At 38.9% G+C, this 52,469-nt stretch carries 47 protein-coding genes (1 of these 47 only partly in view); 8 read left to right on the forward strand and 39 right to left on the reverse strand.

What is annotated here, in order from left to right; all coding sequences use genetic code 11:
* On the reverse strand, nt 1–60 hold the 5' portion of the coding sequence (locus L1267_RS09620) for a flavodoxin family protein (protein ID WP_135926865.1). 405 nt of this gene lie to the left of the window's left edge; 60 of the gene's 465 nt are visible here — the first part of the coding sequence; its start codon is at nt 58–60; its stop codon lies beyond the left edge, outside the window.
* A gap of 77 nt (nt 61–137) precedes the next feature.
* Here L1267_RS09620 and soxR point away from each other — a divergent pair, with 77 nt between their 5' ends.
* Entirely contained in the window at nt 138–593 is a 456-nt protein-coding gene (gene soxR, locus L1267_RS09625; RefSeq protein WP_171040398.1) for a redox-sensitive transcriptional activator SoxR, read from the forward strand.
* 58 nt (nt 594–651) lie between these two features.
* Complete coding sequence (locus tag L1267_RS09630) at nt 652–1,251, forward strand: hypothetical protein (RefSeq protein ID WP_235382694.1); 600 nt, start codon at nt 652–654, stop codon at nt 1,249–1,251.
* A gap of 45 nt (nt 1,252–1,296) precedes the next feature.
* Here the strand turns inward: L1267_RS09630 and L1267_RS09635 are convergent, their stop codons facing one another.
* From L1267_RS09635 to tagH, 34 genes are all read right to left on the reverse strand, one after another.
* Nucleotides 1,297–2,463, reverse strand: a complete 1,167-nt coding sequence (locus L1267_RS09635; RefSeq protein ID WP_105181749.1) for a lipase family protein — start codon at nt 2,461–2,463, stop codon at nt 1,297–1,299.
* A gap of 30 nt (nt 2,464–2,493) precedes the next feature.
* Nucleotides 2,494–3,009: a DUF6795 domain-containing protein gene (locus tag L1267_RS09640; protein ID WP_171040397.1), complete on the reverse strand. Its 516-nt coding sequence runs from the start codon at nt 3,007–3,009 to the stop codon at nt 2,494–2,496.
* Nucleotides 3,010–3,150: 141 nt separating this feature from the next.
* The gene (locus L1267_RS09645) at nt 3,151–3,909 is read right to left on the reverse strand and encodes a hypothetical protein (protein ID WP_235382695.1); all 759 of its coding nucleotides are present in this window, start codon (nt 3,907–3,909) and stop codon (nt 3,151–3,153) included.
* Nucleotides 3,910–3,954: 45 nt separating this feature from the next.
* Nucleotides 3,955–4,221 carry a hypothetical protein gene (locus L1267_RS09650; protein ID WP_135926863.1) on the reverse strand — a complete coding sequence of 89 codons (267 nt, stop codon included), beginning with the start codon at nt 4,219–4,221 and terminating at the stop codon, nt 3,955–3,957.
* 132 nt (nt 4,222–4,353) lie between these two features.
* On the reverse strand, nt 4,354–5,520 hold the full coding sequence (locus tag L1267_RS09655) for a lipase family protein (protein WP_235382696.1): 1,167 nt from the start codon (nt 5,518–5,520) through the stop codon (nt 4,354–4,356).
* Between the two features lie 14 nt (nt 5,521–5,534).
* Entirely contained in the window at nt 5,535–6,029 is a 495-nt protein-coding gene (locus L1267_RS09660) for a DUF6795 domain-containing protein (protein WP_235382697.1), read from the reverse strand.
* Nucleotides 6,030–6,130: 101 nt separating this feature from the next.
* Complete coding sequence (locus L1267_RS09665; protein WP_235382698.1) at nt 6,131–6,607, reverse strand: hypothetical protein; 477 nt, start codon at nt 6,605–6,607, stop codon at nt 6,131–6,133.
* Nucleotides 6,607–7,518 (reverse strand): hypothetical protein, encoded by a 912-nt coding sequence (locus L1267_RS09670; protein ID WP_235382699.1) that lies wholly within the window; start codon nt 7,516–7,518, stop codon nt 6,607–6,609. Before L1267_RS09670 ends, L1267_RS09665 begins: the two co-directional genes overlap by 1 nt.
* Nucleotides 7,519–7,652: 134 nt before the next feature.
* Nucleotides 7,653–8,132 carry a hypothetical protein gene (locus tag L1267_RS09675; protein WP_235382700.1) on the reverse strand — a complete coding sequence of 160 codons (480 nt, stop codon included), beginning with the start codon at nt 8,130–8,132 and terminating at the stop codon, nt 7,653–7,655.
* 81 nt (nt 8,133–8,213) lie between these two features.
* The gene (locus L1267_RS09680; protein WP_138557111.1) at nt 8,214–8,540 is read right to left on the reverse strand and encodes a hypothetical protein; all 327 of its coding nucleotides are present in this window, start codon (nt 8,538–8,540) and stop codon (nt 8,214–8,216) included.
* A gap of 287 nt (nt 8,541–8,827) precedes the next feature.
* Nucleotides 8,828–9,328, reverse strand: coding sequence for a hypothetical protein (locus tag L1267_RS09685; RefSeq protein WP_138557110.1), 501 nt, complete (start codon nt 9,326–9,328; stop codon nt 8,828–8,830).
* Nucleotides 9,329–9,333: 5 nt separating this feature from the next.
* Entirely contained in the window at nt 9,334–13,956 is a 4,623-nt protein-coding gene (locus L1267_RS09690) for an RHS repeat-associated core domain-containing protein (RefSeq protein ID WP_235382701.1), read from the reverse strand.
* Nucleotides 13,956–14,798 carry a hypothetical protein gene (locus L1267_RS09695; RefSeq protein WP_138557108.1) on the reverse strand — a complete coding sequence of 281 codons (843 nt, stop codon included), beginning with the start codon at nt 14,796–14,798 and terminating at the stop codon, nt 13,956–13,958. The genes L1267_RS09690 and L1267_RS09695 overlap by 1 nt, the downstream gene beginning before the upstream one ends.
* A 2-nt stretch (nt 14,799–14,800) precedes the next feature.
* Nucleotides 14,801–15,790 carry a hypothetical protein gene (locus L1267_RS09700; RefSeq protein WP_138557107.1) on the reverse strand — a complete coding sequence of 330 codons (990 nt, stop codon included), beginning with the start codon at nt 15,788–15,790 and terminating at the stop codon, nt 14,801–14,803.
* 1 nt (nt 15,791) lies between these two features.
* Nucleotides 15,792–16,082, reverse strand: coding sequence for a PAAR domain-containing protein (locus L1267_RS09705; protein ID WP_138557106.1), 291 nt, complete (start codon nt 16,080–16,082; stop codon nt 15,792–15,794).
* A 20-nt stretch (nt 16,083–16,102) separates the two neighbouring features.
* Nucleotides 16,103–16,459, reverse strand: coding sequence for a hypothetical protein (locus tag L1267_RS09710; protein WP_235382702.1), 357 nt, complete (start codon nt 16,457–16,459; stop codon nt 16,103–16,105).
* A gap of 1 nt (nt 16,460) precedes the next feature.
* The gene (locus L1267_RS09715; RefSeq protein ID WP_235382703.1) at nt 16,461–18,314 is read right to left on the reverse strand and encodes a type VI secretion system Vgr family protein; all 1,854 of its coding nucleotides are present in this window, start codon (nt 18,312–18,314) and stop codon (nt 16,461–16,463) included.
* 71 nt (nt 18,315–18,385) lie between these two features.
* Entirely contained in the window at nt 18,386–18,865 is a 480-nt protein-coding gene (locus tag L1267_RS09720) for an Hcp family type VI secretion system effector (protein ID WP_105181734.1), read from the reverse strand.
* 224 nt (nt 18,866–19,089) lie between these two features.
* Nucleotides 19,090–21,693: a type VI secretion system ATPase TssH gene (gene tssH, locus L1267_RS09725; protein ID WP_235382704.1), complete on the reverse strand. Its 2,604-nt coding sequence runs from the start codon at nt 21,691–21,693 to the stop codon at nt 19,090–19,092.
* Between the two features lie 19 nt (nt 21,694–21,712).
* Nucleotides 21,713–22,693 carry a type VI secretion system baseplate subunit TssG gene (gene tssG, locus L1267_RS09730; RefSeq protein WP_235382705.1) on the reverse strand — a complete coding sequence of 327 codons (981 nt, stop codon included), beginning with the start codon at nt 22,691–22,693 and terminating at the stop codon, nt 21,713–21,715.
* A complete protein-coding gene (gene tssF, locus L1267_RS09735) occupies nt 22,690–24,516 on the reverse strand; it encodes a type VI secretion system baseplate subunit TssF (protein ID WP_235382706.1) in 1,827 nt (608 codons plus the stop codon). Before tssF ends, tssG begins: the two co-directional genes overlap by 4 nt.
* Nucleotides 24,513–24,998: a type VI secretion system baseplate subunit TssE gene (tssE, locus tag L1267_RS09740; protein ID WP_135926851.1), complete on the reverse strand. Its 486-nt coding sequence runs from the start codon at nt 24,996–24,998 to the stop codon at nt 24,513–24,515. The genes tssF and tssE overlap by 4 nt, the downstream gene beginning before the upstream one ends.
* A 13-nt stretch (nt 24,999–25,011) precedes the next feature.
* The gene (locus L1267_RS09745) at nt 25,012–25,779 is read right to left on the reverse strand and encodes a type VI secretion system accessory protein TagJ (protein ID WP_138557100.1); all 768 of its coding nucleotides are present in this window, start codon (nt 25,777–25,779) and stop codon (nt 25,012–25,014) included.
* Nucleotides 25,780–25,781: 2 nt separating this feature from the next.
* A complete protein-coding gene (gene tssC / locus L1267_RS09750; RefSeq protein ID WP_235382707.1) occupies nt 25,782–27,308 on the reverse strand; it encodes a type VI secretion system contractile sheath large subunit in 1,527 nt (508 codons plus the stop codon).
* A 27-nt stretch (nt 27,309–27,335) separates the two neighbouring features.
* On the reverse strand, nt 27,336–28,829 hold the full coding sequence (gene tssC / locus L1267_RS09755; RefSeq protein WP_235382708.1) for a type VI secretion system contractile sheath large subunit: 1,494 nt from the start codon (nt 28,827–28,829) through the stop codon (nt 27,336–27,338).
* Nucleotides 28,826–29,329: a type VI secretion system contractile sheath small subunit gene (gene tssB, locus L1267_RS09760; RefSeq protein WP_235382709.1), complete on the reverse strand. Its 504-nt coding sequence runs from the start codon at nt 29,327–29,329 to the stop codon at nt 28,826–28,828. The genes tssC (L1267_RS09755) and tssB overlap by 4 nt, the downstream gene beginning before the upstream one ends.
* 12 nt (nt 29,330–29,341) lie before the next feature.
* The gene (gene tssA / locus L1267_RS09765) at nt 29,342–30,448 is read right to left on the reverse strand and encodes a type VI secretion system protein TssA (protein WP_235382710.1); all 1,107 of its coding nucleotides are present in this window, start codon (nt 30,446–30,448) and stop codon (nt 29,342–29,344) included.
* Between the two features lie 159 nt (nt 30,449–30,607).
* Complete coding sequence (locus L1267_RS09770) at nt 30,608–31,399, reverse strand: PP2C family protein-serine/threonine phosphatase (protein ID WP_235382711.1); 792 nt, start codon at nt 31,397–31,399, stop codon at nt 30,608–30,610.
* On the reverse strand, nt 31,392–32,120 hold the full coding sequence (tagF, locus tag L1267_RS09775; protein ID WP_235382712.1) for a type VI secretion system-associated protein TagF: 729 nt from the start codon (nt 32,118–32,120) through the stop codon (nt 31,392–31,394). The genes L1267_RS09770 and tagF overlap by 8 nt, the downstream gene beginning before the upstream one ends.
* Nucleotides 32,102–35,602 carry a type VI secretion system membrane subunit TssM gene (gene tssM, locus L1267_RS09780; RefSeq protein WP_235382713.1) on the reverse strand — a complete coding sequence of 1,167 codons (3,501 nt, stop codon included), beginning with the start codon at nt 35,600–35,602 and terminating at the stop codon, nt 32,102–32,104. The genes tagF and tssM overlap by 19 nt, the downstream gene beginning before the upstream one ends.
* A gap of 10 nt (nt 35,603–35,612) precedes the next feature.
* Nucleotides 35,613–36,890, reverse strand: coding sequence for a type VI secretion system protein TssL, long form (tssL, locus tag L1267_RS09785; protein ID WP_235382714.1), 1,278 nt, complete (start codon nt 36,888–36,890; stop codon nt 35,613–35,615).
* Between the two features lie 16 nt (nt 36,891–36,906).
* Nucleotides 36,907–38,235: a type VI secretion system baseplate subunit TssK gene (tssK, locus tag L1267_RS09790; protein WP_105181721.1), complete on the reverse strand. Its 1,329-nt coding sequence runs from the start codon at nt 38,233–38,235 to the stop codon at nt 36,907–36,909.
* Between the two features lie 10 nt (nt 38,236–38,245).
* A complete protein-coding gene (gene tssJ / locus L1267_RS09795; RefSeq protein ID WP_138557092.1) occupies nt 38,246–38,704 on the reverse strand; it encodes a type VI secretion system lipoprotein TssJ in 459 nt (152 codons plus the stop codon).
* A gap of 26 nt (nt 38,705–38,730) precedes the next feature.
* Nucleotides 38,731–40,041 (reverse strand): type VI secretion system-associated FHA domain protein TagH, encoded by a 1,311-nt coding sequence (tagH, locus tag L1267_RS09800; protein WP_235382715.1) that lies wholly within the window; start codon nt 40,039–40,041, stop codon nt 38,731–38,733.
* Nucleotides 40,042–40,276: 235 nt separating this feature from the next.
* Between tagH and L1267_RS09805 the strand changes: the two genes are divergently transcribed.
* Complete coding sequence (locus L1267_RS09805) at nt 40,277–42,259, forward strand: serine/threonine-protein kinase (protein ID WP_235382716.1); 1,983 nt, start codon at nt 40,277–40,279, stop codon at nt 42,257–42,259.
* A 114-nt stretch (nt 42,260–42,373) separates the two neighbouring features.
* On the forward strand, nt 42,374–42,718 hold the full coding sequence (locus L1267_RS09810) for a PEGA domain-containing protein (RefSeq protein WP_135926838.1): 345 nt from the start codon (nt 42,374–42,376) through the stop codon (nt 42,716–42,718).
* Between the two features lie 55 nt (nt 42,719–42,773).
* On the opposite strand, the gene L1267_RS09815 is transcribed toward L1267_RS09810, so the two are convergent.
* A complete protein-coding gene (locus L1267_RS09815; protein WP_235382717.1) occupies nt 42,774–43,133 on the reverse strand; it encodes a DUF1294 domain-containing protein in 360 nt (119 codons plus the stop codon).
* A 52-nt stretch (nt 43,134–43,185) separates the two neighbouring features.
* Here L1267_RS09815 and L1267_RS09820 point away from each other — a divergent pair, with 52 nt between their 5' ends.
* On the forward strand, nt 43,186–43,710 hold the full coding sequence (locus L1267_RS09820) for a hypothetical protein (protein WP_235382718.1): 525 nt from the start codon (nt 43,186–43,188) through the stop codon (nt 43,708–43,710).
* A 45-nt stretch (nt 43,711–43,755) separates the two neighbouring features.
* Here the strand turns inward: L1267_RS09820 and L1267_RS09825 are convergent, their stop codons facing one another.
* Both L1267_RS09825 and L1267_RS09830 read right to left on the reverse strand, forming a co-directional pair.
* The gene (locus L1267_RS09825; protein ID WP_235382719.1) at nt 43,756–45,273 is read right to left on the reverse strand and encodes a DUF3360 family protein; all 1,518 of its coding nucleotides are present in this window, start codon (nt 45,271–45,273) and stop codon (nt 43,756–43,758) included.
* Nucleotides 45,274–45,717: 444 nt separating this feature from the next.
* A complete protein-coding gene (locus L1267_RS09830; RefSeq protein WP_135926834.1) occupies nt 45,718–47,841 on the reverse strand; it encodes a methyl-accepting chemotaxis protein in 2,124 nt (707 codons plus the stop codon).
* 423 nt (nt 47,842–48,264) lie between these two features.
* Here L1267_RS09830 and L1267_RS09835 point away from each other — a divergent pair, with 423 nt between their 5' ends.
* Nucleotides 48,265–49,998, forward strand: coding sequence for a GMC family oxidoreductase (locus tag L1267_RS09835; protein ID WP_235382720.1), 1,734 nt, complete (start codon nt 48,265–48,267; stop codon nt 49,996–49,998).
* A 27-nt stretch (nt 49,999–50,025) separates the two neighbouring features.
* Here L1267_RS09835 and L1267_RS09840 read toward each other — a convergent pair whose 3' ends face one another.
* Entirely contained in the window at nt 50,026–50,454 is a 429-nt protein-coding gene (locus tag L1267_RS09840) for an organic hydroperoxide resistance protein (protein ID WP_054553604.1), read from the reverse strand.
* Between the two features lie 123 nt (nt 50,455–50,577).
* Between L1267_RS09840 and L1267_RS09845 the strand changes: the two genes are divergently transcribed.
* Entirely contained in the window at nt 50,578–51,009 is a 432-nt protein-coding gene (locus L1267_RS09845; RefSeq protein WP_130151823.1) for a MarR family winged helix-turn-helix transcriptional regulator, read from the forward strand.
* Between the two features lie 255 nt (nt 51,010–51,264).
* Complete coding sequence (locus tag L1267_RS09850; RefSeq protein ID WP_235382721.1) at nt 51,265–52,278, forward strand: zinc-binding alcohol dehydrogenase family protein; 1,014 nt, start codon at nt 51,265–51,267, stop codon at nt 52,276–52,278.
* Nucleotides 52,279–52,469: the final 191 nt, after the last annotated feature.

Genomic DNA, 52,469 nt, shown 5'->3' on the forward strand with positions numbered 1-52,469 from the left:
ACCCTGTTTTCGCGCACTTGAATAAATAATTACCGTATTTGTTGTTGGTTTTTGTTGCATTACTATCACTCCTTTTTTTATGATGTGCGCAGCGTAAAACCTCAAGCTAACTTTAGGTCAATACCTTGGAGCAAATTATGGCAGATAAAAAACTTATTGATGCAAACCTATCTGTTGGCTTTGTCGCAAAACGCAGTGGCGTAAAAGTTTCAACCTTGCATTTTTATGAGTCGAAGGGGCTTATTCGCAGCTGGCGAAATAATGGTAATCAGCGCCGCTATAAACCCGATGTATTGCGCCGAATTGCTGTAATTAAAGCTGCACAAACTATGGGCATAACCCTTGAAAACATTAAACAAACGTTAAGCACCCTACCTGATCAGCGTACACCCACTAAACAAGATTGGGCAGCTCTTTCAAAGGTATGGCAAACTCAACTAGATGAACGAATTCAATACATGCAGCGTTTACGCGAGCGCGTTAACGGTTGTATTGGCTGCGGCTGTTTATCAATGGCAAAATGCCCTATCTACAACAAAGACGACTATTTAGGTGAGGAACATAGCGGCGCTGTGCTTTTAGAAAGAGATTAAAGTTTATAAATTAAACAGCTGTGAAATACTAAGTAAAAATAATAAAAGGAATTTAATAATGGATATAGGAAATAAAAATACCCCAAAGATAACCACCGCATTTAAAACCGTTGATAATAAAGAGCTAAAAAGTACTGGCTTTTGGCTAAACCAATTATTCCTCGTTTTTTCAACTATTTTTGGGGTTTATCTTGCAGCCCAAAGTGGTTTAGAGCAAGCTTTAAAATTCGACTCATTCAGTAAAATGGAAGATAATTATTATCTTAGAACCTCTCTATATGATGAAGTTAAAGATAATGCTGAACATCTCAAAAAATTTGCTAACTTACTAGCAAAAAGCCCGCCTAAATCTGAACTTGAATATAACAAGCCAACAATCGAAAAGTATATTTGGCAAACCATGCAATATTCCCCCACGACTTTAGAAACGCCCAGTGAGTTCTTAACTGAAATTCGTCGTTTTTACAGCAAAAGTCAATTTATAATTGATGCAGCAATCAGTAGAAAAATGTCGGCTAAACATGCTTCAGAGCTGTTAAATGAAGAGGTCGATATCATAAATAACAAGACGCTACCAAACTTAAAAAGCAGTGCATTAAAGCTACAAAATGAGCTGAATAAGAATGGAATACAAATAAGCTCATTAAAAGAAAACTAAAAATGATAAGAAGTGGGCATGCTATTCAGCATGCCCACTTTGTTATTAATCTAAGCCATTTAAGCCGTCTTTTGCGGCGCGATAAAGAGCACCAAGAGTCGAGTCAAAAGCCCACTTAATAACACTGTATGTTAGTTCTACGGCTTTGCTAACAACTTTGCCAGCAAAGACCAACATATGACCAATGAGGCCTAGTGTTTGTGCAGCAAATGATGCTGATGCTTTCGCAATTTTATCTAAAGTTCGAGCAAGCATGTCGTAAAATGTCAGGCCTGTTCCAATCGCTGCTTGTGCTGCAACAGCACTGTAATAACCAGCGTCTTTTAATAAGGTAACAAGCGCCGCACCTAATTTATCTGCCCAATGTGAATTGAATGATGCTTGATTACGATCTTCAAAATTTAAACGCACAGGTGTATTTAGATAATGATTCGCACGAATTGTCAGGTTGCCCCAATCATTACTATTTGCGGTATTGATGTAGCCAGGTGTACCACTGAGTTTGTGGGCAGCACCTTTTAAACCTTGCCCGCTGTCTAAACGAATTTCTTGGCCCTGATAAGGAGCATGAGAAAATGGCCATAACGGCACTTTAGTGACTGGATCGGCACCATGAGTACAACGATAAATCTTATCGATTCTGCCTGTTGCGGCTCTTGAGAAGTTATCTAGACCAACACGAGGAGAGCCAAATGTATACAGCTTTACAGGTAACGAATATTCAGCTTTGATCCAATCTGCCGCTAACGTTGCAAGTGCACCACCTAAGCTATGGCCAACTAAATGTACGCATCCTGTTACTTTGTCTCGTATATTTGCTGTTACAAACTCTTGCAAGCCCGGCTTCATTGTGTAAAACGTTTTATTAAAACCCGCATGGACCATACTACCGTTTGAACCACCACTTAAACCGAAGTTTGCATCTGTTAAACCATCTCTTAAAGAGGCTGTGCCGCGAATGGTGATAACAGAATCACCTTGAAACTCATTTTTTCCGTGTGCAACTAAACCAAAGCCTGTGCTTAAACCAAATAAATGAGAGAAAAACCCACCCGACACACCTTGTACAGCACTTGGGTTAATTGAAAAATTAAAATTATTTCGCAAAGATGCATGCAATGAGTGATTAAGTAAATTTGTTGTTTTAATACTTTTTGCTTTATAAGCAAGCTCAGCGAGTTGCACCGCTTGAGTAGGCGTCAAGGTATTCATATAAGTTCCCTTTGTATGAGTCGTTTTAGGTTAAAGTTTACATGATGTATAAATCGCAAAAGTATGGCTTGTATCTTCTTCGATAGGAATATCGTATGTTTGTGGCTCTTTAGAGATATCGCATTTTAAATCAGCAAGTAATCGTTTGAGGGTTTTACTGTTTTCATGAAGTGACACAAGTGTATACCACAATACTATTCCCTCTGGCGTGCCATTCTCTAAATAAATGTGCTGTACCAATGAGTCATTATCGAACATGTTAGCTGGCTTACTGGTTTTAATTGTTTTTTCTGAAAACGTAAAATAGCCCTGTTCATCAGTTACTGTTTCGTCGATATATTCATCACCGTAAGTAAGTGAACGCATCACTTTGGTATTTGCAACAGGTTTTCCATCATCAAATAACTGTCCTTTTACAGGAGCAGACAAAATAAAATCACTTTTATTAAAGAAACCAAACATATTCGCAAATACCTGTGTTGTAGTGAATAAAACAAATAACGTAGCAATTAATATAGCTAAATGACTAATCCTTGATGAAAACACACCAAGCCTCCTTGCAATGCAATTTATGGCAACAAAAACCTTATTATGCTGATTTATACATTATTAATTCACGCAGAATAAAAACAACAAAACAGGTACAAATAATAACTGATAAATAAACCTACTTGCAAGGTTAAAAAATCAGACTTCAGTACTAAAAAACACTGCATATATAATTTTCACGATAATAGCTAATCCTATTCCCATTGATAATACATATGCATAGAAGAAAGCAATAGCGCCGCCAGAGGGATCATTTAGTTTATCAATTGCTATACACATTGAGCAGAAAATAAAAAATATGGCTATATTTATAAACAAGCCAAGAATAAAACTGCCATCAACGAGTGGAGATATACCTATTAACGCAGCCGCAAGTATCAAGAAAGTACCTGATAATGCTGGCTTTAACTGAAAGCGAAACTCAAGTCCTTTAAGTAAAAATGTAAAAACCATTAAACCTAAATAGTAAAATGAAGGCCAAAATAGCTGATAAAATGGCTCAACTAACTGAGCAGTATCAGCAATTGTTGTCTGAACTTCTGGTGAGCCTGTAAATAATGAAATTAACCAATATATAACGCCAAAAATAAGCAGCCACGACGTCACAAAACGCAAAGTTAGGATGATATCCAATGGCCTTTTGCCCTTTGACTCTAAAGTTTTAGCGAGTGTTAAACCTAATAGTGTGACGCCACTTAACATCCCAACTGCGAACCAAAACTGCTCCATGTAAAAATAAGCAACACTAGGCGTGATACCCAAAAGACCAAAGTTAAATAGCATGACAGTCGAATCTTGCGAGTCTTCATTAAGATCAACTTCTTTTGCAAATAACGCAAAGTAAATAAACAATGGCTGTAACAGCAGCATTAAAATGCACGCATTCATTAATGACATAAACCATCCTTGTACTTTGTTTACCTAAACTCAGGCTTTTGTAGATTACTGATTAATTCTTTGAAAATAAGGCTTAAGCTTTAAAAGTCCTGACTCAAGTTCAAACTTTTGAATGTTTGGATTGGTGGATTTTAGGCCATTAACTAAATGACTATGAATCATCGTAGCCATCCCCTCAAAGCCCGCTGGCGCACTGGCTAGCAAGTCTTTTAATAAGGGTTGAATAAGAACCTGATGTTCTTCGATTAAGTCCGGTTTGTTATAAACATCGTTGACTAGTTGAGTGAGTGTTTGTTGATGTTGTTGTTCCATACTGTTTCTATAGCGCATTTAACTGCGTTTATAGCTCCTTGCTGTGAGATTAAACTTCTTGATTTGAAATAGGTGAATAAAGCCCATCAGTTTTAAATTAGCGTATATGGGCTTCATACAATATGACCTTGTTTAACTAATTCCAATATAAGGAGATACTTTTACTGCTGCTATTACTAACTGATTGAGTTTCTCTAGCATCCAATAAAGTATTTTCTTCACTTTGGAATAGGTAATATCAACCAAAGTAACGCTAGACTTACCAACAAAGTTAAGTATATGGCCTAGCACCCCTTTACAATCTTCTGCATATTTCGAGGACATTTTTGATATTTCAACCAAGCTACGCGCTAAAGCATCATATATAGTTAAAGTACCAGCAACGACACCTTGCGCTAATATGCTTGTTATTTTGCCACTCTCTCGTAAGAGCGTTAATAGTGCGCTCGTGATTTTATCTGCCCAGAGAGCATTAAATGATGCATGGTGGCGATTAACGTACTTTAAACGTGTCATCGTCAAATTAGATAATGAGCCTCTTTCCATACTTTTATAGTCTGGGTAACGAGATGCGGTATTAATATAACCTGGTGCATTCCCTGCCATTTTGTGAGCAGCCCCAGTTAAAGAGACACAAGTACTAAGCCTATACTCGCTCCCAGCATGTACAAATGGCCAAACAGGTACCATAGGGACAGGATCACTCCTGTGTACTGCACGATAAATACCATTTAAATTTGTTTCAGTTTGAATTGCAAATGGGTTGCAGCCGACTCTAGGAGCACCAAATGTATATAACTTTACCGGCATTTTAAATTGCGACTTTATCCAATTAGCAGCCAATGTTGCAAGAGCACCACCTAAACTATGACCGACACAATGAACTGGTCTGCTACCTAATTTACTGAGTATCTTTGATAATTGTGGTTTAATAGATTCAAAAGTACGATTAAAACCTGCATGTACGGCTTTATAGTTTGGCCCCACAGTCATTCCGCAGTGTAAATCAGTTAGTGTGTCAGCAATACCTGCAGTACCACGGAAAGTTAACACTACTTCACCCTTATGGTTTCCTTTATTATTACCAATTCCAAAAAAGCCAAACCCTGTACAATGATCCAAAATATGCTCAGCAGCAGTTCCGCTAATGCCTGTAAACGTTGAAGCTGATGGATCAAATGCAAAGTGGCTAGTAATGATTGGGTTGGCATTTATTTTTCTAGAAGTATTATTTGCTTCTAAGCTTTTATAAGCAAAGTTAGCCAATTGCGCCGCTAAACTTGGCGATAAAACATTCATGTAATCTCCTTTTACTATCTAAAATCTTTAAAATAATCCGTGTCATCCTCGTTTTCGTATATTTCAAAGTCATTTTTCCATCTACAAATTGTCGAACCATAAAAATTTAAGTTCTTATTAGAATGGTTTGTAAATATGAAATCTACATTTTGAGATGATAAGTCAGCTATCAAGCTATTTAACTTTTCTTTATATTCATTTCGCTCTTCAATTCCTACTAACTCACAATTCCATAATTCGTATTCACTGGAATTGTATAAGACTGTTATATATTGGTAAGTAACTTCATGAGAAAACATATCTCCAGGAATTTTAGAGTCGATCACTACTTCAGGCATGAAGAATGAGCCATCAGCTGCAGTTAAAACTTGATCCTCTTTTTCAACTCTGTGGGCAAACTTCAGGTTTCGAAGAATAACAGCTCCTTCTACAGGTTTTCCCTTTAAAGTAATAACTCCCTTAACCTCAGAGCACATATGAACATCGTATTTTTTTATTAAGCCAAACATACACTTAAATCTCCCTTTAACTTATGACTGAAAGAATTTGTTACCTTCTCGGTATTATCAGTTTTAAGCTAAGATGCTTTATCCCTGAAAATTATATGGTATTACTTTCGATTCTGATTTCTATTGCGTAACACTTCTTGCTCAATTGCTACTCGAGCCTCTTTTATATCCTTAAAAAAATCAAACTGATATTGAACTAAGTTTTGGTATTTTTCACTTTTAATTATATAAAACGCGAGTAACATCAATACGATATTGATAGCAGAAGCTATTTTATAGGTAGCGCCATCAATTAATATAAAAGCAGGCATACAAATAAGTGCTAAAAATAACGCGTAATACTTTAAAATCTTTGCACACGTATAAGAGCCGTGGCTCACTTTAAAGTTTAATAGACAAAACGCTGTGCCAACAGAAAACAAAATACCAATAATCCATTCAGGCTCGGCACTAAAATATTGCGTTAAGAAAGTCATTCCAGAAAAAACAGTTCCCAAAAGTAAAAGCACGGTAACAAATAAAAATGACCGCAATAATTCCCAAGGTGGAAATATCGATACTCTATAGTTTTTTGACACTATTTACTAAACTCCTCATAAATTCCAACAGCAAGAGAGTTTACACCTCCTGATAATGCACTTCCGCTAAAGCTAATAGATGCACCTACAGCATCTTTGATTTGCAGCTTTAAAGCTTGTGTAATCTGAAGTCCACTATACCTTTTAGGAAATTGACCTGTTCTGACCATTCTTTTCAAAATATTATTAGACACTCCAGGATGATTCATCCTAATTATATCCTGCGTTAAACGCTTCCTTTCACTACGAGTAAGTCCTTTTAGTAATACAACTGTACTCTTGTTTGTATTTGCTTTTAATAATTTCACAGCTTTTAATGTTGCAGCCCCCGCAGCTGCTGCACCTGCTAATGAAATCACATCTAACGCCATGGTTACATTTTGATACCATTCTTTAGAGTCGTACAAATCATTTAACTCTGGATTTACGCTTTCGTTATAAGTTCGTACCCCTCCATTAATACATTGAAGTGAGCTTGCCGTACTTGCTGCTACAGCCAAATAAGTAACTGCTGAACTTGTCCCTCCAGAGAGTGGAATTGCAGCAGCACTTCCAAATACAACGATCCATCCTAACACTGCAGCGCTACAGCTTAAGACTGTGCCAGCAATTTCACCGACTAAACGAGACTCTCGTACATTGTTTTGACTATTTTTAAGATGGCCTGCAAACTCAGCCTGATTCATATTTCTAGGTTGTTCACGAAGTACTATCTTGGTGGGGGCTAAAGACGTGCCACTATAAGGTCTTAACTCTACGACAGTAAAACTTGAATCTATGTATACAACCCCGGCACCTGCCAAGCCAGGTATCTTATCGATACTTTTAAAAAGCCGCTCTTGATCCATTTCAAAACTAAGGCGTGCTCTTAACCCCCTTTCTTTGTAACGATGATAGTCACTATTGAACATTATTGAATCCTTTCTTTTCATTTAACTTCTATTAATTCACCCAAATCATTCTACAAATTTTATTTGAAGTATATTCAAGCCTTCTGCTCTAATGGGTATAGTATGGTATTAATTTACTAAAGTATCCCAAGCTTTCATTTTATGGTTAATTCTGAACCAAATGGTACTTTAAGAGTTTCTCGTACATATACATCTTTAGTCACAGGAGTAATTCCAGATAACAAAAAGAAAGTATTTAAATCTAAATAAACGGTCAACTCTCCTTCAACAGCCTCAAATGGGTTGTTATCTAAATCGCCCGAATTTTTAAAGCCCAATATATCAAAGCAACCTTCGATATCATTTAAATCTAAGTTTAAGTTTCGTAGAAACCCAAAGTGTTCATCACCATCATCACTTGAGGGTAGATGAAATAAGAAAACCCCTTGTTTTGGTACATTATATTTCTCAATACAGTCCTTACATAACCATGAGCAAGTATAATAGTCATCAGTAATTCCTATAACGTAAGGTACTGGCTCAATTTCCATCCTTCTATCAGCCTTCTTTTTTAAATGCCGACACACTTTTATAGGCTTGTTAAAGGGGTCAGGAGCATTGTCATAGCGACTCATTTAATTTTCCTGCTTTTAGATTCAATATTCTAGAATTCAGTTTATAGATTATTAATTTTTAACCCAATTGCATTCCATATGCTAATACCAAACTGCGCTGAAAATTAACCAAACAAGCATAAATATTAACACTGGAGCAACCTTGAAAATGACTTGTGGCAGATAAGTAGATTGATTCCAAGTAACTAGAACCCTATCCTTTTTAGGTAATTCTGACACCACCCTTAGATAAGCAACCATATACACTACAGAAGCGATTAGCCAAAGTAATATACCGGCACTTTTGGCTAACTCAGCAGCGTATAACGAAATAGGGAAAGGTATAAGAAATACGGCAACATATATGAGCGCATAAAGTTCAACTTTACACTTTTGTTCATCATTAAAAAACAAATCATTCCCCTGCATAAGTTAACACTCTTAAAATAGTGAATTTTATCACTATTTTAGCCACATGCCTTTCATCACCTCACGGCAAGCCAAAAAAACAAGCCAATAACTCCCCTCTCAAAAATAAGCGAATTAAAATAAATTTTAAATATGCGACTTTACATATTATTTACAAAACACAAAGACAATAAAAATAAATTAAAATACTTTTCAGCTTTCTCTATAATATTCCACACACTTTTTGATTCCAATTAACTTACTCAATACAAAAATACCAAAATGCAATCAATAATTAGTAAAAAAGTTCAGGAATATTTAGCAGCTATTTTTTTCATCTCTTCTAACAATCCACCTTTTAACATGTAATTAGGTATATCCCACCTTTGAGGTGCTATGTTAGAAATATAGCTTTTCCTATTTCCGTTCCAAATATTCAACCCAGGTAGGTTTTCAGCACAACAATGAATCATTGCATTAATACCAATCGTCTCTCCATCAAACTCAGCCGATATGCTTCGCTCAAAGTTTGAAAACCCCCCTTCACTTTTCTTTTTAAAAAAGCCATTTTCTATTTTATCAATTATCCAAGGCAATGCAGTTAACGGGTATTCAGACTGCGTATATCTTCTTATTTTTTTCATTTTAGAATAGAAGTTAGAGGACACGATTAAATAATCCCCTTTTTTAATAAGTAAGTTTCTTTCATCTTGAAACATCTCATAATTAAGAGCCAAAAGTACTACTTCATCACTCTGCAAATTTTTATGATCAATTAGCCCTAAAGGAGACTTTATTATATCCTTCACTGTATTTATCCTTTAATAGGTGTTAAATGGATTGTCGTTACATTTTTCATTTCTGCAATTGTAGGGGGGTCATTTTCCAATGTTAATGTTTCTACCACACCATGGTCGTTTCCGGCATGTCTGCACTGCGTCATCCCATCACCAGTAAATTCACTATTCGCGCCAAACTCTGTCCTAAGGGCATGCCGTGCTGCAAATTTATCTTCTTTCACCTTATCATCTAGAGATTCTATAAACTCATCTTGATCCTTCGGATTAAACTCATTTAAACCATTTTCCCAATATTCTCTCATATGAGCAGCATACTGCTTTTGATAATCAGAATTTAGAACACTACCTAAAGCATCATGGTGTTTTGGTTCAAGATGTTTCCTCGCTGGTTTTTCTAATTCACTCCACGTGGGCACAAAGGTATTTTCACCAAAACTATTCAAATCTTCACCGCGATCAACTATATGAAGCACATACTCCTTAGATGGGTCACAACCGGTTGCCAATAAATCTGCAATTATCTGTGGGTCGCTGTCAGCATTCTCAAGCATATCAAAACTAGTTGCCCACATTGCGACTAAACCATTTGGTTTTTGGAAGGCTAATTTTGCATCAGCATTATTATTCACTGGTTGAAAACTTACTAGGAATCGTGACTTCCCAACAGAACCATCTTTTGATTTTTTCACTAACTCAGCGTCAGTATATTTTGCTTTGTAGCCATCTTTAATAATATTCTTACGAGCAATATCTAACCTTTCCAAGCACTCTTCGAGAGATTTTGGTTCTGGATTTGAATCGACTTTTTCCTCTTGAACTAACTTTTCAGCAGTACCAAGGTTAATATGGTTAACCATTTCATCTGCTGTATAAGGAGATGCATCTTCTGGGAGTTGGGATAGTTTAATGATTTTTACTTTTAGTTCAGGTGAAATAGCTGAATTAGCATCAAGTGCTGCTTTTACTTTTGCCTGTCCTTCTTTACATAACAACCCAAACGGATCTACCCAATTAACCGGATTCGGCGCATATTGGTAGTGGTTTATGCCGCCTACTAAGCCTATCGGGTCTTGGTTTATAAAGCGTTGTTGTTTGGGGCTGTAATAGCGGTAGCGGTTGTAGTGTAGGCCGCTTTCATCATCAAAATATTGTCCTTGAAAACGTATTGGCTGAGTGAAGCTGTTTTCTTTATTAAAGTCAGTATCGGCTTTTGGTTCTTCATAGCCGTACACATCGGCGTGGTTTTGCCATACAACTTCTGCATTGTTGTTTGTAACAAAACGTGGGGTATTTAGTTGGTCTAGGTGATAGTAGTACAGCTCACCTTGTTTAATCAGTGCGACCGGGTGAAATTGATTGGGTAAGTTGATGTACCAGGTATACTCGCCGTGCTGGTATTCACCTATTAGCTGGTCGTTATCCCAAATATAATCAATCTTGCCATGCTCAGTCTGCTTAGCAATGCGACGACCCAGTGGGTCGTAGTCGTAATGTGTTAGCGTGCCGTTGTTGTTAAAGCTGCTTAATTGGTTGAACGCATTGTATTCACGGTGCGTTTTTATACCTTTGCCCGTTTCGCGTACTTGGTTACCACAGTCATCGTATTCAAAATCGCTATCGCCAAAATGGGTTAACCTGTCAGCATCGACTTGGCTATGTGTAACAGCATCATTAGCTTCTTGTTTATTGACTGCTTCATCATGCTGCACTTGAGTTTGGCTAATCGGGTTACCAAAGCTGTCCCACTGAAATTGCTTGGCTTTTTCTGGCGCTTGTGTACCCGAATTTGCACCAGCTAGATTTTGCTGAACTAATTGGCCAAGGCTATTGTATTCAAACTGTGTATTTTGGCAGCTAATGCCTTGTTCTTCACGCGCAATGAGTTGATTAACCGCATCATATTGATAATCACAGCTATCAAATAATGTGCGCTCTGGATGTGATAGTTGCTGCTGCGTTAAACGCCCAAAAACATCAAACGCCTGATTAAGGGTAACCTGATTACCGAAACCCTGAGTTTTGATATTATTTTGGCTGTCGTAGCCAAGCTCAACGAGTTTTGCTAACTCACCATCCGCTCGCTTTACCTTTATAGCACTTAACTGGCCAAAAATATTGTAGTTATAATAAAGGGTTGTTGAGTCTGGCAAGGTAAGAGACTGTCGTCTGCCATAGTCATCGTAGCTGTATGCAAGTTTATGAGTTTGAGACTGGTTGTGGATTTGCTCAACACTGAGTAGCCGTCCGCCTTTATCAAACGACTGTTTAATCGTTGATTGCTCATTATGAGCACGCGCTATTTTACCCTCTGGCGTATAACTGTAATGGTTAGCGTTATTAACTATGTGTTTATTTGTGGCTAGACTTGCGTGCTGCGAAATAACGCGGCCTAGCTTATCACGCTTAATATTTACATGGCGTTTGTCGCTTTGCGTGACAGCCACTAAACGATTACATGCGTCGTACTTAAATTGCTGCTCAGTACCATCAAAACCCGTGATTTGTGTTGGGTTTTCATTTGCATCGTAATTGATACGATAAATATGGCCGTCACTACGCTCGATTGCGGTTAAATTTCGCTCTTTATCATACGTTAAATGCAGTGCACTGCCATCTGGCTGGATCACGCAGTGGGGCTGGCTTAGTCCCTCAAAATGCTGCTCTGTGGTATCACCATTACCGTTTTGCGAACTAACTAATCGACCAGCATCATCATAAGTAAAAAGCTGCTGTTGTTTGTTATCAGGGTTACTTTGCTCAAACGCGGTTGTTTCAACTAGTTGCCCTTGCTCATTATATTTATATTGAGTAAGCAGACCGGCTTGGTTAATGGTTGCGTTTACACGACCGAGGTTATCGTAGCTGTAACGAATGAGCTCATCATTATGCTGCTTTGCAAGTAGCTCACCTTGTTCATTCCATGTGTATTTTAATACATGACCATTTGGCGTGACATGCTGGGTCAAATTACCTTGTTTGTCGTAACTGTAAAGTGCTATTCGCCCATCTGCTTGGGTTTCACTTTGTAATAACCCTGAGGCACTGTATTGGCGTTTAATCTTCTCGCCATTTGGCAAAATAACAACGACTTGTTGACCAAGTTGGTTATAGCCAAATTGAGTGCGGTTACCATCAGCTTGGGTGACTGATTCAAGTTGGCCGTATTCAGTATAGGTATAAAGCGTTTGATAGCCTAGAGCATCAGTTTGCGCTACTTTTTGTCCAAGCGAATTGTAATCATAGCGTGTGATATTACCATTGGCATCAGTGTGCTCAATCAGCTTACCTTGCTCATTGTGAACAAAGTGCTCTTGGTTGCCGCGTGAATCTATACTGGTTGTTTTATTGCCTTGATACTCGAACTGATAGCAATAGGTATTGTCATCACCCCACTGTTTAATACATTTGGCATCATAACCATATGAGTCCCACTCAAAGTGATGACTAAAACCGCTTGCTCTAGTTCGCTTTATTAGTAAATTTGCAGCGTTATACTCATAACGCTCTTGTTCAGCAAATTGGTTTGTTGCCACCACTAAGTTTGACTGTTCATCATACTCATAACTGGCTAACGGCTGATCTAAAAGAACTAATTTTCCTTGTTCATTAGTACGATAAGCGTGCACCGTTTTGAGCAAACCGTGCTTATTATATTTCAGTACACAACCGCGAACTTTGTTTACTTCAATACGGTGTAAACGCTCCATCGAATCATAATAAAAACGGGTGCTTTGACCTTTTTCATTGATGATTTTTTCGAGCAACCATGCTGATCCACCCGGCATAAACGTCAAGTGTTTATCATCTGGTGTTACTAATACTTGCTTGCCATTTTCTTTATAATGAAGCACCAAGTTACTACTTAACTGATAACTCGATTGCCCCGGCTTCACTTTTTCAAACTTATGAGTCGCACCATGTTCGTCGTGATACTCAAGCCAGTAGGTGCCCTTTTTCTTTGGGCCCACTTTCGGCGGTGGTAGGTAATGCTCGGTTAATTGCACTAAATAATCGTGTCGCCAGCCATTTCCCAGTATTGTTTTTTGATTACAGTGAGACGAACGATACAACCGACGCCACGTTAAAGGCCTATTTGCGGCTAATGAGAAGTCAGTTAAAGGAAGAATTTCTTCGCCTGTTAGCATCGAAACCGGGTCTGAACGGCATTCTTGTTCTGTTATAGGCGATTCACTTGCGGTTGTGTTACTGGCACTGCCCTTATTGCTAGCAGGAGCTTGTGTTGCTTTTTTGGCATTACCATTACTTGGCACAGCCGAAGATGATGAGCTGCTACTCTGTGATGAGCGAGTATTATCACTGACTTGAATGGTGCTTTTTACTTGCTGCTGGAAGCAAGTAATAGCACCTGAGGTTAAGGCTTTTATCAAAGCCGATGCAGTTTCACGCGCTGTTGCTTGCCTTGGACAATTAATACCAGCAACATTTAACAATTGAATAAGATCTAATCGTTTAGCAGCATCGCCACTTAATACCGCGCCAACCTCTGCTACAAATTTGTAGGCACTATCCGGCGTATTCGTTGCGACAGCAATAAATCCACTGGGGGCTGGCTGTTTAGCTAACACGAGGCAGATGGGATAACGTGTTCCCTGTAACACAACTGCTTTACTATCCATTAGTTGCACATTTCCTTACTTATCCATAAGTATGACGCGACGGCTTGGTACTTGTTGTACTCTTGCGAAATTATTAACGCCTGCCCAAAACGCTCAGCATAAAGTGAGCTATTTGTCAGGCTTGCGAGGTTTACAACCCCTTCTATTGCTCCCATTTTGCCTAATTTATAATTAGGAAGTTGGAACATCGTTTGTTCATTAATTTTTTTACTTAAAACAGGTAAATAACTTACCCAATCATCACTTTCTAGGCCATTACCTGGGGCAAATACTAAATCTATTTTTTGTTCATTTAGCGATAAAATACGTTCAAGCTCTGCATGTATAGGCTGATGTTTTGCTATATCCACAGAAGAACACATGCTCGTAGATTGCAACGCCCAGCCTACCTGAGTAAATTCAACACATGCCTTACAAGCCGCTATACCTAAATATTCAAAGCCGTTATGCTTTGAGGCTTTAAACACACCATCAATTGCTACCACATCAAAAGCACTAAAATTTTGCTCTTTAGCTATTGCAATCGCACTGTGCATACCGTTTGCGCCTTCAAAAATCATCTGTTCGACAGCAATGCCGTAACGCTGCTGAAGGCTATTTATAAATAGTGTTTTATGATCAGTTTGAAAAGGCAGTGCCGGTAATAACCAAATTAACGGTTGCTGCACGTCTGACTCTTTCAATACTGACTTTGCTTTTACAATACAGTCATAAATAAAGGCATCAAATGAATGCCAGTTTTGCACTTGCTCATGACCTGAGCTCCCCTCTAGTACTAATACTTCTGGGGCTACTTCATAAGGTGTATCAAACTGCTGTATTGAAATTTTAAATGCACTCAATGCTAACTCGCTTGACTATTTTGACAGTCATATTTAAGCGCATTTAAAATTGTAATCACCTGCCAACTAAAAAAATCAACACCTTGCAGGCTTGCTACACTGACAGGCCTATTCATCGCAAAGCCATAAACCAGAGTTTGATCATTAAAGTTGATCTTTTGCTCTGGCCAACTCAATGCAAATTGGCGCTGAAAATCAACAGCGGCTTGCTTACAATCGCCAGCCTGAACTTGAGTATCAAATGCAACTAATTCATCGAGCTGACTACCTAAGCAGCGTTTAATACCAGCAACAAGATTCTTGGCCGACCTCACTTCGGTCAACAGTGCAACAGCCATGGGGACATATTTTGTTGCCCCAGTTTGCAATAGCACCGCAATAGCTTGCTCTCGAGTAAACTGCTGGCTCACATAGTTGCAAACAAAATTCATCCTTTGTGGGTCTAGCAATAATAGGTACACAGACATTAACGGTGAATTAATCATCGCAGCCTTTTCAAATGCGTTTACTGTTTCTTGCATTTCAGGCATATCTGGGAGTTGTTTTACAGCACGTTTTATTGCTTTATAAATAATCGCCTTTGTATCTGAATTACCGTACACATTTGCCCAATTCAAAAAGTCGCTATTGGCGGACCCACTTATTGTTAAGCTTTTCTCCAAAAGCTTATTTTTTAAAAGCGTAAACTCATGTCGGTTTAATAACCCCAATAACCTCTGCTTTTGAGAGTTCGACATTAATAGCAGCGCAACCAAGCACGCTTCAGCAATGTCATCTAATAACGTTTCTTGCTGCTTTAACGTCTCAATTTCTTCAATAATGCGTTGCACCATTTCAAACTGTACATTGCTAGCACCCTGATATGCTTGTACTTTTAAAGCTAATTGCTGACGAACTTGGTCGATAAACCCAATGCTATAAAACGCACTTTGCTGCATCACATTTAAATTTGAAAGAGCTGCTTTATGCTCATTTAAAATGAGTGATAACACCTTATCCACCAATTAAAACTGTTGGGTTACCTAAAACAATTTTACCGCCATGAGAAGTACTGTCTCCCATTCGAGCAGCGGGTTTTCCGTTTATTTTGACTGTACCCGAACCGCTATTAATACTATCTGGCGGGCCTATACAAACAAGCATGTCACCTTGTCTTGCTGCAGGCATATTGCCAATCAACACATTAGCCGAACCCACTACAATTGGCCCTCCAACATGAGGAACTGTACCTGTTACTTTTGGACAAACATGCATATGCCCTAACGTTGAAGCGGGTTTTCCCATAATGCCTTCCTTGTTTTTGGCTATTCGTTTAAAGGAATAACTTGTAACTTATTTGTGCACACGAGTTTTGCTAACTCCTGCGCTATTTCGTCGTACGAAAGATCATTTATTATTGAGCTTGTTTGTGTAGCGTATTGGTAAATATGCGACAACACATTGCTACTATTGAGTACAGGGTGAAGGTTTATAAAAAATTGCTCAGCAAAATAACCATCTAGGCCCTTAAAATAATCTATTGGCAAGTTCAAAAACGGATCATCGGGGCGGTTGACACAAAGACATACCAAATGAGGTAAGCCATAACGGCAATAAACGGTAAAGCCATTGCTTGCTGCACCATGAACGAAACCTGATTGAAACGTATTTTGTAATTCCATGCTAGTTCAACTTTATCATGCCAGCAGAAAGGGTTATTGCACTTCCATCAACCTTCACGTTACTGCCTTTAATATTGATATTTGTGCCTTCTATAGAAATATTACCGCTACTACTCATAGTAATTTTTGCCGAACCGGTCTTAATAACAATTTCTTTTCCAGCTTCAATATTAAGTGATTTACCCACTTTCAGCGTGTCATTTTCACCAATATCAACGGTGCGATTCACTTTTACTTTTGCATCATCGTTGTTGCCAACTTCGAGGAAACGATCATTATCAATTTTTTCTTTTTGATCATTTTTTACATACAGCTGCTTATCTTTTTCAGCTTGCATGTAAACAAGTTCACTGCCTTTTTTATCTTCAAAACGAAGTTCATTAAAATTATCTGCTCCACCCTCTTTTGTTGAGCGTGTTTTGATACCGCTTTGTGTTTTATCTGCAGGCAATGCATAAGGAGGCATTAAATCAGCGTTGTATACTGCACCGCTAATGATTGGCTGATCAGGATCGCCATTAATAAAGTCGACTAACACCTCTTGCCCTACACGAGGAAAGAAAAATGCGCCCCATTTTTTACCTGCCCAATTTTGCGCAACCCTGATCCAGCATGAACTTTGCGAGTCTTTTTTACCTTCTCGGTCCCAATCAAACTGCACTTTCACACGCCCGTATTGGTCAACCATAATTTCATCTGCGCTGTCGCCCGTCACTATGGCTGTTTGCACACCATGAATAACAGGCTTTCGCATGCTGTGCGCTGCACGATATGGCACATCTTTTGGCACACATTCAAAGTGGTTGGTAAATACTTCTTGTGCACCAGATTGCTGAGATCCTGACTGATTTGGCACCGTAATAGAGGTTAATAACGAGGTGATAGCAAACGTTTTACCTTCTAGGCGCGGGTCTTCATGCTTTTTAAAGCTAAATAATTTACCCACCGAGAATGAACGGCAATCACTTCTACCGCTACTTAACTTCATATTACGCTGTAATGATTCTAGCTGTACGGCTGCTAAACCTGCAGCTCTTGGATGGGTTTCGGCTTCGGCTGTGTATTCAAAAATTTCAGCGACTGACTGAGTCGGTAAATCTGCTTTTTTGTGATCGCCATCAGGGTATCTTGGTGGTTGTTTAAAATCATAGCCAATACGCTTGTAACTGCCAGGCGCAATACTTAAACCACCTTGCCATTTATTAATGTGTGACTCACTGAGGTGACCAGAGGTAAACTCAACTTTTGCTTCTGCGCACTCTTCGTAAGCCGTTATATCATCTGCGAGCACTAGGGTATGTGCACTGTTACTATGCTCGAAAAAATAAAAAATACCTTCTTGCTGAAATAAGCGTTGAATAAAGTCAAAATCTGACTCTTGGTACTGAACACAGTACTCGTACTTTGGATACGTTTTAGTTGTATTATCCTTAAAAGCGACACTATGTTGACCAAACAAATCGGCAAAAATATCTTTTATTGTTTTCTTTTGAAAGATCCGACTGTTTTTTCGGTTTCGCATTGATGCTGCGAAAGGCACAATAGTGGCGTGGTAATCTATATAATTTTTTTGTTCATCAATATCAGCAGTGCGACTACCATTAGATACTAATTGACTAACTATACCATGAAAATAACGCTCACCTGCGCTATCGGCATTTTTTACTTTAATAGAAACAGGTTTTCCCACCAGATCTTCATGCGCTATTTGTGTGCCTATAGTGAACATATTCACTGACATCACAAACAAATCAGACATAGACTCTTGCACCACCAGCCGAGTTAAGTAAAGCGTATCTTTACCTGCTGGGGTGTTAATCTGAATTACATTGTTATCTTGTGTTGCTTTTTGCATTCCATGCTTCCTATTCCTAAAGATCAAAAAAGCTCTGAGCAAAACTCAGAGCTATTAGGTACTGCAAAAAATTACATTTGCTGACCTTTAACACCGCTGTAACCATAAACAAGTGGTGCAGTGATGTTATTTTTGTCGTCAGTAGGAGTAACAGTCATCATCATTTCTGTGTAGCTGATAGTGATTGTTTCAACTGGACGGTCATTTTGAACAGATACAGAGTAGCTAGAAATCATTGCATCTGTAAGTTCGATTTTCATGATTTCTTCAACTTTATCACCTTGCTTAGTGATGTGGAAAACAGCCGGTAGGCCTTTACCAATTGTCGCTTCTTTGAAAAGGTCTGGAGACGCTTTATCTTGAAGTTTAGTGATAGTTACATCACCTAAGCGAGTTGAGCTAGATTCACGGTCCATTGCTGTACCAGTGTGTGCTGAAATTTCACGGCTAACGTTCCAATCTAATGATAAAACTGTGATTAAATCTTTAAAAGACTCAGCAGTAGTTTCGCCTTTAATTGAACCGTATTTTAAATATGTATTTGATTGCATTTGATAATGCTCCTTTTAATTTATAAATAATATCCATTACATTGGATCATTTACTTTTGGTTTCCCAAAATTCCTTTGAAATCATTATCTCTAACTGCGCAACGAAAAGGTCTTCAATATCCTTTCCCTAGACGAAGACAATGTCTCAATGTTCCATCAACTAATGAAGACGGACAAATTATAATCCGACTCCAAAAAAGAAACAAGAAACTAATTTAAATATATTAATTTATATTAACAACAAATGAATCATCATTTAAATCTAATAATATACTATTGATTTTACTACCAGTAACAAGGCTTTCAAGTAAAGATTCAGATAATAACGGCAGGACATTATTTTGCAATAATGCATGAATATTCCTTGCACCCGAACCAGAGTCATTACAATTGTTAACTATATAATCTACAACAAAATCTGAATATAAAAAATCAGATTTGTAATTTTTGTTAACTCTATCTTTTATTTTACTTAATTGAAGTTTTGCAATTTCCGCAAGAGTTTCTTTATTAAGTGGCAAATAAGGAATCACATTAATGCGACCAAGGAATGCAGCTTTAAATACTTCCAGTAAATCACTTTGAATAGCCTTTTGCAGACCCTGAACGCTTGGCGCTGTTTCTTCGTCTTCAAATAAGCTCATTGTTGTATCAGTACCCACATTCGAGGTCATGATGATAATCGTGTTTTTGAAGTCGATATCTCTACCTTCTCCATCTTTAATTGTGCCTTTGTCAAACACTTGGTAAAAGATGTCATGTACGCCTGGGTGCGCTTTTTCAATTTCATCTAGCAAAATAACACTGTATGGCTTACGTCTGATCGCCTCTGTTAATACGCCACCCTCGCCATAGCCTACATAACCAGGAGGTGATCCAAGTAGTAACGATACTTTATGCTCTTCTTTGTATTCTGACATGTTGATGATTGTGATGTTTTCTTCACTGCCATACACTTCATTCGCTAATGCAAGTGCCGTCTCCGTTTTACCAACACCACTAGGACCCGCTAGCATAAAAATTCCATTCGGACGGCTTTCGTCAGCTAATTGCGCTTTAGATGTCTGTACAACTTTTGCAATTAACTCCAACGCATGATCTTGGCCAACAACACGCTCTTTCATTGTGCTTGCTAAATTAAGAACACTCTTCACATCATCTTCATGCATCTTGCCAACAGGGATACCAGTCCAGTCAGAAATAACTTGCGCAATTAACTCATCATCAACCTGCCAATGCACCATGTTAGAATCATATTTGGCCAAGCTTTCTTTGCATTGTTGAAGCTTTTCAATTTCTGCACTTGGCTGTTCTGTTTCATCATTCAGGCCTGTGATGACTTCTTTTACATCTTTAATAAGTGACATTTCATTTTCGAATTGCGACTTCAATGGTGAAAGCTGCTCTGTAATTTGCTGGCACTTATTTGTTAAACTCTCAAGCACCTCACTGTGATTTAACCCTGTGCGTTGCTCACGAGTTAACATATTGATTTGCGACTCTATTTCTGAGCGTTCATTTTCAAGAGTTTCGATAGAATTAGGAGTTGATGCTTGGCTCATTGCAACGCGAGCGCAGGCTGTATCAAGTAAACCCACCGCTTTATCAGGAAGTTGTCTGCCGGTGATGTAGCGGTGTGATAAATGTACTGCGCTTTCTAGTGCTTGCTCGGAAATGAACACATTATGATGTTTTTCCATAACAGGCACTAAACCACGTAACATCGCAATTGCTTTTTCTGGTGTAGGCTCTTCCACTTTAACGACTTGGAATCGACGAGCGAGTGCAGCGTCTTTTTCAAAGAACTTCTTATATTCAGCCCATGTAGTGGCTGCAATTGTTCTGAGTTCGCCGCGCGCTAGCGCCGGTTTTAATAGGTTTGCAGCATCATTTTGACCGGCTTGACCACCACTACCGATCATTGTGTGTGCTTCATCGATAAATAAAATAACCGGAGTTGGGGTGTTTTTAATTTCCGATATTAAAGACTTTAGCCTATTTTCGAATTCACCTTTCATACCGGCGCCGGCCTGTAATAAAGCGAGATCTAGGGTGTGAATTTTTACATTTTTTAAAACATCTGGAACACTGCCTTGAGCAATTCTTAGCGCTAATCCTTCAACAACAGCGGTTTTACCAACTCCTGCCTCACCAGTTAGAATTGGGTTGTTTTGTCTACGTCGAGTAAGAATATCGACCATTTGTCTAATTTCAAAATCACGCCCCAAAATTGGATCTATTTTTCCTGCTTTTGCCTGGGCTGTTAAATCAACTGTAAATTGATCTAAACTAGGCGTTTTAGAACTTTTAGATACCGATTTTTCAGCTTGGCTCTTTGCCACAGAGCTTTGCTCCTGTGACTTAGCGACCATTTCAGGCCAAGCATGCAATAATTGCCCTGCTTCTATCTTATTAAACTCTTTACTACAACGACTCACTAAACTTGCTAAGGTGTCATCTTTTACCAGCGTGTAAATTAAGTAAGCACTACGAATTTGTGTATCTGTAAAATCAATGCTCGTACTAAGCCACGTTTGCTTGAGCAAACTGGTAACATGCATCGATAAGCTCGGTGATGAATTACAACCCGTTTTGTGCATTTCTAAAGACTTATTTAAATCATTTTTTAACGAGTCTCTATCAATATCGTAAGCGCTCAAAATAACTCTAAAGTCATCAAGTTGTTGCTCAAGCATCGCTAGTAACCAATGCTCTAATTCAACAGTAAAGTGGCTTCGGCTATTACAAATTGCAACAGCCTGTTCAAGACTCTTTTTGCACTCTGGGCTTAGTTTTTCTACGAGTGTATTTAGCGTCATTGTAGACATAATATTTCCTTGTATTTATTTATCCTTTGAACGAAAGTTCAGAGACTTTGCCATTTTGAGCTGCGTTTTCAGATAGCAGAAAACTATTACAGCCTAATTGACATCGTTCTTTTAATAATTGCTTTGCACCAAGCTTATAAAAGTTTGCTTTTACTATCAGTGAATGCTGGATTTGATTACCAACAAAATCACCCACAATTTGATGGGCTAAATTCCAAAGATCTTGCTTTGGTAGAAGACGGGCTGTTTGGTGCTCATTTTTGGGCTCGATAATAACTTCGATCTTTGTCGAGATATCCCAGATTTGCTTACCTGCTATTGCATCAATACCAAGCCTTGCATGTTGGCCTGCAAACCCTCCACTATTTATGCGTGTTTGCTCAGATTGTTTTAGCGGCTGCCACTGGCCTACAAATTGGTTTATGTTGACATCACAGTCTAAATAGAAAGTTAAAATATTGCGCAAATCTGCCATATTTCGCGTCTTTCGACTGAAAAGACCACTGAAATAAAGCTGATGAGGGGCATTCCCCCCACTCAGAAGTGCCAAAATTTTTGTGTGGTTATCTTGATTACTATTAGCAAAGTTAAGCGCGGGTTTATACTTTTTCCAAGCTCGGTAGTACAACGAAATCAAACGATGATTAAACATATCGTAGAAATCTCTCATTGTACTGTCTTTATAGCGCAATCGTTGCATCACCAGTTCACTATAAAAATGTGGCAATGCTCCTGAACAGCCAGTCATTCCCATAAATGATACTTCCATATCAAATTGGGTAATTCCTTCAACGTTTTTAGCGGGCTTTAAATTAGTAATTGCATTACCCGCAAAGCCAAACTTTTGTGTTGAACTAAACTTAATCAGCTCTAGTTTTGGCTGACAATCATAGCCAACTTTACGATATTGCTGGGCCGCACTCGACAACTGAGACTCGATCACAAACACGGCTTTGTAAAAATCTATTTCTGTCGCGTTCTCGAGCAATTGTGCAATCATAGTAGCACTCCGGAACCTACTCTAGCTGGCCACTGATGATAAACTCGATCTTGTTCTTTTAACTTTAGACTTAAGCGTGTAAAGCTATTAATTGATGCAAATTGCGAGAAGAAACAATCAAGAACTGAAGCAAAAAAGAACACCCCACTACCAGCGTAATCATCATTTGCAAATGTAATTTCAATGTCAGTTCCTGCTGCAAAAGCGACTCGACCGTTTTGCACGACACGCGCAGTTGCAGGTTCAATTTTGACGCTATAGATGTTATCTATCATCCCTTTTGATTGGGGTGTTGCTTTAAAATCATATAGCCTCAATGTTTCTTTTAATTTCTCTGCACTTTGCTCACCACTAAATGAATCAAGAGTCAGATGATTGATCAATTGCCAGCGAGTATTACTGCCAAGCACAGGTCTTACCGCATGAGTTGGTGCAACTAAACACCTGATTTTTTTTATTACATCGCCACGCTTTGGCAATGTAAAACCAAGTTCATCATCACCAAAAGGTAAACTAGCTGGTAGATTACGATTACTGCATTGAGCGCGCGCTGTTACCACCGTATTTCCCTCACTGAGAGCTTGTGCACTATTTTCGAAGCCACCATTTACTAATGATAAATAGGTTTCGGTTCCCGCCTCAGCATAGCCACCAGCCCAAAGTGCTGTTTCTCGTCGAGTATGCCAATAGAGATCTTTATACTCTTGATATTTAGGGTGTGTTTGCGCATAAAAAGGCGTCACTATCTGTTTATTCCCCTTGTGGTCAAATGCAACCACCTCTTCAAGGCTAATAACTTCAGATATTTCAGAGTCGATATAGCGTGGTGCGAGCTTATACTCATATTCGCTTAGCTCTGGGCGGATCGGTTCAAGTTCTTGTTCATATAAATTTATGATTGGCGTGCAGCCCATCAAGAACATGTCTTTATCTACTTGCTTCTCCAACTCGCTAGACTCAACATCTAAATAAAAATAAAGTGTTGTTGTACTGGCATTGCGAGGGAGTACCGAGCGAATATTTTGTAACTCAAAGAACTTAAACTTTTCAGGGAAAATAAAGTTTTCGACTAATAGCCTATATGCTGATGAAGAACGCATTGAGTAAGGAACAACAGCTTCATGCTCCTCAAATCCAACTGATTTTAAATGAGTTTTCGAGAGGTAATGCACTCCCTCATCGCCATTATCTACTGCTATTCCGATGCAATGTTTAAACAATAGTTCGTATACTTTGAGCGCATAATGCCATTGTCCATGAATATAAATTTTTAGATCATTTAGCTCTGTTTCATGTAATGAAACGCCATCATACTCACCTGTCAGTTGTAACTTAAATATCGCTTTAGCAGGTTCATTAAACTTTGGTTTAGGCGCAATAAAAGGACTGTTATCAAACTGAGCAGCTGTTATCTCTACGGGCCACAAATTGGTATCAAAACAGCTTTGAAATTTACACTGTTTCATTCCTTCTACATTGGTTTCAAGCTCACTCCCGCGAGGAATAATGACTCCTGTCGTTGATAGGTTTTCTGACTCTAACTTTACAATTGATAATGAAGGGATAGGCGCTTGGTAGTCTGGATAGAGCTGGCCTAAAAGCGCATCCGTTAACTCAGGAAAGCTATCATCAAGTTTTTGCCTAATGTTGGCAGTTAAAAATGCAAATGATTCGACTAACCTTGAAACATGAGGATCTTCTATCACTTCGTCTGTAAGTTTTAACCTGCCTGCCACTTTTGGGTATTTTTCTGCAAAGTCTTTCCCAAGGTGGCGCACATACGCTAATTCACGATTGTAATATTTTAATAATTCATCATTCATAGTGAAGACTCATAGATTTTCATACCTAAACTAACTGGCTCAACTTCAGAGTTAAAACTGATATATTCAGGCTCTGGATCGGCATATAACAAGGCATTAATTCTTAGGTTTAATACTCGGTTAAGGGGGAGTTCTTCATCAACTAACACTTCAACTTCAATAAACCTAGGCTCAAATCGTAAAATCGCATCTCGAACTTTTTCACATAACGCTGCTCGCCCCTCATGCGAACTTACAACCATGCTCGAAAAATCAGGCAATCCGTATGATAAACACGATGTTGCAAGCTCACTGTATTGACTTGGCCATGTATGCCACTGGATCCGAGCATTTAGTAACGCCTCGATATCTCGTCTTACGTAACTTTTTAAAAGTGATAAGCTGATACCATCCGTTCGCTGTGGCGAGTCCTGTACATCTGGCTCGTCATCAATCAAACGATCTAAAATTGATGCTTTGAGCGGCTGTTTGCTTGCAATCATGAAAATTTCACTCTCAATTGATGAAAGAACCAAGTTCAGACAATAAGACTGCTTCATCATTTATAAACAGCATTTTCATTCCGCGTCCTAAGTACATTTCTTCACTTAATTCTTGCCATTCAGTCACTTGGCCTAGTTTTTCTATTTCACTCTTTGAGTGTGGGTAAACAACTGGGATGTGAGCTGTACCTACAGGCCCATCTTTGATAGTAACCTCAACACGTAGCCAAATTTGCTCAACGATTGACTCTATTGGTTGAACTTCAAATTTTTCGATTTCATCAAAGCGAGCTAAATAAAACTCACCGTTGGTCCCCAAAATTTCCAGAAATGGGTTTAATGAATCATCAATATCTCTGATTGCAGTAAGTTGCTCATTTGCTGAATTAGTTCTGAAAGACTCAACTTTGGCTGCTTTTTCTGTCGCTTCTTTTAAATCTTCTTCACGTAAAGCAATATGCATCTGTAGAAATATCTCATCGAGTTCATCTGCTTCATGAAATAGCTTTGGAGCCGCTTTACCTTCATAAAAATCTTGTCGTGCTTGCTCGGCCCTGATTAAGTGTCTTAAATTAACAGCACCAACTGCTAACTCAGGTGATTTAGTCACCATAAAATCTAATTGTTTATCCGCTTTTTCAAGTTCACCATTAACACACAACAATTCCGTATAAGCGCTGCGGATATCAAAATTCAGTGGATCATCTTTTAGTTTTTGTGCGCAGTACTCTAATGCATCTGCTAATTTTCCATTGCGGATACACTCATGGATCTTTTTCATTTTTATTCCTTTATTTGATGATGAGGACTTAGTTCAGTCACTAATTTGATACTTGATACCATTTGATCAAGCTGAAAATGAGGTTGTAGTTGTAAGACAGAAAAGTAGTGGCCTGGCTTCGATTTATTTTCGGTCACTTTCACTTTCGCATTTGCCAAAGGATACTTACTTCTTATTTGCTCTGAAGCAGAATCCGATGCTGTCGTGTAGTTATTAACCCATGCTTGCAAGCCTTGTTCACAAGCTTGAGCTGTACTATAAGAACCAACCCGATCACGCGCTAGCAGCTTTAAATAGTGAGCAAAACGTGACACACATAAAATATATTGCAGCATAGACGATAAGCGGGCATTTACTGTCGATGCTTCACTATCGTAGTGCTTGGCTTGCTGAGCCGAAGCGTTACTATAAAAAACCAGATGCTCAGTATTAGTCACGGATGAGGCAGGTATAAACCCAAGTTCAGAAAATTGCTTTTCTAATTTACTGGTCACAATCAAATCTATTGGTGGCTTAGCTTCTTTTCTGTATACATCGGTTGAAAAGTAATTTTTCGTCAACCCGGTAACGATACCTTTAGATATTTTACCTGGCTCAATCCCTCTGATTTGACCAAACCAACCACTTTCAGCATAAGCACGCACTAAAGTCGACACAAATTGGTACGCGGCGTTTCCCCATAACATATCTGTTTCTGGTGCTGTTATTTTTTCTGTATATAAAAAGTCTAAGTGACGGGTACCGTCGTTTTTATAGGGTGCTCTGACTAAAACATGCGGCAATACAAGACCAACAAAACGCGCATCTTCCATGCCTCTAAAGCTACGCCACTTGGTATATTCGACCTGTTCAAATTGATTATATAAATCGAATTGGTAGCCAAGATCAGTAAAACTGTTTGTACCAAATAAGCTTGCTGACACAGCAGTAATAAATGGCGAAAAGGAGGCTGCGGCTACTTTCGAAATTTCTTTTAAAGTGTCTATATCGTTGTAAATTGTACCCGGTGCATTCCCGTTGGTAATTTCGTAATCACCAATCAATACACCAAAAGGCTCTCCACCTGGACGGTCGAACTCATTTTGATAAATTAATTGAAAGAGGCTACTTTGATCGAAATCGATAGCCTTATTAACATCTCTCGATAATGTATTCCAATCACAATCTAACAGGCGTAACTTTACTTTTTTTTCTTTATCACTGAGTTCTGTTTGTAAAGTTAACCACCACAAATTGCGCCAGCTAGCTTCTAATTGTTGTAACTTTGGGTGGTGTAAAATCTGATCTAATTGCTTTGAAATAAGCGAGTCTATTTTAACAATGGTCAGTTGCAAATATGAACTGATTGACTCTTTATCCCACTGCAGTGGCGAATCAGAAGAGCCTTCAAGCCATAATAACAGTGCTTTAAATGTCTCTTTCTCATTTAGAAAGCGTTCCAATAAAGCACTATTTTCGAAGATATCAGACGCTGTATTATGAGAAAATACAGCGTCAGCTCCTATGAATGAAAACTCTTCACAATTCATTTTGCATCATCCTTAATGCAGGAAGGGTTAACCAATCTCAGGGATTTTGGCAACCAATCTAAGTGATGACGTTAACTCTTCCATTTGTAACCATGGTCTTAACCACGCGACAGCATTATAAGCACCAGGCTGACCAGGAATTTCTTTAACTGAAACTTTTGCATCTGCTAAAGGATAACGTGCTCTGATATCTTGACCACCACCCTCTGTCGCATTTACGTAAGATAAGATCCAACGATTTAACCAAGATTCAACGTCTTCTGCTTCCATAAAGCTACCAATTTTATCACGTGCCATTACTTTTAAATAATGAGCAAAGCGAGAAGTAGCCATAAGGTAAGGCAAGCGTGCTGAAATAGCGGCATTGGCAGTTGCATCAGGCGTTGAGTAAACTTGCGGCTTTTGGCACGATTGTCCACCAAAGAACACAGCGTAATCTGTATTTTTATAATGACACAGTGGTAAGAAACCAAGCTTACTTAACTCAGCTTCACGTCGATCAGTAATACCAATCTCTGTTGGGCATTTAAGATCAGGATCACCATCATCACTCGTGAATATATGGGTAGGTAAACCTTCTACTTTACCGCCGCCTTCAGCACCACGAATAGCAGTACAAAAACCATATTGAGAGAATGCTTTTGTCATGTTCGTCGCCATCGCATAGGCAGCATTACTCCAACAATAATCACCGTTATCAGTACTTACAGAGCGACCGGCAAGCTCATCAACTTCAAACTCTTCATAGTTGAATTCTTCAACAGGTTTAGATGCTGCACCGTAAGGTAAACGAGATAAAAATCTTGGCATCGTGAGTGAAACAAAGCGTGAATCATCGCTGTCTCTAAATGAGCGCCACTTAGTATATTCAAGTGATTCAAATACTTTTTCAAGATCTCTTGGTTTAGTGAGCTCTTCCCAACTATCAAAACCAAAGAGTGAAGGTGATGATGCCGAAATGAACGGACAGAAACCAGCAGCAGCAACATTTGACATTAAGCTGAGTGTTTCAACATCTTCTGGGTGATTAGTAAACTCAAAATCACCAACAATAGTGCCGTAAGGTTCACCGCCTGGTGTACCAAACTCTGACTCATAGATTTTTTTGAATGTTTGGCTTTGATCAAACTCAACCGCTTTACTTAAATCTTTATGAAGCTCTTTCTTCTTCATATTTAGTACACGGATTTTTAATGTTGAGCCTGTATCTGAATTCATCACCAAATGATTAAGACCACGCCAAGAACCTTCTAATTTTTGAAAGTCTTCATGGTGCATAATCACACTGAGTTGTTTCGATATTTTTTGGTCGATCAATTGAATAGCTTCATTGAAAGTCACTGTCATGTTTTTATTCCATTGAACAGTGCCCTTTAAAGCTTCTTCAGTTAAAGTGCGTAATAGCTCTTCCGCTCGACTTGCGTCTGTTTGTTTAGTTGCGCCAATCGCTTGGGTTAATAACGACGCCGATTCTGTCGTTGCTGCTGTGTCTAATTCTTGTGCTAGTGTTTCGGTGCTCATTTTTCAGACTCCTCTAACTTTAGCTCTTTGGCAATTGAATCAAGACTCGCCGTGTTGCTTAACACTTCCTCTAAGACATTTTCTAACTCTTCCGAGCGGTCAATCTTAGTCATGAGGTCACGAAGTTTATTACGAGTCTCCATTAGGTTGCGTAATGGTTCAACTTGATTTACGACAGCAGCAGGCTCAAAGTCATCGATACTTTTAAAGTTGAGATCAACACTAAATTTGGTGCCGTCATCAGTTAAAGTATTATCAACATCTAACTTAAGAGACGGGCTCATTTTTTTTAAAACATCATTAAAGTTTTCTCTATCGATTTGAATAAAACGACGGTCTTTTAAAGGTTTTAATACTTCTTTATTATGACCTGAAAAATCACCCATTACCCCAACTACAAAAGGAAGCTCTTTTTTTACAATTGCACCTTCAGTTTCAACATCATAGGTAATGTGTACTCTAGGTTTACGTACACGTTTTAATTTGTCATGGATACTCATTCAAAACTCCTTTTACTCGGTTTCTGTTTCGCTAACTTTGATGCCAGACAGCTTAAAGTATCCGGTCCTAGCATCACTATCGGTTATTAATTCATTTAATAATTCTGGTAGCGATAATTCGCTCCATCGAATAACTTGTTCAATGGTGTAAGACATAGGTGAATGCGGTTCTGTCTTTCTGAAAAACTGTGCTATTTCTTGCAACTTATTTATCGCACTTTCTCGGCTGTTGATTACTGCATCATTGCGATTAGTATTCTCAGCTATAGATGCATCATCATCCACTCGCTCATTGTCTTGTGGTTCTTGTATTGATTTGACTTCAAGAGATTTGAGCTTATCTTTGCCTAAATGCAAAACTGCATTTAAGCATTCCTCGAGTGCTTGCTTAATATTAGAAGTGGGTTGTGACTGTTCAGTAGCAGCATCAAGTGCAATGCTTAATGCACTAAATTCTGTGAGAGCCTCTTCAATGCCGTTTTTTAATTCGAGGAAAAACTCAGCAGGAGTTTCTTGGGCACTTTTTTCTATTAACTCAAAATCAATAGCGCCTTGCGCTATTTTCTTTTCTCTTTTCTCATCATTGAGCCTAGATATGTCGTAAGCTTGCTGATATTCCCAGTAAGTAAATGGTTCATAATTTTGGCTATCTGTTAGAGCGATACTTTTAATAGGGATGATAAGCGCGCCATCACCCGCTACGCCATTTAAACCAACAAGAGCAGAAACTTTATCAGATATTTCATCGCCTTCATCAAGTGATGGATAGAGTAACTCAAAATGATTACTTATAAGCTCATGTGCAACTCGAAAGCCAAATGCCAAACCTTTAAAACCATATACACGACATAGTGCTTCAATAAACCAGGCTAAATATTCAATATCTTTACTTTCTGATTTTAATGCAGCGCTACATTGTTCTAACAATGGCTGCCAATCACGAGCAAGAGAAGCTATGCCCTCATCATCAACGAGTGCAAGGCGCTCGGCAGCACGTAGCTGATTACGCATATCTTTTAAGGAATAATACGTTGAGGTAGGAGATACATCTGATCTAGGCTCAATGCCCGCGAATGCATCTTCGCTAATTGGAGCTATATATTCATCAAATACAAACATTCCATTGCCTTACAAATTCATTTTACACCCAAAATAGAGACGACGTAAAATAATACATCTCTTATTTTTAATTTCAAGCCACAAAATCATTAATTAAAATGAAATTACAAAAAATAAAATAATAAAACAAAGCATCATCCATATTATTTTAATAATAGGCTATTTACTCAATAATAAGGGCACAGTCAAATCATCATTAACTAGTTTTTTATTATTAGATTTATCCGATTCTTCATTTTTCACTAAAATAAAAGTAACATTATCTCTTGCACCACGCACAAGAGTGGAGTGAATTAAAGCCATACCAGAATCAATTATATTTTTAGGACCTAAAGCAATACTAATTTCTGAGTCACTTAACTCACCAGTTAATCCATCAGAACAAAGTAGGAAAATATCATCAGTTAATAAATCACCTTCAACACAATCGACTGATAATTCATTTTGTACCCCTACTGCGCGTGTAATTACATTCGCTAATGGGTGATTTATTGCCTCTTGCTCTGTGAGTAAGCCCTCGTCAATTAAATCATTAATTTGGCTATGATCTCGAGATAACTGTAGCAAAGCATTCGATCTGTAAAGGTATATCCTGCTATCACCTACCCATATTGCTGAATATTTATTATCTTTAAAAAACAAAACAGTAACTGTTGTACCAGCCGTTTTGTTCCCCAAAAAATCACTGCTATACTCAAGTAGTTTTGTATTGGCGCTTTTTATTGCCTTAATCAACATCTCAGTCGAAATTAATGAAGCAGGTAACTCTTCGACTTCAGCCTTAATGACATCTACCACTAGCTGGCTTGCAAAATCGCCCGCTTCATGCCCCCCCATACCGTCCGCAACAACCCAAATGTTATACTTATTAAGTTCGATATAAGCATCTTCATTTAATTCACGAACGACTCCGCGATGAGACACGGCATAACTAATAAAATTTTTATTCACACTCACTTACCTGGGTATAATTCCATTCCCAATGCTGCCAACGTCCATCTAGCATTGCAGCCACCTGATTTACTGGCGGTAAACCTGCCGTCACAAAAACGACAGGTTTAATATTTATAGAGCCGTGGGTCCACCACACGCTGTAATCTCCATACTTATTGAGTAATAGCGAATGCAAGACATCGTTTAATGTCCCGGCACCCAATTCATCTCCTTGAAACTCAAATACTGCAGCTGATTTATTTTCATCTGGAGAAAGGCTTTTACTGAATTTTTTAGTTGGTGAATGATTACTTTTAAGCGTACTGAGTACCTTTTTCTGCCAAACACTTAAGTCTACACTGTCATCTAGAACAGTTAACACTGCGTCTTCATAATCAAGCGATAGCTGGTTTGAGTTTAATGTCGCAATCGGTGTGCTATCGCTATCAACAAGAACAGTAAAGGGATAATGACGGCCTACAGCATCAACACTTGGCAAAAGCGTCCCCATTTTTGCATTCTCTGTAATTAAGTTTTCGCATAGTGCAAAGTGCCAAACAGGACTTGTTAAATAACGCTCTTGCCACTGGGCACCTAGTTGTTCTTTGCTTACTGCTATCGCAGCCTGAAGCCAATGCTCCCAATGCTCTGAAAACTGTTGACAAATACCTTCTTGCACAAAGTCACCCAAAAATGGAACTTTACCCAAATAGCCAATACCTATAACCTTGTCGGACATGAGAAGCTCTCTATACTTGCGTTCCAAAATGGGTGTCGAATCGAATTAGGTAATAATTCAACCGTTGCATTATTTCCTTGCAGCGAAAAGTGCAGCTCTAAGTCACTCTGGGTTTCTGCTCGCTGAGCTTTAAGATCATCCAGCATTCGATAGAGAGACCATTCACCACTGTAGCTGGTATTGATGGTTCTCCCCCCATAAGGTGGTGTAAACACAATTCTAGTTTTGCTTTGAGCAACGTCTCCTGGCCAAACAATACTTTTTACTTTCGGTGGGCCATGTCGATAAATCATTGACTGACCATCAATTTCGATCATGAAGCTGGAAATTGTTTGGTCCAGTTTAATCGGTTTTAAACCAAACTCTATTCGTGGCGTATTACTGTTGCCATCAAAAAACACCTCTCGAATTCTGGCAGCTTGTTCAAACATTCTGAGTGCTGACTCACTAACACCTATGTTCTTTTCAAATCGCCAAGGGCTCTTACTGGTATCAACACTAGGCGCAATATACGTAGTGAAAAAGTTATCTATCGTGCCCTTAGGACCAAAAAAGTCTGAAAAATCTTTAAGATTGATCTCCTTATCTGAATTAGGAACCAACGGGTAACGCCCAACGATTGCAGCATTATACTCACGTAAAACACTGCTTCTCCAAATTTCGTTTAAGTGCTGATTGGCACTTTTTCGAGTAATATTCGACGTATCTTGGCTAATGTCTAATAGCCACTTATTGGCTGGGTAAGGTAGTCCTTTACTTTGAAACTCAAGCTGACTGAGGAATTCCGGTTTATTCTTGCCACTTAACTGATTCTTTACTGATGACTTAAGTAACCCACCTCGATCAAGTTGGTTTAAGTAAATATTTAGCTCTCTTAAACTTGCTTGAATTGTCTCAAGTTGCTGTGGTTCAATTTCTAAAATATCACTAAATGCTTCCTCTACTTGGTAGCCTGGAAGTTTAACTTCAAATTTCGGTGTTTCATTAGGCAAGTAACGTTTAAGTCTATTAGCTTTAGTATGCATAGCGACTTCAGCAGCGTTTGCAGCCACTTTACCGGCTGCCTTTTGATTTTCCGAAATAGGCAACTTAGTCAACTGAACATTTTTTTGAACAGTTGTAATAATATTTTTTATTGGCGCTTCTGGTCCCGCTAAAACATTAGTAACGCGAACACCTTCTGTTGGTGAATTGAACTCATTTAAAGTCAGCTCATCAACAAACGAACGCCAGTAATAGATATAATCTTGAAAATACTTTTGCTCTAATTTCTTTTCGATGTCAGCTTTTGAGATATCGTATGTGTTTGCAGCTTCTTCACCGTAAACCCAACTACTTGCCATCAAGTTACCCAACATCTTGCTTTTCTCGACATTAAAAATGCCATGATAACCATTGTAGGTATAAAGACCTGGGATACCTTTCATCGCGACTTCAGGGTTTTGAAAACTAAATTCTCGTGCGCTTTCGTAACTTATAATGTCTGTTAATTTTATTGGAGGAATGCTGCTTTCCATAAAGTCAGCTTGCAGTCTTTGATAAGCTCTTTCTGCAATTGGCAGTTTTGTTAATTCAGCTCGCGCAAGACGAACAGCTTGATGATCAATTTCCTGCCCAGAAAAACCATGGTCCAGTAATGCTCGTGTATGAGCCATAAGATCACTGCGATTAGTTACGTTCACGTCCCCAGGAAGAGCCCTTTCGTAATAGGCACTAAACCAGGCAAGTAAATCATCTTGATTATAATGCTCAGGCTCAAATAACATCAGATAGCTGCGTAATGTCTCGTATAAATAACTCAAATAATCAGCTTGTTGCTCCATCTCAGATGTTAGCGCATTGAGTAAATATGGTTCTAGGTACGTTTTTAGTGAACGCAAGTAGGCACTTTTTGAAGCCTCTGTTAGCTCTTCTACCTTACTAAAACCATAAGCCTCAAAATCTTCAGCATTAATTTCATTAACAGGGAAATTCTTTAACTTATTAAAGCGCTGATTCAAAACAAGCAGATTACTTTTATCTACTGTATTTTGATCTAGCACTTGATATTCAGCTAATGCTTGATTTGTTTCATCTATCAAATCACTATTCCATGAAAAGCTCACGTACCAAGAAATACTTAATGCTATTAAAGTGATACATGTCACAGCTAAGCATGACACGCGTAACCACTTACTTTGCTTTTCATGATGTTTGTTGGTACTTGCTAGGTTTTGCTCAGGAAAAATAACGCTCTCTAACAAACGCTTTATAAAGAAGCTTCTAGTTTGGTTTATATAATCTTTTTTCGTTGAATTTTGTTCAGTCAACAAATTAGAAGGAGTCCCTTCTTGCGTTGCACTAGTAAGGTATACACCACGAAATATTGGCAGACTTTCATACGCATTTGGTGTAAATATTTCTTTTAAAAAAGAATAACCTACACTTTGAAGTGCACGAAGTTGCTTTGGAAACTCAAATACCTTAGAGCGGTTTGCTAAATCATGCTCATTAATTAAACGTCGATTTAATAACGAGGTTAAATTTGAAATTAGCCCATGAAATTCCCTGTTAAACACTTCAATTTGATTGTCAGATTCAGCATCAAGCTCAAAAGTAACCCCCCAAACTTGTTCGGTTTCTTCATCACTCAGCTCACTAAAAAACTCTCTAAACCCTTCAATTAAGTCAACTTTTGAAAAAATAACATAAACAGGAAAGGTCATGCCCAGCTGCCCTTGAAGCTCCTGTAGTCGTTGTTTAATCGCGCGAGCATGCAAATTACGCTCAGTTTTAGTTTGATTCATCAGTTCAGAGATACCCATACTGATGATCACCCCATTTACAGGTCGTTTTGGCCTGTATTTTCTAAGTAGTCCTAAAAAACCTTGCCATGCTTTTGAGTCGTGTAAAGCATGACTGTTTTGCGTGGTGTAACGTCCTGCGGTATCAATAATCACTGCTTTGTTGGTAAACCACCAATCACAATTCCGCGTACCACCAACACCGTGAATTAAGTCTGTGCCTAGCTTCTCCTTTAAAGGAAAATCAAGGCCTGAGTTATTGATAAAGTTTGTCTTACCTGAACCAGGAGGGCCAATCATGATATACCAAGGAAGCTGATAGATATTACGGCCGTTAAAGAGCTTGGCATCCTTCAATAACTCGATCGCCTCAACCATTCGAGTCTTTAAGGTTTTAATTTCTTCTTGGACTTCATCTGCAGAATTAGCATCAACCTCTATCAGCTCTTCTGTCATGCTAGTATTTCGCTTGCTTTGATTTCTAAATTCAATCAGTTTAATAACGGTATATACCAGTAAAATTGCTAAAATAGTGATTGCACGAGCAGCGACACTTTCAAACGGTTTATAATCAGCGATCGCTATCAAAGGACCACCAAACCAAATAAGAAGGAAGAGAGCTAAAAAGCCAACTACGATCATCACCTTACGAGAAGTAGCAGCGTACATAGCGCGCTTGCACTTTTGAATAAAACTCATCACAACTCCATTAAAAAAGTAAGTCGATTTCAATTCGGCGGTTTAATGCCTTATCTGAATTCGTATTGCTCACTAAAGGCTCTGCAGAGCCTTTTCCTTCTGGCCATAACCTTCCCATTAAGCCAGTATTCTTAGCCATTGAATTTGCTACTTGTGTAGCTCTAGCTAATGATAAATGCCAATTAGAAGGAAACTGACTGGTACTTATTGGGCTATCGTCGGTGTGACCTGTGATTAAGATTTTGCCTTTTGTTCCTTCAAGGCTTAGTGCTAACTTCTCTAAAATGGGTTGGAAAGAGGGCAATAGTGTTGCTTCACCAGAGTTAAACAAACTCTCATTATTTATTGTTATTCTGATCCTGTCTGTTTGTTGTTCAACGCTAACTATACCGCGTTGTATCTCTGTGTGTAATAACTGAGTTAACAATTCAAGTTGCTTGCTTCTATTACCTTCAACTTGTGAAGATGACAAAGGATGAACTAATTTCAAGTTTTCAGCAGTAGCGTCAACTTGCTCATTGAGACGCATATTGAAAAATAAATAAACCACTAGCGCAATTAAAGCAAGAACCGAAATTACAACCCAAAGAGGAATTTGGTTTCTTAACTCTACCCCTGCTGCAACACGGCTTTTCCAGCTAGGTGTTAAAAATTGACTATGAGGCCCATCAAGCTGATTGAGGATGTGGTAAATTCTATTACGGTAATCTTCTAACTTACTTTCACCGCTTGCAGCAACTCGAAACTTACCTTTAAAGCCTAAATTTAAACAATGGTATTGTAGCTCTAAAAAGTTTCGATTCATTTCTGGATGCGCTAGCGCTTCATCCAGCAAAGTAAAAAAGTACTCACCACCAAATGTTTCTTTATGAAAAGTGGATAATAAGCTTTCTTCTGCCCATTCTAACGAACTCCACTTTGCATTTAATACGGCTTCATCAATTGCAGCACATAAGCAATAACGCGCATTATTAATGACCGTGAGCTCAATTGATTTCGCGCGCAGATTCGTCTCAAAGCGCTTGATTGATTCAATTGCACGATGCTTTAAAGCCGCTAAACTGTCTATTTGCGATGACTGATTAATAAAAATGATCAATGAAAAGCTATCATTAGCCGCATCGAGTAATTCATTTTTAAAAATTGATACAGAACTGACACTCGCCTTTTCAGGTGAAGAGTGACTAAACGAGACCACGGTTTTGTCACTCGAGCCTTGCGATGCTTCTGAATTTGACTTGTTACGGCCCAAACGTCCTGGACGTGGTTTAATTATTGTTTCATCCATTGAAACGCTTCCTTTATTAGCTTCTAATTGCCCAAAGAATTAAGTTTAAATCAGGGTAGTTACCTGATAAATGAAGAGCGATACCCCCACTGGATTTTAGTTTGCTCCAGTGTTCACTGTTTTTATTAAGCTCAAAATAATGATATCCAGCATGGTAAGGTACTTGACGTGGCGCTGTAGGTAAGCCATTGATTGAGATCCCTGGTAGCTGGTTATTTACTAAATCTCGAATCGACTCTACGCTACCAATTTTAATTTGCGAAGGTAGCAACTTTCTTAATTCTTCATGGGGAATACTCGCTTTGACAGCCAGTACGAATTGAGCAGAGTCGAGAATCGACTTATCTCTTAATGCACCGAATGAGATACCAAACTTACTTTGTTCTAACTTAATTTCAGTGGCTGTTTGTTCAATCACTTGGCTGAGAGATTGGTATAGGAAGTTCACAACCTCTGCAAAAACAAACTGTAAATTTGCATGGTCATATTTTGGAAGTTGCGGCACCCGTTTATTTACAGCACTAAATGTTGCAAGTTCGCCAGCAAGCTCAATTAACCTTGCATAAAGTTCTCGAGGATGAACACGAGAGTGCGTTAATAAGCTTTGAAAAATAGCATCATATTTATTTAATGTTTGTAGCATCAAAAAATCAGCCACTGATGTGCTACCTGCATACCCTTGACATAGCCTGACTGCAATACTTTCTGCACGTTGCTTTATTAAACCTGAGACCTCTCTGACAAGCGCTGTTAAAGGCTTATTACTGGTGACAAACAAACTAGGAGGAATATACTTAGAATCAAGTTTAATTGCTCCCTCATTCGTGACTTCTGTAATTCTTGCAAGCGGCAGCAAGACATAACCCGATGTATCATCAGACATTAACATCAATCGGCTATGAAGCTTTGCTACTTGGATTACTTCTTGAGCTTGAGAGCCTAAACTGTCATCACTAACTGATAAGTCTGCAATCCTGTAACGTGTCACTAATTCGTCTTCACTAGAAGAGATGTTGATCCCACTTCCCTTCAAGGCTGGAATTGCAAGGCATATAATTTCATCATAGGCACTTTTAGCTACCACTAAGGGATCAGGAAGAAACTCATCACTTGGCATCTGAATTGGGCATAAATCTGGCGAAATAGCCGACAATTTATCAATAGCAAATTGACCGGTTACAAGTAGTTCACTATCAATTTCGAGTTCAATGACTCCCCATGAATCAGCAACAGTGCCCTCTATAACTCTTCTAATTACACTAGAAACATGCTTATCTGCTTGTTGAAAATGCTGAGGCCTTAAGAACATTCCTTCTGTCCATGCGACCCGCGTGTAATCACTCATGTTTATTCCTTTAATCTTTCATATATACAGCTAACGACTCAACATTTACGTCAATGTCATCGTAGCCTGTCGGATCAACCTCTATAACAGCTCGCCAACGGGCCTTTTCAATATCTCTATAAGCGACTACCACACCAACAAAGCGAGTATTTCTGTTTAAATTCATTTTGTATTCAATGCTTGACGAAGGTTGTAATTCAAGTTCATCTTTTTTAAGAAGATCAGGCCCAAGTACCGCTTCTGGATTTTCATATAAACTAAAAAAATCTTGCGTATCGAAAATAGTTCGGGAGCTTAGTTCAAACACTTTATAAACGACAGGTGAAGGACGGCCAGAGATATCTGGATTCACATCTGAGGCCACTGAAATGTTTAAATCAGTAGATGGGGGCACAAACTTGTTTACCGTTGTACAGGCTGTTAAAAATACCCACATAACACCTACAAAAGTAAGCTTGAACTTCAACATTGCATTATTCCTTTATTGTAATACAACTAATTACCACTATTGTATGCCTTCAGAAAATCATCAGAAAATGCTAAAACCCCTTTAGCTTTAACATCATCTGCAATGTCAGCATACAATTCGTTATATATACGCCAGCTAGAAGCACCGCCATATGCAGGCAAAGAGCTAAGTAGACCACCTTTATTACTTTGCGCTTTTATATCACGCGGTGATAATTGCTCTAAAAGGCCATTAAGCGCCCCTGTTGCTCCTGCTAGTAACCCTTGTTCATGAAGTTTTATATCAACAAAACTTTCTTTTACAGCTTCATTCGCTTGCAAAAAACTTGCGCTATTACGAACAAAAAGATTCTGCATAACATCATCAATGGTTGCTGAAAACTTAAGAGGGTTATTTTGCTCAACTTTAAAAGTTGTGTGATTCAATTTAAGTTGATTCTTAATATTTGTTCGCTGACGAATCAAATCCATCGAGCCTTCAAGAAAAAGCTTAAAGCACTCGCCCATATGCTGCCATGTGTCTTCATTTTGCAGCTCTGCAGCTAATTTTTCATTAACACTTAAACCATTCAAAAAAGAAATAACTAATTTCGAAGAGTTTGAAATTTGATTATCTTTTATAGGTGCACTAACTGGGGCGTTATTTGCAGCTATTGCACTATTGCCATTATTGAACGGCTTACTATCATTAACAGCTGGAGTGCTAATTACAGGCTCTTCTACCGGTAATACAGGCACGCTATTTTCTTTTTCTTTAACTGTAGCTGATAGTTGTGCGAGTTCATCCCAGTCCTCTGGAATGGGTTGACTGAGGTTTTGTTGTGAAAATATGTCAATGTTTTCACTCGGTGCTTTCTGAAAAGTAGGCGCAAGCATTGCCTCTTCAAGTTCACTAGAACTGTCGTAAGCCAATTGCTGCTCAGAAGAAGCATTAAAATTACCGCTTAAATTTGTTGGTAGTTCTGTAGGCGGGGTATTGAAAGAGTTGACATGTGGCTCAATATTTTGAGCTTGTTCATCTTGCTGTAAAGTTGATTCAATTTGAAAATCACCAATAGTGAGAATGTCACCATCATTTAGTCGGTGTTTATTTTCTTTACCAAGCGGTGAAACTGAAAAGTTTATAAACAATCCATTTGTCGAGTAGTCATAAACATAGAAGCCATCTGTTTCTTTTACAATTTTACCATGGCGACCTGATATTACTTTTTCCGGATCAGGTAAATACCAATCACAATCTTCTGACCGACCAAAAGTTAACTCATTTTTTACTACTTTTTTCGCATCTATCTCAGGAGAAAGCCTGTGATAACTGGTAACATTTAGAATCACTTCCATTTGATTGTTAGTCCCATAAATACAAACATTCTAATAGGATAAAATACTTCGCAGAATAAAGTCAACGCGGAAAAATACCCAAAAACAGAATTTAAATAATTTTAAAAAACAAAATAAAATACAAAAACAAATAACCAATCTAAGAACTAAACCTTAAGTACCAGTTCATTAATATAAACTGAATGATTGCTTATTGTTGTATTTTTTGTAAAATATGTCCCCAGTCAAAAGGATATTGATTTTTATAAAAGGAATTATAATGACTGCTGAGAATGATAAAACACGTATTGCCTCAATAAAAAATAAAAATGCGGTATCTAAAGGAAGCAAGCTTCATTTAATTGGTAAAACACTCTCAAACCGCTACTTAATTGAAGAATTAATTGGTGAAGGTGGCATGGGTTATATTTATCGAGCACGAGACACCTACCTAAATACTCAATTAAATCAAGATAATATAGTTGCAATTAAAGTATTACACCCTGAGTTAGCTGACTCAGAGGATGCTTTATTATTGTTAAAAGATGAAACAATAAAAACTCGCACTCTTTCTCACCCCAACATTGTCAAAGTATTTTCAGCGTCTTCAAGTGACACCTATCATTTCGTCGTAATGGAATGGATTGAAGGTGAAACTCTTGAGCAATTAATCAAAAGAAGTAAACCAAATGGTTTGTCTCAAAAACGAGCTAAACCTATTTTAAATCAGCTTATTGACGCCCTAACTTACGCTCACTCTAAGGGAATTGTACACAGCGACCTAAAGCCTTCAAACATAATTCTTGATTCGCAAGGAAACTTAAAGATTTTAGATTTTGGTATTGCAAAAACAAACCTTCAAGAAGATAAATATGCAGCCCCTGCTAACAATGAGCAACCAAACAGCAATGGTTATACCCCCACATATGCTAGTCCTGAGCAACTAAATGGAGACAAATCTTCAGCTAAAGACGATATATTTGCATTTGGTTGTATTGCATTTGAGCTATTAACGAGCAAGCATCCATACAATAGAGTCGCTGCAAATCAAGTAGCAAAAGATACAAGTGTAAAAAAACCCAGCAACAGTTCATTAAGTGTTTGGCTTAAAATCAAAAAGTGTATTTCACTTGATGCTGCTCATCGCCCTAAATCATTGTCTGAAGTTAAATATGAACTAAACAATAATAGAACTTCATTATTAATCCATGCAGCTTGCTACGCATTACTTATTGGTGGTGCTGGGTATCAGTTTTTATCCCAAAGCGATAAACAGCAATTGATTGAAGCAAACTATCAAAACTCGCTCGCAAAAGTTGAACAGCTTGAAACATGGATGAATTGGCCTAGTGATGGTTTACCGCAACGATTAAATGAAATTCCACCACAATACAAAGTATTAAAAGAAGGGCTTTTAGCTGTTCATCAAAATAAAGTCGTAGAAAAATTTACTAAACAAGTCGATGATTTACCAAGAACCGCCATAAATACAAGAGCCTACGATGAAGCTATTGCTATTTATGACGAAGCAAAAAATTTCTATCCTGATTCAGAGACATTAAATAATAAACTCGAAAGCTTGCTTACTGAAAGACAGTCAATCCTATCTGATCTAAGTTACCGTTTAGATGTACTGTTATCGCAATCTAGATATGATGAAAGTGGTGACAACAACATTCACGGTCTTGTATCTCAAATAAAAATTATCGACTCTAGTTATACCTATGTACCCAACCAAGAGCATATAAATAATTTCAAACTGGCAGTTTTAGCGTCTATTGAAAATGAAGATTTCGTTACACAAAAAACATTACTTGATGTAGGTGAATTAGTTTTTTCCAATACTTCAGAACTTGAGCCACTCGTTACTGCATTGCGAAAAAAAGAGTCAGCCACGATCGCATTAGCTGAATATAAGAGAAAAACGAGTGAAGGGATGACTGTGAGTTACCCTGACGACGATGCCAAAATATTTTATCAAGAAAAATTAGAAAGATTTAACACTCAACTTGCAAATGTTTCGGACTATAAACAGCTTATCGAGTTTGATGAGTCATTTAGTAAAGAAGCTGAAATCTTCCCTGAATCATTTGAGCCCATTTTATTAATCAAAGATCAAATAGCAACGACTTATATTTCTATGGCCAGTAGTTTAATGAAACAAAAAATGTATAGAACAGCCGAAAGACTTGTAGAACGGAGCGAAGAAATTAGAAAGAGTCTAGAAAATACAATCTAGATCAGAAGATTAAATAATCAAACGTCAGGGAAGAGCGAATTTGCACAAATAAATTTTTGAACGCCATTCTTTTTCTTTAACGTCTAATAAATAGTGTAATTTAATGGAGTAATTATGAAAAAATTAAGTCTTGCCTGTGCACTGATGATACTAGCAGGCTGTTCATCAACCACAGAAGTTTCGCCAGAACCAGAGACTATTGTAGAACCTGTAGCTGAAGTGATAGAGGAAGTGCCTGTAACTTCATTAACGGTCGTTACTACACCTAACGATGCGCGTGTTCGTATCATGAATATTAAACCTGTCTACGAAGATGGTATTGAACTTAATGATGGTAAATACGATATTGAAGTAACCAAGCCTGGTTATTTAACCTATCGCAAGTGGATTGTTGTAGATAAAAAAACAATATTGACTGTAGATCTTAAAAGCATAGAGTCTAATCAAGCTACTCAATAATATGAAATTACTTCCCACCAAAGGAAAGCAACGGCTTTCCTTTTTTGATCTACTTTTAAATTAACTGCAAATAGTACAGTGACGACAGTGCACTGCCATTAACAATAATTGTTAACCAAAGCACGGCAATAAAACTGCGTTTTTTGGATTTGTGTCTTAACCATTGCTGTGCAATTAATGAACCTGGCCAACCACCGATTAACCCTAAAATATGCAGTGTACGCTCAGGTACTCTTATTGTATGCTCGCCATGTTGCATCGCTAAACGTTTATCCCAGCCATATACCAAAAAGCTTATTATGCTCGCTACGCTGTAAGTGCCTGCAATAAAGTAGGTAATATTAAGTTGCCACGATACCAGCCATAGCAGCGCTAGAAACAACAATGAAAATGTAATTAATGTTTTCTTAATCAATAAATTATCACCTATACTTTGCAAAACAAATTAATTTTATCGGGACGCTATTATGGCATACCTAAAATCACTTTTACTATCAATCTGCCTGTGTTCACTTTCTGTTTTGGCGGCGGAGCAACAACTTGATGACAAGCTAAAAGTGTTTGAGCCTTACTTAGGCACATGGCAGTCTGACTTTAATGTCGCAGCAGGTAAACCTGCGGTGCAAGATGTGAGTACCTGGCAACGCGCGCTCAATGGCACGGCTATTAAAACCATTCATTCTATCAATGAAGGTGAATATGGTGGTGAATCGATGATTTTTTGGGATAATAAAAAGCAATCTTTAGTGTTTTATTACTTCACTACGGCAGGTTTTTATACCCAAGGCACAATGAATGTACTTAGCCCTACTCAGTTTGTTGCTTATGAGAATGTGACAGGCAGCAAAGAGGGGATCACTAAGGTAAAATCGACAAGCGAGTTTAAAAACAACAGCTTTGTGGTGTCGACCTCTTACCTTAAAAAAGGTCAATGGACAAAACCAGATACCCGAACTTACATCCGCAGCGAAAAAACAGTTAAGTTTAAATAACAGCTTTGAAAAAGGGTAAGGCGTTTATCACCTTACCCTTTTTTATCAATGCCTAAAGTCAGCCATTAATGCTGGGATCCCTGGCAGCATACCCACCAGCGCCATCACGCTTGTTAAAATTACAAACATTATTAATGGAATGATCCAACGGCTCATTGGTGATAGTTCAGAGCTTCGCTCTTTACAACCAATTAAGCCCAGGTTGTCGAGCAACATAGTTAACGACCAACCAAATGCAGGATTCACCAAAGTCGATGAAAACACCACAATAGCAGCCGATTGGGTGGTTTTACCTTCGCGGGTCATTTCCATGCCAGCTTCAAGAAGTGGGATAAACACACCTACAATCAAGGCGACACATAACACGGGTTGCCAAATAGCTAAATCCATTGGGTAGCCCCAAATACTGGCAATGATACAAAATAATGCTGTTAACACCGCACCTGCAGGAATGGGTCGCTTAGCGATGGCTGCTGGCACAATGTAAGTTCCCCATGATGAGGTAAAGTTAGAGCCGCCTAATAAGGAACCAAATGTCTGGCGGATTGAAGCACTAAACATGGTATCGTCAATGTTCATTTGCACTTTTTCTGTGCGTTCTGGGTAACTGATTTTTTGGAATACTTGGTGTCCTAAAAAGTCAGGTGACCACATAGCAACCGCAAGCACTGCAAACGGCAATACCACTACAAAGCTCTCTAGGGTTGGTAAGCCCAGCATCCAACCGGTGTTTTCACCCCACCAATACATTGGGTTCATATTTGGTAAGCCCGGTGCTGTTTTAAACTCAAACGGCGCACCCAGTAAAAATGCGATTAAACCACCAAGTAAGCAACTTAATGGCACAGCTAACCAACGTTTTTTGTAGTGCTCAAGTAAGGCATACAACACGATAGTCGATAAAATCACAATAAAAGCGATATGGGTCATATCAATGCCTTCAGCCCATGCAAACAGCTTTTTAACCTGCGAAATCGTGCCAATAAAACCAAGGTAGAGCAGTAAACCGCCACACACTCCTCGGCTGGTTAAGCCCGCCAGTAAACTCCCCCCTTTACTAAGCGCGAGTAACAGACCAAACGCCCCTATCAGTAAACCAAAGGCCATTGGGTGACCACCCGCTGCAACCACAATCGGGATTAAAGGAATAAGCGGCCCATGCGTACCCGCCAGATTTGCCGTTGGTAAAAAGAAGCCCGAAAATAATAAAATGAAGATCGATACAATTAATAGCTCATAGCGCACGTTTTCTAGAATAAAACCTTCACCTAGGCCCAGTGGCGCTGCAAACGTTGCAGCAATTGCACCGACCATGACCACCTTGCCTATGGTTCCTGCCATTGCAGGGATAGAGTCTTCTAATTCAAACCGGTAATCACGAAATGGTAAATTAGGACGCCAGCGCTTAGGCTGCATAATTTGTAATTCGTGTTCAAGGTATTCGTCGCGACTCGAAAATTCACTGCTGGGTTTATGAAGAGCTTGATAGCTTTGCTGATCGGCATGAGTATCCGACCCTTGCTCAGCAGGCGCTGTTGACGCTGATTGCTGCCTCGTATTCATGAGTTCTCCTACTGCCTATCTTGAAAAATTATGTGAGTTTTTATTATGCAGTTAGGGTAAAGCAGTCGGGCCAAAAACACGATTAGGCAAAAGGTAGGGTATGAGTTTGTAAAAAAGCCGTTCTTATAGTATTAAAAATACAGAAAATTCTCTTAACCCATTGAAATATAACAACTTAAATTAATTGATAATTTAGACAACATACAGCAATTGTTAATAAATGCCTATTAATCAAGCACATTAACTATTAGTCTAATAAATCGTATGAATAGCAAACAGGCAAACTATGAGGTACGGGAATGCAGGCATCACACTTGCTTGGCGCGCGAAACAAGGTCTAGAGATGCGAGGTGCGAGTAGGTAACAGCGATTTCACATCGCGTTTTATCTCGCACCTAGCACCTCGTAACTAGCCCCTTTACCCTTGCAACTAGCAACTTAAAGCTATTTCGTCTTTAATTTATTCAGCTCATCATCTTGCTGTGCAACAAGGGCATTAAGCGTTTGACTGCCGTCTCCAGCCTGCGTTGATAACTCTGCTAATTGCGATGCAGCATCTGAGATTAAAGTAAGATTCCTATTAATCTCCTCGGTTACAGAGCTTTGCTCTTCAGCGGCTGTTGCAATATGGGTAATTTGTTGCGTAATTTCGTCCACCTTAACAACCACCTCATGCAGCGCATCAAAGGCAACGGAGGTTTCATCTACCGCGGTTTGTGCACGCACAACACCTTGTTCAATCACTTTAGAAGCGTTGCCTACTTCAAGCTGTAAGCTGTCGATTAGACCGCTGATGTCATCTGTTGATGAACGTGTTTTTGAAGCAAGCGCACGAACTTCGTCGGCGACCACGGCAAATCCACGTCCTTGCTCACCAGCTCTTGCAGCTTCTATAGCAGCATTGAGGGCAAGCAAATTGGTTTGCTCTGCTATCGTTCTGATCACATCTAATATCTGAGTTATGTCATTACTGCGCGCTGCAACCTTTTCGACCGCTTTGTTTGCTTCTTTTATTTCATCCGACATAGTCTTAACTTGTGTTACAGCTGAAGACAAACTTTTTTCACTACTAACTACTAAACTATTTATTTCGTCAGCTTGTTGCGCCGATTGTTCAGAAGCCCTTGCAACCTCAAGTGCTGTTGCACTCATTTCGTTCATTGCGGTCACCACGCTTTCAATTTCTTGAAATTGCGCTTGTACATTATGTTTAGTATCAACAGCAACACTGGTTGCCATGTGGGCTTGCTCCTTGGTTTGCGTCGATACATTTTTAAGCTCACCAATTAAGTCACGCAATTTAGCAAGAAACGCATTAAAACCTGTTGCTAGTGCTATTAATTCAGCATGGGTATCAACATGCAGGGTTTGGGTTAGGTCGCCTTCAGCACTAGCAAGGTTATCAACACGCTGTTGAATTTGTTGTAATGGTGCCACAATGGTGCGGATCACTAAGGTCATGATAACAAAGGCTGCACCAGCAATAATAATACCCGTCACCAAGATTAAGCCGCCTAACGTATTGGCGTTTTCACTCATGCTATTTGCCAGCGCATGAGGGCCCTCAAGTGCAAGCTCAGCTGGTACTTGAATCAATAAGTTCCACTGGGTTTTAGCAAGCTTAATGGTGATTGGGTAATTAACTAAATACTCATCACCGACTTTAAATACACCACTTTGATTTTTCGCTTTAACGTAATTGTCTAAAGTGCTTTTAGCCACAGCCTCTTTTAGCGGTCTGCCTAGCTTATCTTTGTAATGGCTGCTACCAACCACTAAATCGAGTGAGCTTAATAAGGTAACTCGGGCTTTACCGTTATATAGCTCTTTTGACAATTTTTCGGTCATGCTTTGAAATACAGGCAAAGTTAAATCAACACCAGCAACACCAATAAATTCATTATCACGAAGAATTGGCACAGTTAAAGAGGTCATCATTTCTGAATACCCTGGGGTGATTTCGTATAGGTAAGGTTCCATTATGCAGGGTACTTTGGTGTCTTTTACACACAGGTACCACTCAGCTTCTCGCTGACCAAATTCATTAAGTGTATCGACATATTTTTCAGCCGCATCATCTACGACTTGTTGCTCAATGGCGCCATCTCGATTGCGTGTGAAATAGATTTCTAAAGTACCAACACCCGCCACAGAATGATCATAACCACTAATAAAATTAGCATCACGGCCATCAAACGCATTTGCTTCAAACTGCGAATAAATAGATGAAAGAATGGTATTTTTTTTGAGTAGTGAGCGATTCAACTCAACCACCGCATCGCGAGTTAAAGTACTTGCTGCATCATGATCACCTAAGATTGCGGCAAATGAATAAGGAACTCGATATGCTTCGTTAATAAATCCAGCGACTTGCTCACCATATGCGGCAGCATTGGAGGCTAGTTTGTCTTCAACTTCAGCAACAATCAGCTTTTCTGATTGTGCAGCTAACTGCTGGTTGCTGTTTGACAACTGCCACCATAAAACACTCGATAAAACAAACACAGTAATAAAAATACTGCCTACTGTGAGCCATAATAACTTTTTCGCTAATGCTAACTGCCGCATCGAAATGTCCTGTTTTTATTGTAGGTTTGCTAATAGTTTAGACTATTTAACTAATTTTACAGCCCAAAAAAGGAGTAAAGCATTATTTTTAAGTAATTTATTGAAAATGCTCTGTTCGACAACAGAATTTTGCTAGCATGCAATTGAAATTTATAGCTTTGTTATGATTCGGTTTATTTAGATTAACGGCGTACAAAGCATGACAAACTATTTAATTAAATGGCTTAACATATAGCGAGTAAGCGCTGCTGAGCACTAAAAAGTTGATAAATTGCGTTTCTTTATTACTTGTTCTAAGACAAACAACCGACAAGCTTCTATATTACTAATATGTACATCCCAAACCACAACAGATAAGCAGCTAATTTACAGCGTATTTTGTAACGAGTTAATTATAATAATAAATATCAACAAGCGATGACCATGCAGCAAGACACATTTGATTTTGACCAAATAATTATAGGCTCTGGGTTTGGTGGCTCAGTGAGTGCGCTACGCCTAAGCGAAAAAGGTAACCGGGTTTTAGTACTTGAAAAAGGCCTTCGCCGCGACGATAAAGAATTTCCAAAGACCAACCTAGATATCAAAAATTATATGTGGCAACCAGAAATTGGCTTAAAAGGCTGCATTCAATTTTCGTTTACCAGCAAAGTCACTGTGCTGCATGGTGTGGGTGTTGGCGGTGGCTCACAAATTTATGCCAATGTGCACCTTATTCCTGATGATGAGGTGTTTCAATCTCCAGCTTGGACACGCATAAAATCAGACTGGAAAGAAAGCCTAATGCCCTACTATGGCCTTGCACAACGCATGTTAGGCAGTGCCAAAAATACCTATACCAATGTTGCCGATCACACCCTTAAAGAGATTGCAGAGCAGATGGGGCAAGGTGACTCGTTCAAAACCGTGAATACCGGGGTGCTTTTTGCAAAACCCGGCGAAGCCTATAACAAAGAGCTACCCGACCCATACTTTAATGGCGATGGTCCAAGGCGAAATACCTGCCATTACTGTGGTAGCTGCATGATTGGTTGTCGCCATAATGCCAAAAACACCTTAATGAAAAACTATCTGTACTTTGCCGAGCGCAATGGCGTAGAGATAAGACCCAGCTCTGAAGTAATTAAAATCACCCCACTCAATGCAGATGGCAGCGCCGGATACAAAATTAAGATTAAAGATACCAGTCATCGCAACAACCATATTTATACGCTAACAACACGTGGCGTTGTGCTAAGCGCAGGGGTCATGGGCACCGTGCCTTTGCTTTTAAAAATGCGCGATAAAGACAAAACACTACCTAATATTTCAGCTTGGCTTGGTCAGCAAATTCGTACAAATTCAGAAACCCTCACCACCGCGAACAATACCACTAAAAAAGTTGATGATGGCGTTGCGATCAGCTCATTTATTTCGGTCGACAAAGACACCAACATTGAAATTTGCCGGTTTAAGGAAGGCGCCGATGGCACATGGCTTTATTTACCTTACGTTCCTATGGTGACTGGAAAAGGCCTCAAGCGTATCGCTAAGTTTTTAGTGAATACACTGCGCCATCCAATAAAAACAGCCAAAGTATTGCGACCAAAAGGCAAAGCCCGCAGCTCAATTCTCTTTTTGGTGATGCAAAAATCCGAGGCGTTTATTCACCTTGAATGGCGACGCAAATGGTATCGGTTATTTAAAAGCGGCATTACTGCAGTGCAAAAAGAGAATGATGCACCGCTTAGCGTTAGTTTTCCAAAAGCAGAAGAAGCAACCAAACTCTACGCCGAAAAACTCGGTGGTGTGCCAGGCTCTGCTTTAACTGAAGTGCTCTTTGGTGCCCCGATGACGGCGCATATAATGAGTGGAGTCGCCATGGGGACTGATGCCTCTAACGGCGTAGTTGATAGCTCAGGTGAAGTGTTCGGCTATCAAAACCTGCGTGTTATTGACGGCTCAATCATACCGGGTAATTTAGGGGTAAACCCATCATTAACCATTACCGCATTGTCTGAATACGCAATGAGCCAAATACCGGTATTCGATGCAGCCCGAGCCAGTAAGATAAAACCAATAGAATTTAGTGAACCACGCGAAGGCCTAGTATCTGCGCTTACGGGTTCAGGTGATTTAGCAAAATCGATTGCTGAAAAACAAAAAAGCCGTGCATAAAGCACGGCCTATTTTGATAAATAGCGATTAGATCACTGATAACTCTACAGCAATGTTACCGCGTGTAGCGTTTGAGTATGGGCATACTTCGTGCGCTTTATTAACAAGTGCAAGAGCGGTGTCTTTATCAAGATCACCTACCGATACAGCAAGCTTAACAGCAATACCAAAACCACCTTCGATAGGACCAATTGATACTTCAGAGTTAATGTGAGTATCTGCCGGTAATTTAATTTTTGCTTGGCCAGCCACTAACTTTAATGCGCCGATAAAACAAGCCGCGTAACCTGCTGCAAATAATTGCTCAGGGTTTGTACCTTGACCATCATCACCACCTAACCCCTTAGGAGTTGATAGTGCCACATCTAAGCGGCCATCATCTGATTTTGCTGTGCCTTCACGGCCACCTGTTGCTGTTGCTTTTGCTGTGTATGCGACGCTTTGTAGTTCTTTCATGATTACTCTCCTAATTGAGTGAAAATATACTTTGCATGCAAAATATATTAGATCAGCTTTTTCGGGATTGCAAATACTTTGTATGCAAATTAAAATGCTCGTATTGAATTTTGAGGATCGAGTATGAAATACCCACAGCTAAAATTAGATAACCAGCTATGCCATCGCTTATATATGGCATCGAATGGGATTGCCCGTGCGTATCGAGACTCTCTTAATCAATTAGATTTAACCTACCCGCAATACGTAGTGATGATGGCGCTGTGGGAAAAAGATCAGATCAGCATTGCTGAATTACTGGAAAAAACTGCCATTGATGGCGGTGCGATGACGCAAATTTTGAAAAAAATGAGCGATAAAGCATTGTTGTCGATCACCAAAGATAGCCAAGATAAACGCAAACGACTCGTGCAGCTCGAAGCCAAAGGCAAGGCGATGCAAGATCAAGCCGCTGAGATACCGTCGCAAATTCGTTGTCGCTTCCCAAGCATTAACGAACAACAAGCACTGCAACTGATCGAATTACTCGATTTAGTAAATAGTGACCTCAATTAACAAAAATTATTTGAAAGTGAATTTGGATAATACCAGCTTGCTTAATAAAGTGGGCTTTTTGAGGCAAGAAAACCTCGTTGATAACAAGGCAAAAATTTCGTTATTTAGTTGTTCTAAATGAGAAATTTTTAACGCTGGTAGCGACAGGTTTGCTCCCTCAAAATGATTACGTATTATTGCGAGCTGGTATCTAAACCCTTTTTAATAAAACTAGATGCGCTATAGTGTTCAAAACTCATCAATACGGACACCATCATGAAAGCATTTGGATACACCACAGCAACTCCAGCGTTATCAGACTCATCACTACAAGCGATTGAATTACCAGATCCCGTTGCCACAGGTCACGACATTCTTGTAGCCGTACAAGCAATTTCAGTAAACCCTGTTGATACTAAAATTCGCGCTAATGTATCACCAGACAATGGCTATAAGGTTATTGGTTGGGACGCTGTGGGAACCGTTAAAGCTGTTGGCGACAAAGTGTCGTTATTTAATGTCGGTGACCGTGTGTTTTATGCTGGCGACTTAACGCGCCAAGGTAGTAATGCTGAGCTGCAACTTGTTGATGAACGCATTGTTGGTCTTGCACCAACAAGCCTTAGTAATAGTGAAGCAGCCGCCCTGCCCTTAACCAGTATTACTGCGTGGGAGTTATTGTTTGACCGTTTACAAATTGAAAAATCTAAAAACAATAAGCCAGCCTCTGTATTAGTGATAGGTGCCGCAGGTGGTGTAGGCTCAATTTTAGTGCAGCTTGCCAAACAGCTTACCAATTTAACCGTAGTTGGTACCGCCGCACGAGAAGAAAGCGCCAACTGGCTTAAAGACTTAGGTGTTGATCATGTGCTTGATCATAGCAAAAACCTTAACGAGCAGCGTCTTGCGGCCGACTTGAATGAATTTGATTACGTAGTGAGCTTAACGCACACCGACCAACATCTAGATAGCATTATGGAAGTGATCAAGCCACAAGGTAAATTGGCACTGATCGACGACCCTGCAAGCTTTGATATTTTAAAGTTAAAGCGTAAAAGTATTTCGTTGCATTGGGAATTTATGTATACCCGCTCAATGTTCCAAACCGATGATATGATTGCCCAGCATCAGCTTCTTTCTGAGCTCTCAACCTTAGTTGATAACGGCACAATCAAAACAACATTGGGTGAGCATTTAGGTAAGATAAACGTAGCAAACCTTATTAAAGCCCATGGGATTTTAGAATCTCACAAAGCTCGCGGAAAACTTGTGTTGGAAGGGTTTGAGTAACGAGGAATAAGTTGCGAGGTGCGAGATACGAGAGTAAAGAAGCGAGGTGCGAGGCACGCGCATGTAGCAGATGTATGGACTCCTCCCCATTAACGGGAGAGTACGGTATAAAGAAATTGCAAAACAACTTTTACCAATTAAGGAGTCCATACATGACACAGTCTAATTTAATTGCTATTGATTTAGCAAAA

Source organism: Pseudoalteromonas sp. OFAV1 (assembly GCF_021532595.1).
GTDB lineage: Bacteria > Pseudomonadota > Gammaproteobacteria > Enterobacterales > Alteromonadaceae > Pseudoalteromonas > Pseudoalteromonas lipolytica_C.

Coding starts and splice junctions, on each gene's coding strand:
- soxR (WP_171040398.1), top strand. CDS start 138: ATGGCAGATAAAAAACTTATTGATGCAAACCTATCTGTTGGCTTTGTC.
- L1267_RS09630 (WP_235382694.1), top strand. CDS start 652: ATGGATATAGGAAATAAAAATACCCCAAAGATAACCACCGCATTTAAA.
- L1267_RS09635 (WP_105181749.1), bottom strand. CDS start 2,463: ATGAATACCTTGACGCCTACTCAAGCGGTGCAACTCGCTGAGCTTGCT.
- L1267_RS09645 (WP_235382695.1), bottom strand. CDS start 3,909: ATGTCATTAATGAATGCGTGCATTTTAATGCTGCTGTTACAGCCATTG.
- L1267_RS09650 (WP_135926863.1), bottom strand. CDS start 4,221: ATGGAACAACAACATCAACAAACACTCACTCAACTAGTCAACGATGTT.
- L1267_RS09655 (WP_235382696.1), bottom strand. CDS start 5,520: ATGAATGTTTTATCGCCAAGTTTAGCGGCGCAATTGGCTAACTTTGCT.
- L1267_RS09660 (WP_235382697.1), bottom strand. CDS start 6,029: ATGTTTGGCTTAATAAAAAAATACGATGTTCATATGTGCTCTGAGGTT.
- L1267_RS09670 (WP_235382699.1), bottom strand. CDS start 7,518: ATGTTCAATAGTGACTATCATCGTTACAAAGAAAGGGGGTTAAGAGCA.
- L1267_RS09675 (WP_235382700.1), bottom strand. CDS start 8,132: ATGAGTCGCTATGACAATGCTCCTGACCCCTTTAACAAGCCTATAAAA.
- L1267_RS09680 (WP_138557111.1), bottom strand. CDS start 8,540: ATGCAGGGGAATGATTTGTTTTTTAATGATGAACAAAAGTGTAAAGTT.
- L1267_RS09690 (WP_235382701.1), bottom strand. CDS start 13,956: ATGGATAGTAAAGCAGTTGTGTTACAGGGAACACGTTATCCCATCTGC.
- L1267_RS09705 (WP_138557106.1), bottom strand. CDS start 16,082: ATGGGAAAACCCGCTTCAACGTTAGGGCATATGCATGTTTGTCCAAAA.
- L1267_RS09710 (WP_235382702.1), bottom strand. CDS start 16,459: ATGGAATTACAAAATACGTTTCAATCAGGTTTCGTTCATGGTGCAGCA.
- L1267_RS09715 (WP_235382703.1), bottom strand. CDS start 18,314: ATGCAAAAAGCAACACAAGATAACAATGTAATTCAGATTAACACCCCA.
- L1267_RS09720 (WP_105181734.1), bottom strand. CDS start 18,865: ATGCAATCAAATACATATTTAAAATACGGTTCAATTAAAGGCGAAACT.
- tssH (WP_235382704.1), bottom strand. CDS start 21,693: ATGTCTACAATGACGCTAAATACACTCGTAGAAAAACTAAGCCCAGAG.
- tssG (WP_235382705.1), bottom strand. CDS start 22,693: ATGATTGCACAATTGCTCGAGAACGCGACAGAAATAGATTTTTACAAA.
- tssF (WP_235382706.1), bottom strand. CDS start 24,516: ATGAATGATGAATTATTAAAATATTACAATCGTGAATTAGCGTATGTG.
- tssE (WP_135926851.1), bottom strand. CDS start 24,998: ATGATTGCAAGCAAACAGCCGCTCAAAGCATCAATTTTAGATCGTTTG.
- L1267_RS09745 (WP_138557100.1), bottom strand. CDS start 25,779: ATGAAAAAGATCCATGAGTGTATCCGCAATGGAAAATTAGCAGATGCA.
- tssC (WP_235382707.1), bottom strand. CDS start 27,308: ATGAATTGTGAAGAGTTTTCATTCATAGGAGCTGACGCTGTATTTTCT.
- tssC (WP_235382708.1), bottom strand. CDS start 28,829: ATGAGCACCGAAACACTAGCACAAGAATTAGACACAGCAGCAACGACA.
- tssB (WP_235382709.1), bottom strand. CDS start 29,329: ATGAGTATCCATGACAAATTAAAACGTGTACGTAAACCTAGAGTACAC.
- tssA (WP_235382710.1), bottom strand. CDS start 30,448: ATGTTTGTATTTGATGAATATATAGCTCCAATTAGCGAAGATGCATTC.
- tagF (WP_235382712.1), bottom strand. CDS start 32,120: ATGTCCGACAAGGTTATAGGTATTGGCTATTTGGGTAAAGTTCCATTT.
- tssM (WP_235382713.1), bottom strand. CDS start 35,602: ATGAGTTTTATTCAAAAGTGCAAGCGCGCTATGTACGCTGCTACTTCT.
- tssL (WP_235382714.1), bottom strand. CDS start 36,890: ATGGATGAAACAATAATTAAACCACGTCCAGGACGTTTGGGCCGTAAC.
- tssK (WP_105181721.1), bottom strand. CDS start 38,235: ATGAGTGATTACACGCGGGTCGCATGGACAGAAGGAATGTTCTTAAGG.
- tssJ (WP_138557092.1), bottom strand. CDS start 38,704: ATGTTGAAGTTCAAGCTTACTTTTGTAGGTGTTATGTGGGTATTTTTA.
- tagH (WP_235382715.1), bottom strand. CDS start 40,041: ATGGAAGTGATTCTAAATGTTACCAGTTATCACAGGCTTTCTCCTGAG.
- L1267_RS09810 (WP_135926838.1), top strand. CDS start 42,374: ATGAAAAAATTAAGTCTTGCCTGTGCACTGATGATACTAGCAGGCTGT.
- L1267_RS09820 (WP_235382718.1), top strand. CDS start 43,186: ATGGCATACCTAAAATCACTTTTACTATCAATCTGCCTGTGTTCACTT.
- L1267_RS09825 (WP_235382719.1), bottom strand. CDS start 45,273: ATGAATACGAGGCAGCAATCAGCGTCAACAGCGCCTGCTGAGCAAGGG.
- L1267_RS09830 (WP_135926834.1), bottom strand. CDS start 47,841: ATGCGGCAGTTAGCATTAGCGAAAAAGTTATTATGGCTCACAGTAGGC.
- L1267_RS09835 (WP_235382720.1), top strand. CDS start 48,265: ATGCAGCAAGACACATTTGATTTTGACCAAATAATTATAGGCTCTGGG.
- L1267_RS09840 (WP_054553604.1), bottom strand. CDS start 50,454: ATGAAAGAACTACAAAGCGTCGCATACACAGCAAAAGCAACAGCAACA.
- L1267_RS09845 (WP_130151823.1), top strand. CDS start 50,578: ATGAAATACCCACAGCTAAAATTAGATAACCAGCTATGCCATCGCTTA.
- L1267_RS09850 (WP_235382721.1), top strand. CDS start 51,265: ATGAAAGCATTTGGATACACCACAGCAACTCCAGCGTTATCAGACTCA.